This window comes from Streptomyces rapamycinicus NRRL 5491 (genome assembly GCF_024298965.1).
Classification (GTDB): Bacteria; Actinomycetota; Actinomycetes; order Streptomycetales; family Streptomycetaceae; genus Streptomyces; species Streptomyces rapamycinicus.
In genome coordinates, this window is record NZ_CP085193.1 from 5,375,430 (window position 1) to 5,433,100 (window position 57,671).

At 71.2% G+C, this 57,671-nt stretch carries 50 protein-coding genes, 1 tRNA gene and 1 pseudogene (2 of these 52 cut by a window edge); 22 read left to right on the forward strand and 30 right to left on the reverse strand.

What is annotated here, in order from left to right; genetic code table 11:
• The 9 genes from traB to LIV37_RS22125 all read left to right on the forward strand — a co-directional run.
• Nucleotides 1-1,725, forward strand: partial view of a plasmid transfer protein TraB gene (gene traB, locus LIV37_RS22085; protein WP_121825336.1) — the 3' portion only. 303 nt of this gene lie to the left of the window's left edge; only the last 1,725 of its 2,028 coding nucleotides appear in the window; the start codon falls outside the window, past its left edge; it ends in the stop codon at nucleotides 1,723-1,725.
• Nucleotides 1,726-1,895: 170 nt separating this feature from the next.
• Complete coding sequence (locus LIV37_RS22090) at nucleotides 1,896-2,342, forward strand: hypothetical protein (protein ID WP_020869332.1); 447 nt, start codon at nucleotides 1,896-1,898, stop codon at nucleotides 2,340-2,342.
• 13 nt (nucleotides 2,343-2,355) lie between these two features.
• Nucleotides 2,356-2,634: a hypothetical protein gene (locus tag LIV37_RS22095; protein ID WP_020869333.1), complete on the forward strand. Its 279-nt coding sequence runs from the start codon at nucleotides 2,356-2,358 to the stop codon at nucleotides 2,632-2,634.
• Between the two features lie 37 nt (nucleotides 2,635-2,671).
• The gene (locus tag LIV37_RS22100) at nucleotides 2,672-3,061 is read left to right on the forward strand and encodes an ASCH domain-containing protein (protein ID WP_020869334.1); all 390 of its coding nucleotides are present in this window, start codon (nucleotides 2,672-2,674) and stop codon (nucleotides 3,059-3,061) included.
• Nucleotides 3,062-3,085: 24 nt separating this feature from the next.
• Nucleotides 3,086-3,361: a hypothetical protein gene (locus LIV37_RS22105; protein WP_020869335.1), complete on the forward strand. Its 276-nt coding sequence runs from the start codon at nucleotides 3,086-3,088 to the stop codon at nucleotides 3,359-3,361.
• Nucleotides 3,362-3,447: 86 nt separating this feature from the next.
• On the forward strand, nucleotides 3,448-4,341 hold the full coding sequence (locus LIV37_RS22110) for a bifunctional DNA primase/polymerase (protein ID WP_020869336.1): 894 nt from the start codon (nucleotides 3,448-3,450) through the stop codon (nucleotides 4,339-4,341).
• A gap of 2 nt (nucleotides 4,342-4,343) precedes the next feature.
• Nucleotides 4,344-5,819, forward strand: a complete 1,476-nt coding sequence (locus LIV37_RS22115; protein ID WP_020869337.1) for a hypothetical protein — start codon at nucleotides 4,344-4,346, stop codon at nucleotides 5,817-5,819.
• Nucleotides 5,820-6,279: 460 nt separating this feature from the next.
• Entirely contained in the window at nucleotides 6,280-6,468 is a 189-nt protein-coding gene (locus LIV37_RS22120; RefSeq protein WP_014054113.1) for a helix-turn-helix transcriptional regulator, read from the forward strand.
• A 61-nt stretch (nucleotides 6,469-6,529) separates the two neighbouring features.
• Nucleotides 6,530-7,894 carry a tyrosine-type recombinase/integrase gene (locus tag LIV37_RS22125; RefSeq protein ID WP_020869338.1) on the forward strand — a complete coding sequence of 455 codons (1,365 nt, stop codon included), beginning with the start codon at nucleotides 6,530-6,532 and terminating at the stop codon, nucleotides 7,892-7,894.
• 161 nt (nucleotides 7,895-8,055) lie between these two features.
• On the opposite strand, the gene LIV37_RS22130 is transcribed toward LIV37_RS22125, so the two are convergent.
• A tRNA-Tyr gene (locus tag LIV37_RS22130) sits at nucleotides 8,056-8,137 on the reverse strand.
• A 189-nt stretch (nucleotides 8,138-8,326) separates the two neighbouring features.
• Between LIV37_RS22130 and LIV37_RS22135 the strand changes: the two genes are divergently transcribed.
• Nucleotides 8,327-8,815 carry a YajQ family cyclic di-GMP-binding protein gene (locus tag LIV37_RS22135; protein WP_020869339.1) on the forward strand — a complete coding sequence of 163 codons (489 nt, stop codon included), beginning with the start codon at nucleotides 8,327-8,329 and terminating at the stop codon, nucleotides 8,813-8,815.
• Nucleotides 8,816-8,905: 90 nt separating this feature from the next.
• Here LIV37_RS22135 and LIV37_RS22140 read toward each other — a convergent pair whose 3' ends face one another.
• The 12 genes from LIV37_RS22140 to LIV37_RS22195 all read right to left on the reverse strand — a co-directional run bounded on the left by LIV37_RS22140 (nucleotide 8,906) and on the right by LIV37_RS22195 (nucleotide 20,833).
• Nucleotides 8,906-9,298: a YccF domain-containing protein gene (locus LIV37_RS22140; protein WP_020869340.1), complete on the reverse strand. Its 393-nt coding sequence runs from the start codon at nucleotides 9,296-9,298 to the stop codon at nucleotides 8,906-8,908.
• Nucleotides 9,295-10,161 (reverse strand): zinc metalloprotease HtpX, encoded by an 867-nt coding sequence (htpX, locus tag LIV37_RS22145; protein WP_020869341.1) that lies wholly within the window; start codon nucleotides 10,159-10,161, stop codon nucleotides 9,295-9,297. The genes LIV37_RS22140 and htpX overlap by 4 nt, the downstream gene beginning before the upstream one ends.
• 312 nt (nucleotides 10,162-10,473) lie before the next feature.
• Complete coding sequence (locus LIV37_RS22150; RefSeq protein WP_020869342.1) at nucleotides 10,474-12,033, reverse strand: NADH-quinone oxidoreductase subunit N; 1,560 nt, start codon at nucleotides 12,031-12,033, stop codon at nucleotides 10,474-10,476.
• Complete coding sequence (locus tag LIV37_RS22155) at nucleotides 12,030-13,643, reverse strand: complex I subunit 4 family protein (protein WP_020869343.1); 1,614 nt, start codon at nucleotides 13,641-13,643, stop codon at nucleotides 12,030-12,032. Before LIV37_RS22155 ends, LIV37_RS22150 begins: the two co-directional genes overlap by 4 nt.
• Before the next feature lie 3 nt (nucleotides 13,644-13,646).
• Nucleotides 13,647-15,653 (reverse strand): NADH-quinone oxidoreductase subunit 5 family protein, encoded by a 2,007-nt coding sequence (locus LIV37_RS22160; protein WP_020869345.1) that lies wholly within the window; start codon nucleotides 15,651-15,653, stop codon nucleotides 13,647-13,649.
• Nucleotides 15,650-16,051, reverse strand: coding sequence for an NADH-quinone oxidoreductase subunit NuoK (gene nuoK, locus LIV37_RS22165; protein ID WP_020869346.1), 402 nt, complete (start codon nucleotides 16,049-16,051; stop codon nucleotides 15,650-15,652). Before nuoK (LIV37_RS22165) ends, LIV37_RS22160 begins: the two co-directional genes overlap by 4 nt.
• The gene (locus LIV37_RS22170; protein ID WP_121824641.1) at nucleotides 16,051-16,665 is read right to left on the reverse strand and encodes an NADH-quinone oxidoreductase subunit J family protein; all 615 of its coding nucleotides are present in this window, start codon (nucleotides 16,663-16,665) and stop codon (nucleotides 16,051-16,053) included. Before LIV37_RS22170 ends, nuoK (LIV37_RS22165) begins: the two co-directional genes overlap by 1 nt.
• Nucleotides 16,662-17,291 carry a NuoI/complex I 23 kDa subunit family protein gene (locus LIV37_RS22175; protein ID WP_020869348.1) on the reverse strand — a complete coding sequence of 210 codons (630 nt, stop codon included), beginning with the start codon at nucleotides 17,289-17,291 and terminating at the stop codon, nucleotides 16,662-16,664. The genes LIV37_RS22170 and LIV37_RS22175 overlap by 4 nt, the downstream gene beginning before the upstream one ends.
• Nucleotides 17,291-18,256: a complex I subunit 1/NuoH family protein gene (locus tag LIV37_RS22180; RefSeq protein ID WP_020869349.1), complete on the reverse strand. Its 966-nt coding sequence runs from the start codon at nucleotides 18,254-18,256 to the stop codon at nucleotides 17,291-17,293. Before LIV37_RS22180 ends, LIV37_RS22175 begins: the two co-directional genes overlap by 1 nt.
• Nucleotides 18,253-19,761: an NADH-quinone oxidoreductase subunit C gene (locus tag LIV37_RS22185; RefSeq protein ID WP_121824640.1), complete on the reverse strand. Its 1,509-nt coding sequence runs from the start codon at nucleotides 19,759-19,761 to the stop codon at nucleotides 18,253-18,255. The genes LIV37_RS22180 and LIV37_RS22185 overlap by 4 nt, the downstream gene beginning before the upstream one ends.
• Nucleotides 19,758-20,441 (reverse strand): NADH-quinone oxidoreductase subunit B, encoded by a 684-nt coding sequence (locus tag LIV37_RS22190; RefSeq protein ID WP_214663041.1) that lies wholly within the window; start codon nucleotides 20,439-20,441, stop codon nucleotides 19,758-19,760. The genes LIV37_RS22185 and LIV37_RS22190 overlap by 4 nt, the downstream gene beginning before the upstream one ends.
• A complete protein-coding gene (locus LIV37_RS22195) occupies nucleotides 20,411-20,833 on the reverse strand; it encodes an NADH-quinone oxidoreductase subunit A (RefSeq protein ID WP_020869351.1) in 423 nt (140 codons plus the stop codon). Before LIV37_RS22195 ends, LIV37_RS22190 begins: the two co-directional genes overlap by 31 nt.
• Nucleotides 20,834-21,013: 180 nt before the next feature.
• Here LIV37_RS22195 and LIV37_RS22200 point away from each other — a divergent pair, with 180 nt between their 5' ends.
• The 9 genes from LIV37_RS22200 (at nucleotide 21,014) to LIV37_RS22240 (ending at nucleotide 33,340) form a co-directional block, all read left to right on the forward strand.
• Complete coding sequence (locus LIV37_RS22200) at nucleotides 21,014-22,285, forward strand: sensor histidine kinase (RefSeq protein ID WP_020869352.1); 1,272 nt, start codon at nucleotides 21,014-21,016, stop codon at nucleotides 22,283-22,285.
• A 178-nt stretch (nucleotides 22,286-22,463) separates the two neighbouring features.
• A complete protein-coding gene (locus LIV37_RS22205) occupies nucleotides 22,464-23,810 on the forward strand; it encodes a sensor histidine kinase (RefSeq protein WP_020869353.1) in 1,347 nt (448 codons plus the stop codon).
• Between the two features lie 160 nt (nucleotides 23,811-23,970).
• Nucleotides 23,971-24,684, forward strand: coding sequence for a response regulator transcription factor (locus LIV37_RS22210; RefSeq protein WP_167525802.1), 714 nt, complete (start codon nucleotides 23,971-23,973; stop codon nucleotides 24,682-24,684).
• Between the two features lie 251 nt (nucleotides 24,685-24,935).
• Nucleotides 24,936-26,888, forward strand: coding sequence for a 2-oxoacid:acceptor oxidoreductase subunit alpha (locus tag LIV37_RS22215; RefSeq protein ID WP_020869355.1), 1,953 nt, complete (start codon nucleotides 24,936-24,938; stop codon nucleotides 26,886-26,888).
• Complete coding sequence (locus LIV37_RS22220) at nucleotides 26,881-27,963, forward strand: 2-oxoacid:ferredoxin oxidoreductase subunit beta (protein ID WP_020869356.1); 1,083 nt, start codon at nucleotides 26,881-26,883, stop codon at nucleotides 27,961-27,963. Before LIV37_RS22215 ends, LIV37_RS22220 begins: the two co-directional genes overlap by 8 nt.
• A 105-nt stretch (nucleotides 27,964-28,068) precedes the next feature.
• The gene (locus tag LIV37_RS22225; protein WP_020869357.1) at nucleotides 28,069-30,102 is read left to right on the forward strand and encodes an APC family permease; all 2,034 of its coding nucleotides are present in this window, start codon (nucleotides 28,069-28,071) and stop codon (nucleotides 30,100-30,102) included.
• 89 nt (nucleotides 30,103-30,191) lie between these two features.
• A complete protein-coding gene (locus LIV37_RS22230; protein WP_020869358.1) occupies nucleotides 30,192-31,049 on the forward strand; it encodes an SDR family oxidoreductase in 858 nt (285 codons plus the stop codon).
• 137 nt (nucleotides 31,050-31,186) lie between these two features.
• Nucleotides 31,187-32,203, forward strand: a complete 1,017-nt coding sequence (gene rarD / locus LIV37_RS22235) for an EamA family transporter RarD (RefSeq protein WP_020869359.1) — start codon at nucleotides 31,187-31,189, stop codon at nucleotides 32,201-32,203.
• Nucleotides 32,204-32,398: 195 nt separating this feature from the next.
• Nucleotides 32,399-33,340 carry a M28 family metallopeptidase gene (locus tag LIV37_RS22240; protein WP_020869360.1) on the forward strand — a complete coding sequence of 314 codons (942 nt, stop codon included), beginning with the start codon at nucleotides 32,399-32,401 and terminating at the stop codon, nucleotides 33,338-33,340.
• Between the two features lie 73 nt (nucleotides 33,341-33,413).
• Here LIV37_RS22240 and LIV37_RS22245 read toward each other — a convergent pair whose 3' ends face one another.
• From LIV37_RS22245 to LIV37_RS22270, 6 genes and pseudogenes are all read right to left on the reverse strand, one after another.
• Complete coding sequence (locus LIV37_RS22245) at nucleotides 33,414-34,394, reverse strand: ABC transporter permease (protein WP_121824639.1); 981 nt, start codon at nucleotides 34,392-34,394, stop codon at nucleotides 33,414-33,416.
• Complete coding sequence (locus LIV37_RS22250; protein ID WP_020869362.1) at nucleotides 34,381-35,364, reverse strand: ABC transporter ATP-binding protein; 984 nt, start codon at nucleotides 35,362-35,364, stop codon at nucleotides 34,381-34,383. The genes LIV37_RS22245 and LIV37_RS22250 overlap by 14 nt, the downstream gene beginning before the upstream one ends.
• 72 nt (nucleotides 35,365-35,436) lie before the next feature.
• Entirely contained in the window at nucleotides 35,437-36,672 is a 1,236-nt protein-coding gene (locus tag LIV37_RS22255) for a LolA family protein (protein ID WP_020869363.1), read from the reverse strand.
• A 286-nt stretch (nucleotides 36,673-36,958) separates the two neighbouring features.
• Entirely contained in the window at nucleotides 36,959-37,969 is a 1,011-nt protein-coding gene (locus tag LIV37_RS22260) for a polyprenyl synthetase family protein (RefSeq protein WP_020869364.1), read from the reverse strand.
• 342 nt (nucleotides 37,970-38,311) lie between these two features.
• Nucleotides 38,312-39,437: pseudogene (locus LIV37_RS22265) on the reverse strand (FAD-dependent oxidoreductase).
• Between the two features lie 21 nt (nucleotides 39,438-39,458).
• Complete coding sequence (locus LIV37_RS22270) at nucleotides 39,459-40,697, reverse strand: carboxylate--amine ligase (protein ID WP_243146181.1); 1,239 nt, start codon at nucleotides 40,695-40,697, stop codon at nucleotides 39,459-39,461.
• A 289-nt stretch (nucleotides 40,698-40,986) separates the two neighbouring features.
• Here LIV37_RS22270 and fahA point away from each other — a divergent pair, with 289 nt between their 5' ends.
• From fahA to LIV37_RS22285, 3 genes are all read left to right on the forward strand, one after another.
• Nucleotides 40,987-42,237, forward strand: a complete 1,251-nt coding sequence (fahA, locus tag LIV37_RS22275; RefSeq protein ID WP_020869367.1) for a fumarylacetoacetase — start codon at nucleotides 40,987-40,989, stop codon at nucleotides 42,235-42,237.
• Between the two features lie 60 nt (nucleotides 42,238-42,297).
• Nucleotides 42,298-42,795: a hypothetical protein gene (locus tag LIV37_RS22280; protein WP_020869368.1), complete on the forward strand. Its 498-nt coding sequence runs from the start codon at nucleotides 42,298-42,300 to the stop codon at nucleotides 42,793-42,795.
• Between the two features lie 227 nt (nucleotides 42,796-43,022).
• Nucleotides 43,023-43,277, forward strand: coding sequence for a HEAT repeat domain-containing protein (locus LIV37_RS22285; RefSeq protein ID WP_020869369.1), 255 nt, complete (start codon nucleotides 43,023-43,025; stop codon nucleotides 43,275-43,277).
• Nucleotides 43,278-43,951: 674 nt separating this feature from the next.
• On the opposite strand, the gene nuoN is transcribed toward LIV37_RS22285, so the two are convergent.
• The 11 genes in view from nuoN to LIV37_RS22340 are tightly spaced (at most 26 nt apart) and all read right to left on the reverse strand, a layout consistent with a single transcriptional unit that may run on beyond the window.
• Nucleotides 43,952-45,604: an NADH-quinone oxidoreductase subunit NuoN gene (gene nuoN, locus LIV37_RS22290; RefSeq protein ID WP_020869370.1), complete on the reverse strand. Its 1,653-nt coding sequence runs from the start codon at nucleotides 45,602-45,604 to the stop codon at nucleotides 43,952-43,954.
• Nucleotides 45,601-47,265: an NADH-quinone oxidoreductase subunit M gene (locus LIV37_RS22295; protein ID WP_020869371.1), complete on the reverse strand. Its 1,665-nt coding sequence runs from the start codon at nucleotides 47,263-47,265 to the stop codon at nucleotides 45,601-45,603. The genes nuoN and LIV37_RS22295 overlap by 4 nt, the downstream gene beginning before the upstream one ends.
• A gap of 3 nt (nucleotides 47,266-47,268) precedes the next feature.
• Nucleotides 47,269-49,164, reverse strand: a complete 1,896-nt coding sequence (nuoL, locus tag LIV37_RS22300) for an NADH-quinone oxidoreductase subunit L (protein ID WP_020869372.1) — start codon at nucleotides 49,162-49,164, stop codon at nucleotides 47,269-47,271.
• A 16-nt stretch (nucleotides 49,165-49,180) separates the two neighbouring features.
• Nucleotides 49,181-49,480, reverse strand: coding sequence for an NADH-quinone oxidoreductase subunit NuoK (gene nuoK / locus LIV37_RS22305; RefSeq protein ID WP_009715954.1), 300 nt, complete (start codon nucleotides 49,478-49,480; stop codon nucleotides 49,181-49,183).
• Nucleotides 49,477-50,400, reverse strand: coding sequence for an NADH-quinone oxidoreductase subunit J (locus tag LIV37_RS22310; protein ID WP_020869373.1), 924 nt, complete (start codon nucleotides 50,398-50,400; stop codon nucleotides 49,477-49,479). Before LIV37_RS22310 ends, nuoK (LIV37_RS22305) begins: the two co-directional genes overlap by 4 nt.
• Nucleotides 50,397-51,029, reverse strand: coding sequence for an NADH-quinone oxidoreductase subunit NuoI (gene nuoI / locus LIV37_RS22315; RefSeq protein WP_020869374.1), 633 nt, complete (start codon nucleotides 51,027-51,029; stop codon nucleotides 50,397-50,399). The genes LIV37_RS22310 and nuoI overlap by 4 nt, the downstream gene beginning before the upstream one ends.
• Nucleotides 51,022-52,350 carry an NADH-quinone oxidoreductase subunit NuoH gene (gene nuoH / locus LIV37_RS22320; RefSeq protein ID WP_214663705.1) on the reverse strand — a complete coding sequence of 443 codons (1,329 nt, stop codon included), beginning with the start codon at nucleotides 52,348-52,350 and terminating at the stop codon, nucleotides 51,022-51,024. Before nuoH ends, nuoI begins: the two co-directional genes overlap by 8 nt.
• A 26-nt stretch (nucleotides 52,351-52,376) precedes the next feature.
• Nucleotides 52,377-54,866, reverse strand: coding sequence for an NADH-quinone oxidoreductase subunit G (locus tag LIV37_RS22325; protein WP_121824638.1), 2,490 nt, complete (start codon nucleotides 54,864-54,866; stop codon nucleotides 52,377-52,379).
• Nucleotides 54,863-56,245, reverse strand: a complete 1,383-nt coding sequence (gene nuoF / locus LIV37_RS22330) for an NADH-quinone oxidoreductase subunit NuoF (RefSeq protein WP_020869376.1) — start codon at nucleotides 56,243-56,245, stop codon at nucleotides 54,863-54,865. Before nuoF ends, LIV37_RS22325 begins: the two co-directional genes overlap by 4 nt.
• Nucleotides 56,245-57,054: an NADH-quinone oxidoreductase subunit NuoE gene (gene nuoE / locus LIV37_RS22335; RefSeq protein ID WP_121825333.1), complete on the reverse strand. Its 810-nt coding sequence runs from the start codon at nucleotides 57,052-57,054 to the stop codon at nucleotides 56,245-56,247. The genes nuoF and nuoE overlap by 1 nt, the downstream gene beginning before the upstream one ends.
• Nucleotides 57,055-57,071: 17 nt before the next feature.
• Nucleotides 57,072-57,671, reverse strand: the end of a protein-coding gene (locus tag LIV37_RS22340) for an NADH-quinone oxidoreductase subunit D (RefSeq protein WP_020869378.1). Its footprint extends 735 nt past the window's final position; only the last 600 of its 1,335 coding nucleotides appear in the window; the start codon falls outside the window, past its right edge; it ends in the stop codon at nucleotides 57,072-57,074.

Consider the following 57,671-nt stretch of genomic DNA (forward strand, 5'->3'; position numbering starts at 1 on the left):
GCCGGACCGACCACCGGCCCGATCGATGACGTCTACCTCATGGGCGGGCCCGGTGTGGCGCTGTCGTGGAACGTGCGCATGGCCATGCGCCGCAACGACACCGATGGGGCAGGGGAAGGCTCGGACAAGGGCCTGCTGGAGAAGGTGGGGCTGGCGCGGGCGCAGATCGGCACCGCGAAGGTGGAGCCCAACCGGGTCACCGCACCGGTCGCGCTGGAGCCCGGAGAGCAGACCAACGACGACGTCACCAAGGCACTGGCACGGATCGCATCCGCGCTGGACCTGCCGAAGTCCGCCGTGCGCTACACCCCCGACCCGGACTCCGAACGCCGCGGAGACCTGGTCATCGTGCCGGAAGACATGCTCTCGGAGGTGGTGGAGTGGGAAGGGCCGTCGAACCTGGGTGGCTCGATCGCCGAGCCGCTGGTCATCGGCCGCTACGACGACGGCGCCGAGCTGGTGATGTGGCTGCCCGGCGACCCGGAGACCGGCCGCAACTCCACCCACCTGCTCATCGCGGGCGGCACCGGCTCCGGCAAGGGCGACACCGCACTGAACGTGCTGACGGAGATCCTGTCCCGCCGGGACGCGATCGTGTGGTTCTCCGACCCCAAGGCGTTCCAGGACTTCGCCCCGCTCCGGGCAGGGCTGGACTGGGATGCCGAGGGCGGCACGCAGACAGAGGTCATGGTGGCGGGCGTCGAGGCAGCCATCCCCGCCCGCACTCGCTGGCTGGGTGCCCACAGCTACCGGCAGTGGGTCCCGGAAGCCGCCGAGGTGCAGAACGACCCGGAGCACACCTGCCGCAGCGACGGCCGCGCCTGCGGCTGCCCCGGCATGCCGTTCCTGGTCGCCTGGTTCGAGGAGGCCGCCAACACCCTGCGCAACCTGGGCGACGACACCTTCACCGGCATCGCCCAGGAAGCCCGCTCGGCGGGCATCTCGCTGGTGGTCTCGCTCCAGCGGCCCTCCTACGACCAGATGTCCACCTCCACCCGCGCATCCCTGCCGTCCGTGATCGCGCTCGGCTGCGACCCGCGCGATGAAGGGTTCTCCCTGCCGGAGACGGTCATCGACGCGGGCGCCCACCCCGGAGCGTGGGGCAACCGGCGCCCCGGCTACTGCTACGTCGTCTCGCCCGGCATCGATGAGGACCGGTACCCCTCCCCGGGCCGTACCCGGCGCTTCACCATCCGGGCCGTGCCGGTCATGGAACGCCTCGCCGCGTGGGCGCAGCACAACGGTGCCCACGCCGACCCGGTCACCGCCGGAGCGGTCTCCGGTGTCGCCGGCCGCGCCTACACCGGCCGCACCACCGACACCGACGACAGCGCCCCGCAGCCGACGACGCTGCGGGCGGTCGAGGAGGAAGACGACATGAACCACGGCGGCCTGCTGGTCGACCCCGAAGACTCCGGGATCGACCCGGAGGAGGAACTGCCCGACGCGGAGGAGGGCGACGACGCCCCGATCTTTGGGCAGACCACCGGCCGCAAGCCCTCTCCGGCCGAGGCCCGGCAGCTCTTCGCTCAGGCACTGGAGGAGTTCGAGGACGCAGGAGAGATGGTCGTCGGTCCGAAGGACTTCATGGACTGGTGCGACCGGAACAACCTCTCCCGCCCCTGGGTCTCCGAGCGGCTCAAGGAAGCCGCCATGGCGGGCCGACTGGAGGCGACCAACACCACCGGCCGGTGGCGCATCATCCCCGCCCTGACGGCCGCCTGACGCCTGACACCGTCACGGGCGCCTGACACCCAAACCCCTAGGCAAACCCGCTGTCAGAAACCCGTGACACCACTGCGTGACACCCCTGACACCCGAGCCTGACACCCCGATCCCCGCGGGCCCGCGCCCTCTCCCGGCGCGGGCCCGCGGGCATCCCGGAGGGATTCGCGATGACCCACCTCAACCGGCCCACGGCCGTCGAAGTCCACCACCCCCAACCCATCACCCCGCACCCGACCGCCGCGCCCCTGGTGCATGTGCAGCCGGGCGCGGCGGCCCAGGTGCAAAGCGTCGTGCTACCGGACGGGCGGGTCATCACCGGCTACGCCATTGAGCCGGTCAAGCCTGAGCCCGTCACGGCCAAACCCGTCATCTCCCACGCAGCGGTGAACATCGCCCTCGGCGGGATCGGGTTCGCCGCGGTCTGCGGTGGGCTGTTTCTGCTCACCGCGTTCATCGCCGCGCTCGCCGCGTTCATCCACCAGCTCATCATCCTCGCCGCGGTCATCTTCGGCGGCTGGATCGCCGTGCAGATCTTCAGCGCGAACCGCTCCAGCCACGGGACCACGGTCAACATCCGCAAGGCAGTCATCAAGCGCAACCACTTCCACACCTAGTCAGGAGATCTCCATGGCAACGCGCCTGGTCATCTGCTACATCGCCGTATGCGACCTCTGCGGCGCCACCACCGACTACGACGGCTTCACCCCCCACCTGGACAGCCCGGAAGACGCCGTCCAATACATGACCGAGACCTTCGGCGACGACGGATGGACCCTCAGCCCCGACGGCCGACTCGTCTGCGACACCGTCACCGACCCGGCACACGAAACCGTCCATGAGGCGGCCGGAAAGCGCACCCCCAAGCCCGGCCCGGACGCCATGAGCGTCCACTTCCCCACCACCTGACCGTCCGCGCATCCGCCAAAGCCATCAGGGAGTGGCTGTGAAAGCACTGACCGTGCATCAGCCGTGGGCCGACGCCATCGCCTACGGCGGCAAGCGCATCGAAAACCGCTCCTGGACCCCGCCCGCCGCGGCCGTGGGCAGCACCATCCTCATCCACGCGGGCAAGACCTTCGACCCCACGGCCCGCTTCGTCATCACCGACTGGAAGGCACTCGACAACTGGCCCGACGCCCGCGGAGCCATCATCGCCACCGCCGTCCTGGCCGGGCACCACCGCGCCGATGGCTGCTGTGCCCCATGGGGCGATGCCCGCGGCCATCACTGGCAGCTCACCGACGTCCAGCCGCTCACCGAACCGGTGCCCTGCCGCGGCGCACAACGTCTCTGGACCCCCGGAGTGGCGGTCCAGGCCATCCGCACCGCCTGATCACCACGAAACGAGGAATGCCGCATGACCCGGCTCCGCATCCAGCACACGACCTGGCCCCGCCGCGCGCTCGTCCTCACCGACACCCCCCGCCCCGACTGTCCCGACTGCGACGGGGACGGCGGCACTGCTCACGACTACGGCGACTATGAGACCGGCGAATACGCGGGCACCGACTGGGAGCGCTGCCCCTGCTGGGACGAGACCCGCCGCTGGACCTTGCTTCCCCTCCCGCGCCGCCCCCGGTGGCTGCGTCGGCAGGACCCCGACGTCGACCCGTGGGCCGAGTCCCCGTTCTAGACACGCCCGGGGCGGCCCCCTCTCACGCCAATGAATCGGGGCCGCCCGGTCTCCCAGCGCTCTCAATAGAACTGGAGGCATCCAGCATGACCCAATCCGCCGTCATCCGGCGAGACCCTCCCGCCTTGTCACCCCTGCGGACCGCGCTGGAGCTGGCCGCGACCGGTCTGCCGGTGCTGCCCCTGCGCAGGGGCAAGGTCCCGTTCGGGAACTGCCGCACCTGCGCGAAGGACGCTCGGACGGGCAGGGCCGTCTGTGGCGGGCGGCCGAACATGAAGGACGCTGGCAACTGCCAGTGCCCCGATCCCTGCCACGCGTGGGCTGCCGCCACCGCCGACCTGTCCGTCATCGCCTCGCCCGCGTGGGCGTCGGCGTGGCGGGAGGCCGTAACGGTCGCCTACCACCCCGGGGGCGCCGGGCTGACCGTGGTGGACCTCGACGACACCGCAGCCGTCGCATGGGCCCGGGAGACCCTGCCCGCCACCCGGATCGTGCCGACGACTCGCGGTGAGCACTGGATCTACCGAGGCGCCATGCGGTCGGTGAACGCCGTCCGTGACGGTGTCGACATCAAGTCCACGATGGCCTACGCCCGGTGGCTCGGTCCCGGCACCGGCACCATGACGGCCCTGCCGGACATCGTGCGTGCGCTGGCCGTGAAAGAGCCCTCCACGGTCCGGTCGGCCCCACAATCCATCGCCGTACCCGCACCGGCCGGGGAAGGGGCCTGCCCTCACCGCACGCCCACCTACCTGGACCGTGGCATCGCCATGGCCGAGCAGCGCATCACCGAGGCCACCAGCGCGATCCACACCACCGTCTACCGCACCTTCCTCGCCGTGCTCTCCACCCACGGCCGGTGCGGCTGCCTCACCGAGGCCCACATCGCGCGACTGTTCACCGCCGCACAGGCCAAGGGCGAATCCCCCCGGCACTGCACCGACGCGTGGACCAACGCCCTTACCACGTTGGGGCTGTAGCGATGTCCGACGACGAAAAGACCCCGGCCCGCGAGGTCATCACCGACTACGCGCAGGCGCACTTCCGGTACTTCCGCACCGCCGACGGGACCGTGTACGCGCAGAAGAACAGCCACCCTGTGGCCCGTCCGATCCGCTCTCAGGGCACCACGGGAAGTCACCGCCAGGAACTCATGGTGGGCCTGTTCAGGGACGGGCGGGGCGTGTTCACCGGGACCGCGCTCAAGGAGGCGTTGGACTTGATCGAAGCGCTCGCGCTGACGGAAGACGTGCAGCCTGTCCATATCCGCGTCGCGCCAGGACTCGACGGAGCGACCTGGCTGGACCTGGGCCGCAACGACGGGCAGTCGGTCCGTATCCACCCCACCGGCTGGGACATCGCCATCCCCGACCCGCGCGAGGTGTGCTGGCGTCGCACTCAGCTCACAGGGGAGCTGCCCCTGCCCGCCAAGGACACCGACGGCAAGGGCATCGATCTCCTGTTGCGGCTGTGCAACTTCGCCAACGCGGAGACCGAATGCTTGGCCATCGCCTGGCTCATCGGCTGCCTCGGGCCATCCGTCCCCGTTCCCGCCCCGTTCCTCACCGGCCCCCAGGGCGCGGGCAAGTCCACCGGCGGGCGGATGCTCGTGAGGATCATCGAGGGCATGAGCGGCGACCTGCGCCGCGCTCCGAAGGACGAGGAAAACCTGATCGCGGCCGTGGCGGCCGGATGGGTCACCGCCCTGGACAACCTCTCCCACATGACCCCGGACCTGTCCGACGCCATGTGCTGCATCGTCACCGGAGCCGAGAACGTCAAACGCGCCCTGTTCACCGACGGGGACGTTTTCCGCGCCCGCTACCGCCGCCCCCTCCTGCTGACCGGCATCGACGTGGGCGTCATCCGGCCCGACCTCGCGGAACGGCTCCTGCCCCTGCGTCTGGAGCGGCCCCGCGTCCGGCGCACCGAAGCTGAGCTGTGGACGGAGTACGCGGAAGTTCTGCCCGTCGTTCTCGGGTCTCTCCTGGACCTCACAGTCAAGGTCCGCGCAGCGGAGGCAGAGACCCCCACCGATCTGCGGATGGCGGACTTCGCGCACCTATGTGCGCAGCTCGATGCGGCTACCGGTCTCGGGGCGCTCGCCGCGTACCGGGCCAGTCTGGACGACCTGAACGACGACGTGATCGAGGGCGACCTTCTGGCGCAGACCGTTCTCAGGCATGCGGACACCATGGAGGCGGGCGCGGCGCAGCGGATGACCTCCACCGAGTGGCTGCACTGCCTCAGTCGCCTCTACAGCGGCGACGAACTACGTCCCCCGCCCAAGGGGTGGCCGACCACGGGAAAGGTGTTCTCCGACCGCCTCAAACGCCTCCAGCCGACCCTTGCCGCCCGTGGCGTCCTCATCGACTGGGGCCGCACCAGCGAAGGCCGCTACCTCGAAATGACCCGCCAACCGGCCCCGCCCCCACACGAGCAGAAGCCGGTGTTCTGACCCGCGACCACGCGCTCGGTCCCGAACAGCAAGAGGAGCACCACGCTAACGGCGTGCTCCTCTTGCTGTTCGGCGGAACGCCGCCCGATGGTCGCGCCGCGCAGCGGCTCCTTCTTCACGCTGTAAGGCGCACCGAACTACAACAGACACCCCCTCTTTTGTCCTAAGAGGGAAGACGCTGCGTCATCTGCGTCACGCAGACGGGAAAATGGCACCTGACCTGCGGATACAGGCATGACGCAGACGGCAACCTCTGCGTCATCCTGCGTCATCTGCGTCACCCGATGACGCAGCCCATGACACGCAGATGACGCACCCCCTGGTCGCTGCGTCACACAAAACCGCAGGTCAAAAGCGCCAATGACGCTGATGACGCAATGACGCAGAAATCCGCGCTTCGGACAGACGCGCCCCCTGGAAGGCCCAAAGACCCCGCCATCAGAGCGAAGGAGTCGAACGCGTGGCACGCGACGACAAGCTCAAGCTCCCCGACGTCCTCAAAGAGATCAAGATGAGCCGCGCCGCCTTCTACCGCATGCGCGCCCGCGGCAAGGCTCCGAAGCTCATCAAGCTCCCGAACGGCCACCTTCGCGTCCGTCGTAGCGACCTCGACGCGTGGTGGCGAGACCTCGACTCCCCCGCTTACTGATCCACACCCGAAGGGGACCGGCCGCGCCGCGGTCGGTCCCCTTCTGCATGGAAGGAACCACGTGGCGCACACGTTCAATGTCCGCATCTGGGCCGTACGACAGCGGAAGGACCTGCGGCGGACCACAGCGGAACTCCGCTGGAAGGTCGGCAATACCCCCCACTCCGAGAGCTTTGCCACCAAGACTCAGGCCGACGGCCGCCGGGCCGAACTTCTCATGGCCGTCAACAAGGGTGAGGCGTTTGACGAGGTCACCGGCCTGCCACTGTCCGAGCTACGGAAGCTCAACGATGTGAGCTGGTACCAGCACGCACGCGACTACATCGAGATGAAATGGCCAGCCGCCCCCGCCAAGACGCGCACCACCCTGGCCGAAGCCATGGCGAGCGCCACCCCGGCCCTGGTCACCACCCGTCGCGGAATGCCCGACGCGCGGGAACTCCGCCGGGCCCTCTACAGCTGGGCGTTCAACATGAACCGCTGGAAGGAGGACCCGCCCACGGACGTGGAACGCATTCTCACGTGGGTGGAACGGAACACGGTGCCCGTGAGCGCGCTGGATGACCCCCTGCTCCTGCGGAAGGTGCTCACCGCGTTCACGCTGCGCCTCGACGGCGAGCACGCCGCAGCGTCCGTGATCCGCCGCAAGCGCGCGATCTTCCATAACGCCCTGGGCTTCGCCGTGGAGGCACGGCGGCTCACCACAAACCCGCTCCCCCAGGTGCAGTGGACCATCCCGGATTCGGTGGAGCAGGTGGACCCCGGGGCCGTGGTGAACCCCCGGCAGGCGCGCCGCCTGCTTGACGCCGTCGCCGAGCAGGGCGACCGGGGTAAGCATCTCCGGGCGTTCTTCGGCTGTCTCTACCACGCGGGCATGCGCCCCGGTGAGGCCGTGTGGCTACGGCGCGCGAACTGCGACCTTCCCGCCACGGGCTGGGGGACGCTGCGCCTCGACGGCTCCCGGCCGCGTGTCGGGAGTTCCTGGACGGACTCCGGGACCGCACACGACGAGCGCGGGCTGAAGCGGCGCCCGAGGAAGGAGGTGCGATCGGTTCCGATCCCGCCGGACCTGGTGACGATGCTGCGGGATCACCTGGTGATGTATGGCACGGCCCCCGACGGTCGGCTGTTCCAGACCGCCCGGGGTGGTCTTGTGCAGGAGAGCGGCTATGGGGAGGTCTGGGCGCGGGCCCGCAAGCAGGTGCTCACGGCGGAGCAGCAGGCTTCGGCACTGGCCGCCCGCCCCTACGACCTGCGTCACGCGTGCGTGTCCCTCTGGCTGAACTCTGGAGTGGACCCCATGGAGGTCGCGCGCCGCGCCGGCCACACCGTGGCCGTCCTGCTGAAGGTCTACGCGAAGTGCCTCGACGGAGCGACCACCATGGCGAACGCTCGCATCGACAAGGCACTGAAGACCTGGAAGTGATCGGAATCTCCGTCCCACAGATGTCCCACACGCGCTGGTCAACACGCGAAATCGAGTGAGACAGTCTGGGATATTCCCCACCATTCCGGGCGTGAGCCCCGTCCGCAAACGCGAACGGCCCCCGGCTGCGTTTCCGCAGCTCAGGGGCCGTTTCCCACGTGTGGCGGCGCCAGGATTCGAACCTGGGTAGGCTAAGCCGACGGATTTACAGTCCGCTCCCATTGGCCACTCGGGCACACCGCCTGGGATGTGGCCAGGCGCCCCGCTCTCGCGGTGCTGCTCCCTGGCAACGACGTAAACAATACCTGATGTGCGGGGGTGCTTCGCCACCCGGTTGATCGCCGCTCGGTCATGGCCGAGATCGCTAGGCTGGCCGGAGCGGTCCGCTGGGCCGTGCCACTGACGGATCTACGTACGAGGAGCCAACTCAAGATGGCCGACTCCAGTTTCGACATCGTCTCGAAGGTCGAGCGGCAGGAGGTCGACAACGCTCTGAACCAGGCGAGCCGCGAGATCTCCCAGCGTTACGACTTCAAGAACGTCGGCGCCTCCATCGCGTGGTCGGGCGAGCGGATCGAGATGCGAGCCAACTCCGAGGAGCGGGTCAAGGCGATCCTCGACGTCTTCCAGTCCAAGCTGGTGAAGCGCGGGATCTCGCTGAAGGCCCTGGACGCGGGCGAGCCGCAGGCGTCGGGCAAGGAGTACAAGATCTTCGCCTCGCTGCAGGAGGGGATCTCGCAGGAGAACGCGAAGAAGGTCGCCAAGATCATCCGCGACGAGGGGCCCAAGGGCGTCAAGGCGCAGGTGCAGGGCGAAGAGCTGCGGGTGACCTCCAAGAGCCGGGACGACCTTCAGACCGTGATCGCCCTGATCAAGGGCAAGGACCTCGACTTCGCGGTGCAGTTCGTCAACTACCGGTAGGCGGCGGCCGGACCGGTGCGGCAGGGGCGGCGCGGCATGGCCGTGCCGCCCCTGGTGTGGTCGGCGTCCCGGTGCTGTCGGTGTGCCCGGTCAGCGGTGGGCGAAGGGCTGGTCGGTGGGGACGATTTCGTGGCCCAGGGGGGCCAGGGAGATCGGGATCAGCTTGAAGTTGGCCAGCCCCAGGGGGATGCCGATGATCGTGACGCAGAGGGCGACGCCGGTGATGAGGTGGCCGAGCGCCAGCCACCAGCCCGCGAGGACGAGCCAGAGGACATTGCCGACGCAGGAGGGGGCTCCGGCGTCGTGGCGGGGGACGGCGGTGCGGCCGAAGGGCCACAGGGCGAAGCCCGCGATGCGCCAGGAGCCGATCGCGAAGGGGATGCCGATGATCGTGACGAAGAGCAGGACCCCGGCGAGGAGATAGAGGATCGCCATCCAGATGCCGGAGAGGACCAGCCAGATCAGGTTCAGGAGCGTTTTCACGGTCGGCGGCCTCCTGCCATCTGTTCGAGGCGGGCGATGCGCTCCCGCATGGGCGGGTGGGTGGAGAAGAGCTTTGCCATGCCCTCACCGGCGCGGAAAGGGTTGGCGATCATCAGGTGGCTGGCGGTCTCCAGACGGGGCTCGGGCGGCAGCGGAAGCTGCTTGGTGCCCGCTTCCAGCTTGCGCAGGGCGCTGGCGAGGGCCAGGGGGTCGCCGGTGAGCTGGGCGCCGGAGGCATCCGCCTCGTACTCGCGGGAGCGGCTCACGGCGAGCTGGATGATGGAGGCCGCGAGCGGGCCGAGGAGCATGATCAGCAGCATGCCGAGGAAGCCGGGGCCATCGTCGTCGTCGGACCGGCCCATGGGGATCAGCCAGGCGAAGTTCACCAGGAACATGACGACGCTGGCGAGCGCGCCCGCGATCGAGGAGATCAGGATGTCGCGGTTGTAGACATGGCTGAGCTCATGGCCGATGACCCCGCGCAGCTCGCGCTCGTCCAGCAGCCGCAGAATGCCGTCGGTGCAGCACACCGCCGCGTTACGCGGGTTGCGGCCGGTGGCGAAGGCGTTGGGGGCCTCGGTCGGGGAGATGTAGAGCCGGGGCATCGGCTGGCGCGCGGCCGTGGAGAGCTCGCGCACTATCCGGTACAGCCCTGGCGCCTCGAACTCGCTGACGGGGCGGGCGCGCATCGCGCGCAGGGCCAGCTTGTCACTGTTCCAGTAGGCGTACGCGTTGGTCCCGAGTGCGACGATCACCGCGATGATCAGTCCGGTACGGCCGAAGAGGCTGCCGATGACGATGATGAGCGCGGACAGACCACCGAGGAGTACGGCGGTCTTCAGCCCGTTGTGCCGGCGGTGCACGGTGTGCCCTCCCGATGTGCCGCAGGGGAACCCTTTGCCTGGTGTCTCCACCTTCCAGTGGACCCTCCTGAAAAAGTCAACGCCAGGCGAAGGGCACCAGTTCCCTTGTGCACATGGGCGCGGACCCGGAGGGCCCGCGCGGGTGCTTACAGCAGGGCGCTCGAGGCGAATCGCAGTACGAGTTGCGGGGCGCAGATGCCGGCGGCCGCGGCGAGGTCTAGGGGGGCCGTAAGACGGGCGCGGCGCGCGGCGGACCGGGCGCACGGGCCCGCAGGTGGACGGTGCCCGCGGGGACGGTTGCGCGGTACGCGGTTACAGCAGGGCGCTCGAGGCGAATCGCAGTACGAGTTGCGGGGCGCCGGAGAGGGCGATGCCGGCGGCCGCGGTGAGGGCGATGGCGGCCGTAAGGGGGACGGCGCGGGGGCGGGTGACGGCCGCTCCGGCGGCGGGCACGGGCTCCGTCTCCGCGGCGGGCTCCGAGGTGCGGAAGAGCACCGTCGTCCACTGGAGGTAGTAGTACAGCGCCATCACCACGTTCAGCGCCATCACCACCGCGAGCCAGCCCAGCCCCGCGTCCACCGCCGCCGAGAAGACGGTCACCTTGGCGAAGAGGCCGATGACGCCCGGGGGCAGCCCGGCCAGGCACAGCAGGAAGAAGCCAAGGGCCAGGGCGGCGGCCGGGCGGGCCGCGTACAGGCCGCGGTAGTCGGTGAGCCGGTTGGCCGGGCTCGTACGGGCCACCAGGGCGGCCACGGCGAAGGCGCCGAGGTTCACGACCGCATACATCAGGGCGTACGCGACCGTGGAGCCGATGGCGCGGGACGCGTCCTGGTCGGAGTCGGCGTAACCGGCGGCGGCGATCGGGACCAGCAGATAGCCCGCCTGGGCGACGGAGGACCACGCGAGCAGCCGTACGGCGCTGAAGGAGCGCTCCGGGCGCTGGCGCAGCGCCGCGGCGTTCCCCGCGGTCATGGTGAGGGCGGCCAGGACCGCGACGGCCGGGCCCCACACATCGGCGTAGGAGGGGAAGGCGAGGACGGTCACCAGGATGAGGCCGGAGAACCCGACCGCCTTACCGACAACGGACAGATACGCCGCGACGGGCACCGGCGCGCCGGCATAGGTGTCGGGCACCCAGAAGTGGAAGGGCACGGCGGCGGTCTTGAACGCGAAGCCGACCAGCGTGAGCACGACGCCCGCCTGGGCGAGCGTGTCCAGCCGCGGGTCGACATGGGTGAGGGCGTCGGCGATCCGGGACAGGTGGAGGCTGCCGGTGGCGGCGTAGACGAAGCTGACGCCGAGCAGCATCACGGCGGTCGCGGTGACCGAGGAGAGGAAGAACTTGAGCGCGGCCTCGGAGGAGAGGCGGTCGCCGCGGCGCAGGCCCACGAGGGCGAAGGCCGGGAGCGAGGCCACTTCGAGGGCGATGACCAGGGTGGCCAGATCGCGGGAGGCGGGCAGCAGGGCGGCCCCTGAGGCGGAGGACAGCAGCAGGAACCAGAACTCGCCCGCGGGGAGTTTGAGATCGTCGAGAGAGCTGAAGGACAGCAGCGCGGTGAGCAGCGCCCCGCCGAGCACCAGGAACTGGATGACGAGCGCGAACGTGTCGGCCGTGTAGCTGCACGCGTGGGCGCCGGTGGTCAGGCAGAAGGTGGAGCGGTCGCCGTCCAGCAGCGGCAGCAGGGCGAGCGCGGCCAGGGCCAGTCCCGCTATCGCTCCCCAGCCCAGCAGGTGCTTCCTGCGCTCGGGCAGGAAGAGGTCCGCGACGAGGACGGCGAGGGCGGCCAGGGCGGCGATGGTGGGCGGTGCGACGGCGAGCCAGTCGACGGACTGGACGAGGCTCGTGGCGAGGCTCGAGGCGTTCGGAGTCATCGGGTGCCTCCCGCGAGGAGCTGCTGCACGGCCGGGTCGGTGAGGCCGAGGAGGGCCGCGGGCCACAGTCCGGCGAGGACGGTGAGGGCCACCAGGGGGCTCCAGGCGGCGAATTCATGGCCGTGGACGTCGGCCAGGGCGGGCCGGTCGGCCTCGGTCCCGGTGCCGGGCTCGACCGGATGGTCGCCCATGCAGACGCGCCGTACGACGATGAGCATGTAGGCGGCGGTGAGCAGGGTGCCGAAGGCTGCGAGCGCCATATAGGTGAGATACGCCGGGCGGCTGAGCCCGTCTGCGGGGTCGAAGGCGCCGAACATGGCGAGCATCTCGCCCCAGAACCCGGCGAGTCCGGGCAGCCCCAGGGAGGCCACGGCGCCGAAGGCGAGCAGCCCGCCGAGGCGCGGCGCCCTGCCGTAGAGGGCGGCTCCGCTGGTGCCCGAGAGCTGGTCGAGGTCGGTGGTGCCGGAGCGGTCCTTGAGGGCGCCGACGAGGAAGAAGAGCAGTCCGGTGATCAGGCCGTGGGCGATGTTGGCGAAGAGCGCGCCGTTCACGCCGGTGGGGGTGAGGGTCGCGATGCCCAGCAGCACGAAGCCCATATGGCCGACGGAGGAGAAGGCGATCAGCCGCTTGAGGTCGCCCTTGGCGCCGGTGCGGGCCAAGGCGAGGCAGGCGAGGGATCCGTAGATGATGCCGACCACGGCGAACGCGGCGAGGTAGGGCGCGTAGGTGTGGGCCGCGTCGGGGGTCATCGGCAGCACGATGCGGACGAGGCCGTACGTGCCCATCTTGAGCAGCACGCCCGCCAGCAGCACCGAGCCCACGGTGGGCGCGGCGGTGTGGGCGTCCGGGAGCCAGCTGTGCAGCGGCCACATCGGGGCCTTGACGGCGAGTCCGACGATGATGGCGAGGGCCGCGATGAGCTGGGTGGTGTGGCTGAGCTTCCCGCCGCCCGCGCCGGAGGCGCTATCAGACGCAGTGGTGGCGAGTGCCACCATGTCGAAGGTGCCGCCCTTGAGCCCGACGAGGAGGAGGCCGAGCAGCATGACGACGGAGCCGAGCAGCGTGTAGAGGATGAACCGCCAGGCGGCGCGCTCGCGTTCGGCGCCTCCCCACCGGTTGATGAGGAAGTACATCGGGATGAGGACCATCTCGAACGCCAGGAAGAACAGCATCAGGTCCAGCACCGCGAAGCTGGCCAGGGTGCCGGACTCCAGGAGGAGCAGCAGCGCCACGAAGGCTTTGGGGGACGGCCCGGAGGGCCGGTTGAAGTAGGCGTAGAGCGCGCTGAGGAAGGTCAGCAGCGCGGTCAGCACGAGCAGCGGCAGCGAGACGCCGTCCACGCCGAGGTGGATGCGGATGTCCAGGGCCGGGATCCAGCCGATGTCGGTCTGGGCCTGCATCCTGGCCGGGTGGTCGTGGTCGAATCCGGCGGCCAGGGCGATGGCGGCGGCGAGCACCACGCCGGTGACGGTCACGCCGTGGCGCATGACGGCCTGGTCGGGTCCGCGGCCGCGCAGCCCGGGCGGGGCCGGGAGCAGGGCGGCGACGGAGCCGAGCAGGGGGAGCACGACCAGGGCGGCGAGGAGGAGTTGCTGGACGATGTGGTTCACGGGTCAGGCTCCCGCTGCGACGAGGACGGCGGCCACGGCCAGGACGAGGGAGCCCGCGAGCAGCGCGCCGAGGTAGGTCTGCACATTGCCGGTCTGGGCGCGGCGGACGGCCGCGCCGAGCAGCCGGGGCGCACCGCCCGCGCCGCGTACGTACGTCTCCACGACCTCGCGGTCGAGGAAGTGGACGAGCCGGGCGGCGGCCCGCACGGGCCGGACGAACAGCGCGCTGTAGAGGGCGTCGAGGTGGAAGCCGACGGCCGCGTGGCGGTGCAGCGGGCCCAGGAGCAGCCGCCCGGGGTCGGCGGGGTCGCTGGCGCCCGCGATGGAGCCGTAGGCGGCCTCGTGGGTGGCGATGGCCTCGGCCTCGGAGACGGCGTCGGCGGCCTCGGGGTGGGCGGCCACCGCGCCGAGCGGGACCCGGCGGGCCCGCGCCGAGCTGTGCCGCCAGGCGCCGTACATGACGAGGGCGCCGCCGAGGGCCAGCCCGGTGCCGAGGACGGAGGTGGTGAGGGTCGGGGTGAGGGACTCGCCGTCGAACCAGTCGGGCAGCCTGCCGTAGGCGAGGCCGAGGGCGGCCGTGGGGAGGAACAGCACCCAGAGGACGACGTTCATGGCCACCGGCTGCTTGCCGTGGTCGGGGACGGGCTCGCCCTGGCCGCGGAAGGCGAGCAGCCACAGCCGGGCCGCGTATCCGGCGGTCAGGAGCGCGGTGAGCAGCCCGGCGAGGAGCACGGTCCAGCCGACGCCCTCCGGGACGCCGGAGGTGTGGCCGGTGGCGGCGTGCTCGGCCGCGCCGAGGACGGCCTCCTTGGAGAAGAAGCCCGCGAAGGGCGGGATGGCGGCGAGCGCGAGCAGCGCGACCGTCATCGTCCAGAAGGCGTCGGGGATGCGCCGGGCGAGGCCGCTCATCCGGGACATGGCGGCCAGGGAGTTGCTGCCGGCGGCGTGGATCACCACGCCCGCGCCGAGGAACAGCAGCGCCTTGAACGCGCCGTGGGTGATGAGGTGGAAGACGGCGGCGCCGCGGTCGTCGACGGCCAGCGCGCCCGTCATATAGCCGAGTTGGCCGACGGTCGAATAGGCGAGGACGCGTTTGATGTCGTCCTGGGCGAGCGCGGCGAGCGCCGAGCCGACCATCGTCACGGCCGCCATGGCGGCCAGTACGGCGAGCGCGGCGGCGGATGAGGCGAAGACGGGCAGCAGCCGGGCCACCACATAGACACCGGCGGCGACCATGGTGGCCGCGTGGATCAGCGCGGAGACCGGGGTGGGACCGGCCATCGCGTCCGGCAGCCAGGTGTGCAGCGGGAACTGCGCTGACTTGCCCGCGACCCCGGCGAGCAGCAGCAGCGCGATCAGGGTGGGGTGGTCCAGCGGCACCCCGGCGGTCCCGGAGGTCAGCCGGGTGTGGATCTCGCTGATGCGGAACGTGCCGGTGTCCCCCGCGAGCGCGAAGATGCCGATCAGGAACGGGACGTCGCCGAGCTTGGTGACCAGGAACGCCTTCAGGGACGCCGAGCGCGCGGCCGCGGTCTCCCAGTAGTGGCCCACCAGGAAGTACGAGCAGATGCCCATGATCTCCCAGCCGACCAGCAGCACGATCAGGTCGTCGGAGTAGACGACGAGGAGCATCGCGGCGGTGAAGAGGGAGACGAGCGCGGCGTAGGAGGGGTAGCGGGGGTCGTCGCGCAGATAGCCGGTCGAGTAGATCTGCACACAGCAGGCGACGACGGCGACGAGGACCGCGACCAGGGCGGCGAAGCCGTCGACCTGGAGGGCCAGGTCGACGGGGACCGAGCCGGTGTCGGCGAGCCGGGTCGCGGCGGTGAGCGGGGCCGTGCCGCCGCCCTGCCGCACGGCGACGAGCACGGCGAGCCCGGCCGCGGCGAGGGTCGGCAGCACCGCGAGGGGGCGGACGAAACCGGGGGCCCGGCGGCCCAGCAGGAGCCCGGCGACGGCGCCGAGGAACGGCAGGACGGGGACGAGAACGGCGGCGGTCGTGGTCGTCACGCGGTCTGCCTCCGGGCGCGTCGTGCCTGGTCGGCGTCGTTGTCAGTGGGGGCTGCGATGCTGTCGTCCATCGGGTCCTGGCCGGCCGACGGGGGGTCGGCCAGGTCCCGCAGCCGGTCGACGTCGGAGGTGCCGCGGTTGCGATACACGAGCAGGACGATGGCGAGGCCGATGCCGATCTCGGCGGCGGCGATGGCGATGGTGAAGAGGGTCAGCGCCTGGCCCGCGTGCAGGGTGTCGCGGAGCCAGACGTCGAAGGCGACGAGGTTGAGGTTGACGGCGTTGAGCATCAGCTCGACCGACATCAGCATCAGGATCGCGTTGCGGCGGGCGAGGACGCCGTACAGACCGGTGCAGAAGAGGAGGACGGCGAGCACGGCGGGGTAGGCGAGGTGCATCAGCGCTTCTCCTTGCCGTGGCCGGCGCGTGGGCCACTTTCGTGGCCGACACCTGGGCCGCTTTCCTGGCCGCTCTTGCGGGACAGGACGATCGCGCCCACGAGCGCGGCGAGGAGCAGCACGGACAGCGCCTCGAACGGCAGCACCCAGTGGCGGAAGAGGCTTTCGCCGGAGACGGCGGTGGAGCCCTGCACGCCCTTGTCCAGCTCGATCCAGGTGGTCCGGAAGGCATCCACGACCACCCACACCAGGACGCCCGCGGCGGCCACGGCCACCGCGAGCGCGGCCGGGCGGTTGCCCGAATCGGCGTCCGGGGAGCGGCCGATGGGCGCCTTGGTGAGCATCAGCCCGAAGAGGAGGAGGACGACGACGGAACCGACGTAGATCAGCACCTGCACCCAGGCGATGAACTCCGCCGTGAGCAGGAGGTACTCCACGGCGAGGCCGCCGAGCGCCACCACCAGCCACAGGGCGGCGTGCACCAGCTGTTTGGTGGTGACGGTGACGACGGCCGCGCCGAAGGTCGCGATGCCCACCAGCAGGAAGGCGATCTCGACTCCGGTCGGCGACAGGAACCCGTGGCCGGTGGCGGCCAAGTGGACCACAGGGCTCACGAGGCGGCTCCGTTCCCGTCGGTTCCGCCGGATCCGCCGGTCCCGTCGGTTCCGCCGGATCCGTGCTCGGCCTCCGCCTGCGCGGCCTCGGCGGCCTGCGCGGCCTCGGCGGCGGCGAGCTTGTCGGCGGCCTTACGGGCGGCGGCGAGCTCCTTGGGCTCCTCCGCGCGCGGGTCGAGCGCGGGCGGCGCGGGCACCGTCCACATCCACTCGCGGAGCTTGTCCCGCTCATGGGTGAGATCGCGGATGTCCTCCTCCGCGTACTCGAACTCCGGCGACCAGAACAGCGCGTCGAAAGGACACACCTCGATGCAGATACCGCAGTACATGCACAGCGCGAAGTCGATGGCGAACCGGTCCAGCACATTGCGGCTGCGCTCGCGCCCGCCCGGGGCGGCCGGGGGCACGGTCTCCTTGTGCGAGTCGATATAGATGCACCAGTCCGGGCATTCGCGGGCGCACAGCATGCAGACCGTGCAGTTCTCCTCGAACAGCCCGATCACCCCGCGGGTGCGGGGCGGCAGCTCGGGCTGCGCGTCCGGATACTGCGCGGTGTGCGACTTCCGGGTCATCGTGCGAAGGGTGACGGCCAGGCCCTTGGCCAGACCGGATCCGGGGATGCCCATCAGGAGATCACCACCTTGACGACGCCGGTGAGGGCGATCTGGGCCAGTGAGAGCGGAATGAGGCAGGTCCAGGCGAACCGCTGAAGCTGGTCCTCGCGCAGCCGCGGATAGCTGACCCGCAGCCAGATCACGACGAAGGCGAGGACGCCCGTCTTCAGCAACGTCCACAGCCAGCCGAGGCCGTCGGCGGACGGACCGTGCCAGCCACCGAGGAAGAGGACGGTGGTCAGCCCGCACAGGACGACGATGCCCGCGTACTCGGCGAGCAGGAAGAGCGCGAACCGCAGGCCCGTGTACTCGGTGTACGCACCGAAGATGATCTCGGAGTCGGCGATCGGCGCGTCGAACGGCGGACGCTGGAGCTCGGCGAGCCCGGCGGTGAAGAACACCACCCCGCCGACGATCTGCCACGGCACCCACCACCACTCGAACGCGTCGAGGATGCCGGGCAGCGAGACCGTGCCCGCCGCCATCGCCACGGAGGCGGCGGTGAGCAGCATCGGCAGCTCGTACGCCATGAGCTGGGCGGCCGTGCGCAGGCCGCCGAGCAGGGAGAACTTGTTCGCCGAGGCCCAGCCCGCCATCAGCGAACCCAGCACCCCGACGCCCATCACGGCGAGCACGAAGAAGATGCCCGCGTCCAGGACCTGGCCCACCGCGCCCTCGGCGGGGCCGATCGGGATCGCGACGAGGACGAGGAGATACGGCAACAGTGCGACGGCGGGCGCGAGCTGGAAGATCCGCCGGTCGGCCCCGGCCGGTACGATGTCTTCCTTCTGCGCGAACTTCACGCCGTCCGCGACCAGCTGGGCCCAGCCGTGGAAGCCGCCCGCGTACATCGGCCCGAGGCGGCCCTGCATATGGGCCATGACCTTGTGCTCGGTCTGCCCCACGACCAGGGGCAGCACGAGGAAGGCGAGCAGGAGGGCGAGCAGTCGCAGCGCGACGTCGAGGACGTCGTTCACGCGGTGCCTCCTGGCTGGTCGTGGGTGTCGTCGTCGGGGGTGGCCGGGGTGCCGGGGGCGTCCGGGGTGCCGGGCGCGGATTCGGGTTTCGCGCCGGGTCCGTCTCCGGCCGCCTCGGTCTCCGCTTCCGGTTCCGGTGCCCGCGGCTCACCCGGGGACTCGGCGCCCTCGCCCCGCGCGGGACGCGCATGGTGCCAGGGCGCGTCGGACGAGCGGCGCTGCGGCGCGGGACGCCGCGGGCGGGCCGGGGCTTCGGGCGCTGTCGGCTCGGCGGGGGCCGACGGCTCAGCGGCCGCGTCCGTGGCCGGGGCTCCGGCCGCGGCCTCCGCACCCGCCGGACGCTGACTCGCCGAGCCCTCGCCCGCGCTGCGGGAGCGCCGTACCGGAGGCTCGGCCGCCGGGGCGGGAGTGTCCCCCGCCGCGTCCGCCGTCTCCGCCGGGCGCTGGCTCGCGGAACCCTGGCTCGCACTACGGGAGCGCCGTGCTGGGCGCTCAGCCGCAGAGGCGGGAGCCTCCCCCGCCGTGTCCGCCGTCTCCACCGGGCGCTGGCTCGCCGAACCCTGGCTCGCACTGCGCGCACGCCGGGCGGGGCGCTCGGCCGCCGGGGTCTGGTCCTCCGCAGCCTCCGCAGCCGCATCCGCCGGGCGCTGGCTCGCCGAGCCCGCCGTCGCGCTGCGGGTGCGGCGGGCGGGGCGCTCGCCCGCGGCGGCGCCCGCCGCACGGGCACCGCGCGCCGGGCGGGCCGGGGCAGGGGGCAGCTGGCCCTTGAGCGGGCCCCACTCGTTGGGGTCGGGGACGCCCGGCGGCAGCATCTGCCGCCGCTTGGGGCCGCCGTGTCCGGACTCCCCCGGCTCCTTCGCGCCCGGCCATGCCTTGACGACCCGGGCCGCCAGTACGAAGTCCTTGCGCAGCGGATGCCCCTCGAAGCCGTCGGGGAGCAGCAGCGGTGCGAGCCCGGGGTGGCCGGGGAAGCCGATGCCGAACATCTCGTGGGTCTCGCGCTCATGCCAGGCGGCCCCGGCGTAGACGCCGGTCGCGGTCGGCAGCGCGGGGGCCTCGTGCGGCACGGTCGTGCGCACCAGCAGACCGCGCACCGCGAGTCCGGCCCCGGGCCCGGGCCCGGGCGTGGCCCCGGGGGCTCCCAGGGCGACGACGCGCGCGGCCACCCGGAAGCCGGTGCCCGGCTCGTCGACCGCGCTCAGCCAGTCGAAGTAGGTGCAGCCGAGGGTGTCGCGGGCCGTCTCCAGCGCCGCGATCCAGGAGTCGGTGGGCACGTCGACGGTCAGCAGGCCGTACGCCTCCTCCGCCGTGGCACCCACGCCGAACAGCTCGGCGGCGGAACGCGGCAGCCAGCCCACGGGCGGCGCGGCCTCAGCCGCGGGCTCCACCTCGGAGACCTCGGGGACGTCGGCCTCCGTGACCTCCGCCGCGCCGCTCCGCCCCGCCGTCTCGCTCGGCCCCGCCGTCTCGTTCCTCGGCTCGTTGGCCTCGTTGCGCTCGGTCATCGGGTGTCTTCCCGTCCCGGAGGCGTGACCAGCCCGCTGCGCAGCGCGGCCGCCGACGGACGGCCCGCGGCCGTAGACGCGGCGCCGGGCCCGGAATTTCCGTAGCGCTCGCCCAGCGACTCGCGGGCGATCTTCTCCTGGAGCTTGAGGATGCCCTGGAGCAGCGCCTCGGGCCGGGGCGGGCAGCCGGGGACGTAGACGTCGACGGGGATGATCTGGTCGACGCCCTTGGTCACGGCGTACGAGTCCCAGTAGGGGCCGCCGCAGTTCGAGCAGGCTCCGAAGGAGATCACGTACTTCGGCTCCGGCATCTGCTCGTACAGCCGCTTCACCGCGGGCGCCATCTTGTCCGTGACCGTGCCGGAGACGACCATCAGGTCGGCCTGGCGCGGCCCCGGCGCGAAGGGGATCACGCCGAGCCGGATGAAGTCGTGGCGGGCCATCGACGCCGCGATGAATTCGATCGCGCAGCAGGCGAGCCCGAAGTTGAAGACCCACAGGCTGTAGCGGCGGCCCCAGTTCAGGACCACCTTCATCGGCTCGGGGGCCAGCCGGGCCAGCGTGCCGAGGCGGCGCGGCTCCGGCAGGTCCACCGGGGCGGGCGCGGGGGCCGGCGGCCCGGAGGCCGTCGTCGGCGTCGGGTTGGGTGTCACGTCCACTCCAGGACGCCCTTCTTCCATGCGTACAGCAGACCTACGGCGAGGAACCCGAGGAAGACGAACATCTCCACCAGCGTGGCGGCCCCGAAGCCGGGCGCCGCGAAGACCGTCGCCCACGGGAACAAGAAGATCGAGTCCACGGCGAAAATCACATACAGAAAAGCGTAGACGTAGTAGCGGACCTGGGTGTGGGCCCAGCCCTCGCCCACGGGGTCCACTCCGCACTCGTAGGTCAGCAGCTTCTCGGGGGTGGGCACGACGGGCCGCAGCAGCCGTCCGGCCCCGAAGGCCACGGCGACGAAGATCACGCCGATCGCCGCCAGCAGTCCGACCACCGTATAGCCGTGGAAGTAGTCGGCCGCGAGCTGGACGCTGGTGACGCTGGTGGTGCGTACGGTCGTCGCCTCCGGCACGTCCGCCCCTCGCTCCCTGGTCTCGTGGTGCTTGTCCGCTCCTCGTCGACCTCGCGTGTTCGACGATCCGTACGGACGGGAAGTCTAGGCCCTGCCGCCACCCGGCCGGGCGGCCCGTCCGCCATGCGGTGGGGGTAGCCCCATGGCGGAGCCCCCGTGGGGCCGGGCAGTCTTGCTGTCATGACCTCCAGTTCCCCCGTCGTCGGGCCCGTCGAGGGCCCCGACGGCCCCGACGGCGGCGGCCGTGGCGGCCGTGGCCGCGCCGAAGAGCGGCTGCCGCGCCCGCCCGCGTTCGCCTTTCCCACGCAGACCTGGAAGGAGATCGCGTATCTCCTGGCCAATCTGCTGGTGGGCATCGTGTGCTTCGTCTTCACCCTGGTCTGGCTGGCTGTGGGCCTGGGACTGGCCGTCACGGTGGTGGGCCTGCCCCTGCTGGCCCTGGGGCTGCGGTTCAGCCGGCTGCTCGGCCGGTTCGAGCGCAACCGCGCCAGGGCGCTGCTCTCGGTGCGCATCGATGAGCCCAGCCCCCTGCCGTACCAGCCGGACAGCGGCTTCCTCGGCAGGCTGTGGACGAGTCTGCGGGACCCGGTCGGCTGGCGGGCCACGCTGTACGCCCTGATCCGGCTGCCGTGGTCGGTGGTCACCTTCGCGACCACCCTGACCTCGCTGTTCGCCGCCTGGCCGGTGCTGCCGTGGATCGCCCGGGGGCTGACGCATGTGGACCGGGCGATGGTGCGCGGGCTGCTGTTCCCCTCCGACGAGCTGGAGCGGCGGATCGCCGAGCTGGAGTCGGACCGGGGCACGGTGGTGGACACCGCCGCCGCCGATCTGCGCCGGATCGAACGCGACCTCCACGACGGCGCCCAGGCCCGGCTGGTCGCCCTCGCCATGGGGCTCGGTCTGGCGAAGGAGAAGCTGGAGGAGGACCCGGAGGCCGCCGCGAAGATGGTCGACGAGGCCCACGGCGAGGTGAAGCTCGCCCTCCAGGAACTGCGCGACCTCGCCCGCGGCATCCACCCGGCCATCCTCACCGACCGCGGTCTCGGCCCCGCCCTCTCCGCGCTCTCGGCCCGCTGCACCGTGCCCGTGAAGGTGTCGGTCGAGCTGCCCGAACGCCCGGCACCGGCCATCGAGGGCATCGCCTACTTCACCGTCTCCGAACTGCTGCAGAACATCAGCAAGCACAGTGGCGCCCGGACCGCCGAGGTCGAGCTGTGGCGCACCGAGGACCGGCTGCTGATCCAGGTGCGGGACGACGGGCGCGGCGGGGCGTCCACCGACGGGGGCACGGGGCTCGCGGGCCTGGCGGAGCGACTGGGCTCGGTGGACGGGCTGTTCGTGGTGGACTCGCCGTCCGGTGGGCCGACCGCCGTGACCGCCGAGCTGCCCTGGCGCCACCGGACCGGGTCGGCGGCGGGCGCGGCGGTGGCACGGTCCGGGCGAAGGGCCTGACCCCTGACCTCACCCCTTGAGGTCCTGCCCCCTCGAGGTCCTGACCGCACCCCTCGGGGTAGGGCTAACCCCCCGGTGAAGAGGCCGACCCACCCGATGGCCGGGCCAGGCCCGCTCCGGGACTCTTGGGGATACGCAGAAGCGCGACCGATCAGGCCCCCGGAGGACGGACGAGACGATGGCCACCGCATACCGCCCCTACGAGCCGGGGACCGAGCCCCGTGGCCAGCTGGTGCCCGCAGTGCTGAAGGCGCCGTTCCAGGGCCGCGTGTGGCGTGAGTTCCTCTATGTCCTGATCAGCCTGCCGATGGCCATCCTCACCTTCGTCTACACGGTCACGATGATCGCGCTCGGCGCCGGGCTGCTGATCACCTTCCTCGGCGTCCCGGTGCTCGGCGCCGCCCTCGCGGGCTGCCGGGCGCTCGGCGTCGTCGAGCGGGCCCGCGCCCGGGCGCTGCTGGGGCTGGAGGTGGCCGAGCCCGAGCCGGTGCTCGGCCGGAGGGGCGGCCGCGGGGGCAGGCGCGGACCGGTCGCCTGGGTGGGCGCGCTGCTCAGGAGCGGCACCTCCTGGCGGCATGTGATCTACGCGCTGATCCATCTGCCGTGGGCGGTGCTCTCCTTCGGCTTCGCGGTGGCGTTCACCTTCTACGGCTGGGGCTTCGCGACCTATCCGCTGTGGCGCTGGGTCTTCCCCCGGTACCTGGACGAGCCGGGCCTGGAGCTCTTCGGGGATGACGAGCGCGGACGCCACTTCTATCTGGACACCCCGTTCGAGGTCGGCGCGGCCTGTGCCGCCGGGGTGCTGGTGCTGCTGCTGACCCCGTGGATCATGCGGGCGCTGACCTCGGTCGACCGGATCATGGTGACCGGGCTGCTCGGCCCGTCCCGGCTGGCGAGCCGGGTCTGGGAGCTGGAGTCGGACCGGGGGACGGTGGTGGACACCGCCTCCGCCGATCTGCGCCGGATCGAACGCGACCTCCACGACGGCGCCCAGGCCCGGCTGGTCGCCCTCGCCATGGATCTGGGCCTGGCGAAGGAGAAGCTGGAGGAGGACCCGGAGGCCGCCGCCAAGATGGTCGACGAGGCCCACGGCGAGGTGAAGCTCGCCCTCCAGGAACTGCGCGACCTCGCCCGCGGCATCCACCCCGCCATCCTCACCGACCGCGGCCTCGACCCCGCCCTCTCCGCGCTCGCCGCCCGCTGCACCGTCCCGGTGAAGGCGACCGTGGACCTTCCGCAGCGGCCCGCGCCCGCGATCGAGGGCATCGTCTACTTCACCGTCTCCGAGCTGCTGCAGAACATCAGCAAGCACAGCGGGGCCCGTACCGCCGAGGTCGACGTCTGGCGCACCGAGGACCGGCTGCTGATCCAGATCACGGACGACGGGCGGGGCGGGGCCGACACCTCCACCGGTTCGGGTCTCGCCGGACTGGCCGAGCGGATCGACGCGGTGGACGGAGTCCTCGTGGTCCACTCCCCGGCGGGCGGCCCGACCACGGTGACCGCCGAGCTCCCCTGGCGCTGAGGCACACGACCTCGGCCTGACGGCGCACGACTCTGGCGCCGGCGGCGTACGACCCTGGCACCGATGACGCACGACCCTGGCGCCGGCGGCGCACACCCCTCCACTTGTACGCGGCCCGTACGCGGCCGGTTCTGCGCGACGCGAGCGGCCGAACCCTGGGATGCTGGTCCCGACGAACCGAGCGAAACGGGGGCCGAGCATCGTGGCGGACAGAGTACGGGTGGTCATCGCCGAGGATTCGGTGCTGCTGCGGGAGGGGCTGACCCGGCTGCTGACCGACCGGGGCCATGACGTGGTCGCGGGCGTCGGGGACGCGGAAGCGCTGATCAAGTCGGTGCGGGAGCTGGCCGACGAGGGCGCGCCACCGGATGTGGTGGTGGCCGACGTCCGGATGCCGCCCACGCACACCGACGAGGGGGTCCGGGCGGCCGTCCGGCTGCGCCGCGACCACCCTGGCCTGGCGGTGCTGGTCCTGTCGCAGTACGTGGAGGAGCAGTACGCCACCGAGTTGCTCGCCGGGAGCAGCCGGGGCGTGGGCTATCTGCTCAAGGACCGGGTGGCCGAGGTGCGCGAGTTCGTGGACGCGGTGGTGCGGGTCGCCCGGGGCGGCACGGCGCTCGACCCGGAGGTGGTCGCCCAGCTGCTGGGCCGCAGCCGCAAGCAGGATGTGCTGGCCGGGCTCACCCCGAGGGAGCGGGAGGTCCTGGGGCTGATGGCGGAGGGCCGTACCAATTCGGCCATCGCCCGGCAGCTCGTGGTGAGCGACGGCGCGGTCGAGAAGCATGTGAGCAACATCTTCCTGAAGCTCGGCCTGTCGCCGAGTGACGGGGATCACCGTCGGGTGCTCGCCGTCCTCACCTATCTCAATTCCTGAGACTCTCAATTCCTGAAAGCAGACTCCCGCGCGCCAATGCGGGGCCAAAGGCTGAACGGGGGATCAGCGGAAATGACAGCACGGGGGGAGGGACACGTCGTGCCAAACCAGGACATATATGGTTCTTCTTTCGGCGTCCACCATGTGATCCGGCCAAGGAAGGCCACCCTTACCGACGTACGATGGTCGTGGGACAACAACCGGTCGGCACCGACTGTCCAGGAGCGCCGCCTCAAGGGAGGTCCGAAGCAGTGACCAGCCAGGTCAGCAGCCCGGCCGAGCAGGCCGAACCAGCCGATCAGCAGGGCGGGCAGACGCCCGCCGGGGGACAGCGATCAGCAGACGGTGGCAAGGAGGTCCGCCGTCTGGACCGGGTGATCATCCGGTTCGCGGGGGACTCCGGTGACGGTATGCAGCTCACCGGTGACCGGTTCACCTCGGAGACGGCGTCGTTCGGAAACGACCTGTCGACCCTGCCGAACTTCCCGGCGGAGATCCGCGCCCCCGCCGGCACCCTGCCCGGAGTGTCGAGCTTCCAGCTCCACTTCGCCGATCACGACATCCTCACACCGGGTGACGCGCCGAACGTACTGGTGGCGATGAACCCGGCCGCGCTGAAGGCCAACCTCCCCGATGTGCCGCGCGGGGCGGAAATCATCGTCAACACCGACGAGTTCACCAAGCGCCCCATGGCCAAGGTCGGCTACGACCAAAGCCCTCTGGAGGACGGCTCACTGGACGGCTACCGCGTCCACCCGGTGCCGCTCACCACGCTGACCATCGAGGCGCTGAAGGAATTCGGGCTCTCCCGCAAGGAGGCCGAGCGCAGCAAGAACATGTTCGCGCTCGGGCTGCTGTCGTGGATGTACCACCGGCCGACCGAGAACACCGAGAAGTTCCTGCGCCAGAAGTTCGCCAAGAAGCCGCAGATCGCCGAGGCGAACGTGGCCGCCTTCCGGGCGGGCTGGAACTTCGGCGAGACCACCGAGGACTTCGCGGTCTCCTACGAGGTCGCCCCGGCCACCACCGCGTTCCCCACCGGCACCTACCGGAACATCTCCGGGAACCTGGCGCTGTCGTACGGGCTGATCGCGGCCTCCCGCCAGGCGGACCTGCCGCTGTTCCTGGGGTCGTACCCGATCACCCCGGCCTCGGACATCCTGCACGAGCTGTCCAAGCACAAGAACTTCGGCGTGCGCAGCTTCCAGGCCGAGGACGAGATCGCCGGGATCGGCGCCGCGCTGGGCGCGGCCTTCGGCGGCTCCCTCGCCGTGACCACCACCTCCGGCCCCGGTGTCGCGCTGAAGTCGGAGACCATCGGGCTCGCGGTGTCGCTGGAACTGCCGCTGCTGGTGATCGACATCCAGCGCGGCGGCCCCTCCACCGGACTGCCCACCAAGACCGAGCAGGCGGACCTGCTGCAGGCCATGTACGGGCGCAACGGCGAGGCCCCGGTGCCGATCGTGGCCCCGAAGACCCCGGCCGACTGCTTCGACGCCGCGATCGACGCCGCCCGGATCGCCCTGGCCTACCGCACCCCGGTGTTCCTGCTGTCGGACGGCTATCTGGCCAACGGCTCGGAGCCCTGGCGGGTGCCGGACGTCGACGAGCTGCCCGACCTTCGCGTCCAGTTCGCGGCCGGCCCCAACCACACACTCGCCGACGGCACCGAGGTCTTCTGGCCGTACAAGCGCGACCCGGAGACCCTGGCCCGCCCCTGGGCCGTGCCCGGAACGCCCGGTCTGGAGCACCGGATCGGCGGCATCGAGAAGCAGGACGGCACGGGGAACATCTCCTACGACCCGGCCAACCACGACCATATGGTCCGCATCCGCCAGGCCAAGGTGGACGGCATCGCGGTGCCGGACATCGAGGTGGACGACCCGACCGGCGACGCCCGCACCCTGGTCCTGGGGTGGGGTTCCACCTACGGCCCGATCACCGCGGCGGTGCGCCGCGTCCGCACCGCGGGCGACCGGATCGCCCAGGCCCATCTGCGCCATCTCAACCCCTTCCCGGCCAACCTCGGCAAGGTGCTGGAGGGTTACGAGAAGGTCGTGGTGCCGGAGATGAACCTGGGTCAGCTGGCGACGCTGCTGCGCGCCCGCTATCTGGTCGACACCCGCTCCTTCACCCAGGTCCGCGGGCTGCCCTTCAAGGCCGAACAGCTCGCCACCGCCCTCAAGGAGGCCATCGATGACTGACACCATCGCCGAGGGCGCGGCATCGGCTCGGCACGCGCTCTCCCTGGTGCCCAAGAGCGACACCAAGCAGACGATGAAGGACTTCAAGTCCGACCAGGAGGTCCGCTGGTGCCCCGGCTGCGGTGACTACGCGATCCTCGCCGCCGTCCAGGGCTTCATGCCCGAACTGGGCCTGGCGAAGGAGAACATCGTCTTCGTCTCCGGCATCGGCTGCTCCTCGCGCTTCCCGTACTACATGAACACCTACGGGATGCACTCCATCCACGGCCGCGCCCCGGCCATCGCCACCGGCCTGGCCGCCTCCCGCCGCGATCTGTCGGTGTGGGTCGTCACCGGTGACGGCGACGCGCTGTCGATCGGCGGCAACCACCTGATCCACGCGCTGCGCCGCAATGTGAACTTGAAGATCCTGCTCTTCAACAACCGCATCTACGGCCTGACCAAGGGTCAGTACAGCCCCACCTCCGAGGTCGGCAAGATCACCAAGTCGACCCCGATGGGCTCCCTGGACGCGCCGTTCAACCCGTTGTCGCTCGCGCTCGGCGCCGAGGCGGGCTTCGTGGCCCGTACCGTCGACTCCGACCGCAAGCACCTGACCGAGGTGCTGCGGCAGGCGGCGGCCCATCCGGGCACCGCGCTGGTGGAGATCTACCAGAACTGCAACATCTTCAACGACGGCGCCTTCGAGGCCCTGAAGGACAAGGATCAGGCGCAGGAGGCCGTGATCCGGCTGGAGCACGGGCAGCCGATCCGCTTCGGTGCGGACCAGTCCAAGGGCGTCGTCCGAGACCAGCGCACCGGCGACCTCGAAGTGGTCACCGTCACCGCCGAGAACGAGCACCAGGTGCTGGTGCACGACGCCCACGCGGCCTCGCCCACCACGGCGTTCGCACTGACCCGGCTCGCCGACGCCGACACCCTCCACCACACCCCCATCGGGGTGCTGCGCGATGTGGATCGCCCGGTCTACGACACCCAGATGTCCGACCAGCTCGACAACGCCGTGGAGCTCAAGGGCAAGGGCGACCTCGGCGCGCTGCTCGCGGGCGGCGACACCTGGACCGTCGTCGGCTGACCCCCGTAAGGCGCCCAGCGGGCGCGTTCGTACATACGGGCACAGGCGGGTGCCCGGCCGGAGCGTCTGACCGCGCCCCGGCCGGGCACCCGCTCTGCTATCCGCATGGCCGACACCGCCGCCCCGCTCCAGCCGCCCGACCGCCCCGGCTACCGCCTCAAGCGGCTGCTGCTCGGCCCGCCCCTGGTCACCGAGCGGATCCGGCGCGAGAAGCTGAGCAACCCGGCCGCGCTGGGCGTGCTGGCCTCCGACTGCATCTCCTCGACGGCGTACGGCAGCGAGGAGATGCTGCGGGTGCTGGTGCCGGTCATCGGGGTCGCGGCGTTCACCATGATCCTCCCGGTGACCGGGGCGATCCTGCTGGTGCTGCTGGTGGTCACGCTCTGCTACAGCGATGTGGTGATGATCTACACCCGGGCGGGCGGCTCGTATGTGGTGGCTCGGGAGAACTTCGGTCCGGACATCGCCCAGATCGCGTCCGTGGCGCTGCTGGTGGACTACATCGTCACCGTCGCGGTCCAGGTCTCGGCGGGCACCAACGCGATCATCTCGTTCGCCCATCTCGTCGGCGGCACCTGGACCGGTATCGACCATCTCCAACTGCCGCTCAGCGCCCTGGTGATCCTGATCCTCGCCTACGGCAATCTGCGTGGGCTGCGGGAAGCCGGGCGGGTCTTCATGGTGCCCGCCTACCTGTTCATCCTCGCCGTCGGCCTGATGCTGGTGGTCGGCGTGGTCCGCGGACTCACCGGGACGCTGCCGCACGCCGATGTGCACGCCGCGGGCGCCGTGCACCTCGGCACTCCGGGCAGCGGCTGGCTCTACGGCGCCGCGCTCTTCATCGTGCTGCGCTCGTTCGCCAACGGCGGCTCCTCGCTGACCGGTCTGGAGGCGATCTCCAACAGCGTCTCGGTCTTCCGCGACCCCAAGGGCCGCAACGCCCGCCGCACGCTGGTCACGATGAGCTGCGTCCTGGGCACGCTGGTCCTCGGGGTATCCGCCCTGGCCCACTTCACCCACGCCATCCCGTACCGGGACGGCACCCCGACCGTCCTCGCGCAGGAGGCCCATCTGGTCTTCGGCGGCGGGGTGCTGGGCGCCCTGGGGCTGGCGTTCGTCCAGCTGGCGACCGCGCTCATCCTCTACACGGGCGCCAACACGCCCTTCACCGGCTTCCCGTTCCTGGCCAGCTTCGTGGCCGAGGACCGCTTTCTGCCCCGGCAGCTGACCCGGCGCGGCCACCGGCTGGCCTTCTCCAACGGGATCGTGTCGCTGGCCGTGGTGGCGCTGGCGCTGCTGGTGGTCACCGAGGCCAATGTGGACCGGCTGGTGGCGCTGTACGCGATCGGGGTGTTCACCGCCTTCACCATGGCCGGGTCCGGGATGACGGCCTATCACCTGCGGCGCCGGGAGCCGGGGCGGACATGGAAGGTCGCGGTGAACCTCATCACCGCGGTGGTCTCCGCCGCCGTGGTGCTGATCTTCGGGATCACCAAGTTCACCGAGGGCGCCTGGCTGGTCGTGGTGGTCTTCCCGCTGGGGGTCTGGGCGCTGATCCGGATCAACCGCGAGTACCGCGCGGAGGCGGCCGCCCTGGAGGCGGTGGAGCGGCCCGGGGACGACGTTCCGCGCTGGCGGCGCCATGTGGTCTTCGTCCTGGCGGACAGCATCGACCTCGCGACGGTCAAGGCGCTGCGGTACGCGCATGAGCTGCGGCCCGACGAGGTCCGCGCGGTGCACTTCATGGTGGACGAGACCCACGCCCGGCGGCTGATGGCGCGGTGGGAGGCCACGGCGGGGGTGACGGTGCCGCTGGAGGTCGTGGAGTGCCCGGACCGGCGGCTGCGCCACGCGGTGATGGAGCTGGCGGCCCGTACCACCGAGGACGGGCGGACCGCGCTGACCCTGCTGGTGCCGCGCCGCACCTACGCCTCCCCGCTGGGCAAGCTGCTGCACCGGGGCACGGCGGAGTCGCTGGCCAAGGCGCTGGAGCGGCTGCCGGGGGTCGCGGTGACCATCCTGCCGTTCACCGTCAGCCTCGCGGCACGGGAGCGGGACCCGCGGGAGCCAGGGGAGCGGGGGCCCGGGGAGCGGGAGGCCCGGGAGCGAGGGCCCGGGGAGCGGCCCGACGCCGAATGAACACACTTACTTAACCGGAAGTACCTTTCTATTGGTTAGCGCTTCCCTTAAGGTGGGTGTGCCGATCCCGAACCAGGAGAGTCACGCATATGAGCATCGTCGTCACCGGAGCCACCGGCCATCTCGGCCGCCTCGTCGTCGAGGGGCTGCTGGAGAAGGTTCCCGCCGACCGGATAACCGCGGTCGTGCGCGACACCGCGAAGGCCGCCGACCTCGCCGACCGCGGGGTGCGGCTGCATGTGGCCGACTACAACCGGCCCGAGACGCTCCCCGGCGCCTTCGCCGCCGGGGACAAGGTGCTGCTGATCTCCGGCAGCGAGGTCGGGCAGCGGGTGCCGCAGCACCAGGCCGTGATCGACGCGGCCAAGGAGGCCGGTGTCGCGCTGCTCGCCTACACCAGCATCCTGGGCGGCCCCGCCGCCGACTTCTCCCTGGCCGATGAGCACAAGGTCACCGAGCAGGCGATCACCGGCTCCGGTCTGCCGTACGTGCTGCTGCGCAACGGCTGGTACAACGAGAACTACACCGACAACCTCGCCACCGTCCTGGAGCACGGCGCCGTCGTGGGCGCCGCGGGCGAGGGCCGGGTCGCCTCCGCCGCGCGCGCCGACTACGCGGCGGCCGCCGTCGCCGTACTGACCGGTGAGGGCCACGAGGGCAAGGCGTACGAGCTGTCCGGCGACACCGCCTGGGGCTTCGCCGAGTACGCCGAGGTGGTCGCCCGGCAGTCCGGCAAGGAGATCGTCTACGGCGCCGTCTCCGCGGCCGAGTACCAGTCCATCCTCACCGGCGCGGGCGTCCCCGAGCCGCTCGCCGTGATCCTCTCCGATGTCGAGGCGGCCATCGCACGCGGCCGGCTGGACGCCACCCCGGGTGAGCTGTCCCGGCTCACAGGCCGTCCGACCACGCCCATCGCGGACTCGGTGGCGGCCGCGCTGAAGGGCTGACCCGCCCCGTACGCACCACGGCCCACCTGTCATCACCGTATTCCGATACGGGAATGACAGGCGGGCCTCACCAGCGCTACCTTCGGACCCTCGGAACGGGCCCGCCGGGGGTTCGTCATGCCGTCGGGGAGGGCGCCGTGACGCCGCAGGACCAGCAGGACCGCGTCGATCGCGCCGGTCTCCTCTACGGCTTCGCGGCATACGGCATCTGGGGTCTGGTGCCGCTCTTCTGGCCGCTGCTGGAGCCCGCCGCGGCGATGGAGATCCTCGCCCACCGGATGGTGTGGTCGCTGGCGGCCGTCGGTCTGGTGCTGCTGGCGCTGCGCCGCTGGAGCTGGATACGGCCGCTGCTGCGGCAGCCCCGGCGGCTGGGCATGATCGCGCTCGCCGCGACCGTGATCTCGGTCAACTGGGGTCTGTACATCTGGGGCGTCAACAGCGGGCATGTGGTGGAGACCGCGCTCGGATACTTCATCAACCCGCTGGTCAGCATCGCCTTCGGGGTGCTGCTGCTGCGTGAGCGGCTGCGGCCCGCGCAGTGGGCGGCGGTCGGCGTCGGGGTGGTGGCCGTGGCCGTGCTGACGGTCGGCTACGGCAAGCCGCCGTGGATCGCGCTCACCCTCGCCTTCAGCTTCGCGACGTACGGGCTGGCCAAGAAGCGGGTCGGTCTCGACGGGCTGGAGTCGCTGGCCGCCGAGACCGCCGTACAGTTCCTGCCCGCGCTCGGCTTCCTGATCTGGCTCGGGGCGCACGGCGGCAGCACGTTCGGACGCGAGGGCGCCGGGCACGCCGCGCTGCTGGCGAGCTGCGGCTTCGTCACGGCGCTGCCGCTGATCTGCTTCGGGGCCTCGGCGGTGCGGCTGCCGCTGTCGACGCTCGGGATGCTCCAGTACGTGGCGCCGACCTTCCAGTTCGCCCTCGGGCTCGCCGTCTTCCACGAGTCGATGCCACCCGAACGGTGGGCGGGCTTCGCCCTCGTCTGGCTCGCGCTCGCGCTGCTGACCTGGGACGCGCTGCGCACCGCCCGGCGGGCGCGGCGGGCGCTGGCCGACGCCGCCGCGCGGGCGGAGGTGGTGTCGGCGACAGTGGAGGCCGACGCGGTTCCAGACGCCGCGGTGTCCGACCTCCGGCCGGGATCGATATCCGGCGGGTGATGTCCGGTTTCCGCCCTTGACGCGGAGTCAGCCACGCCCGGAGCATCAGCACGTTCACCGCTCCACCGCCCCACGGGCACGTGCACCACACAGCGTCACGTCATTCCGTCCTGTCACCGTTCGGAACCGGAGCCCCCCATGTCCTCATGCGCGCAAGCCCGCCCCCGAAGATCCCTGATACGGCGTACGGCCGCCATGGCCGCCGCCGGTACGGCGGTCGCCGCCCTGGTCTCGGCCGCCCCCGCCACCTCCGCCGCCGCGTCGGCACGGCACACGGCGGACGCCCGTACCACCCTCGCGGCGCCCGACATCTCCGTGGCCAATGTGAAGGCCCATCTGGCCCAGTTGCAGTCCATCGCCACCGCCAACGGCGGCAACCGGGCCCATGGCCGCCCCGGCTACAAGGCGTCGCTCGACTACATCAAGGGCAAGCTGGACGCCGCCGGATACACCACCACCGTGCAGCAGTTCACCTCCGGCGGTGCCACCGGCTACAACCTCATCGCCGACTGGCCCGGCGGCGACGCCAACAACGTGGTGTTCTCCGGCGCCCACCTCGACTCCGTCACCGCGGGCCCCGGGATCAACGACAACGGCTCGGGCTCCGCCGGAATCCTGGAGACCGCGCTCACCGTCGCCCGGCAGGGCGCGAAGCCCACCAAGCATCTGCGGTTCGCCTGGTGGGGCGCCGAGGAGCGGGGGATGGTCGGCTCGACCTACTACATCAACAACCTGCCGTCATCCGAACGGGCGAAGATCGACGGCTATCTCAACTTCGACATGATCGGCTCGCCCAACCCCGGCTACTTCGTCTATGACGACGACGCCGGGATCGAGTCGGTCTTCAAGGCGTTCTTCTCCGCCAAGGGCGTGCCCACCGAGATCGAGACCGAGGGCGACGGCCGCTCCGACCACGCGCCGTTCAAGAACAAGGGCATCCCGGTGGGCGGCCTCTTCAGCGGCGCCGACTACATCAAGACCGCCGCCCAGGCCCAGAAGTGGGGCGGCACCTCCGGTCAGGCGTTCGACCGCTGCTACCACCGCTCCTGCGACACCTCGGGCAACATCGACGACACCGCCCTGGACCGCAACAGCGACGCCATCGCCTACGCGGTCTGGACGCTCGGCGGCGCCTGATCCCGGATGATGTGCTGCCGTGTTCGGCTCCACCGGCTCCACCGGCCCCGGCCGCCCGGACCGCTCCGGCCACTCAGGCCGTTATGTCCTTCGCGGTGAACCGGGCCCAGGCCGCCGAGCCGAACACGGCCACGTACAGCCCCTGCAACCCCAGATTCTTGACCAGCTCGTCCCAGTAGACCGGCTCGCGGAGGAGATCGGCGAAGCTGAGCCAGTAGTGCGGGAAGAGATACGGGTGGATCGCGTGCAGCTGCGGAATGGTGTCGAGGATCTGCACGGTGATCACCAGCCCCACGGTCGTGGCCATGGCCGCGATCCCGCTGTTGGTGAGGGTGGAGATGAACAGCCCCACCGTCGCGATCCCCACCAGCGACAGGGCCACCAGGGCTGCCACGCCGAGCGCCCGGAGCAGCGCCTCCTCGAACGAGACGGTGATGCCCGAGATCAGCGTGACATCGCCGAGCGGGAACAGCAGCGCCCCCGTCACCAGGCTCGAGACGGCCACCACCAGCGTCGCGATCAGGCAGAAGGCCATGGTGGTGGTGAATTTGGCCAGCAGCAGACGGGTCCGCCCGGCGGGGGCGACCAGCAGATAGCGCAGCGTCCCGGAGCCCGCCTCACCGGCGATGGCGTCACCGGCGATCACGCCGATCACCATCGGCAGGAAGACCGGCAGCGTCGCCGCCAGTGACGCGAAGACCAGGAAGATCCCGTTGTTGGTGATCTGGGGGAAGAAGGCGGGGCCCGCCTCCTCTCCCCCACGGCCGCCGCCGAAGCCGCCGCCGTCGCTCGTCTCGATCTTCACCGCGATGCCGATGAGGATCGGGATCAGCGCGAGCACCCCGAGCAGCGCCAGGGTCCGCCAGCGGCGGAGGGTGACGGTCAGCTCGGAGCGGAAGAGCGCCAGGGCCCACAGGGGGCTCGGGCGGGGCGGGTTCGCGGCCCTGCCGGCCGGTGCGCCGCCGCTGTTGGCCGTCTTTGGTACGCCGGCGTCGGCCACCCTCGTCTCATCAGCCCGCGACTCATCAGCCCGCGACTCATCAGCCCGCGACATCGAAGCCCTCCCCGGTCAGCGCGACAAAGGCGTCCTCGAGCGAGGCGCGTTCGGCCCCGAAGGCCCGGACCCGCACCCCGGCGCGTACGAGGGCGGCGTTGAGATCGGCCAGTTCCAGCGGTGCGTCGGCCGCGCCGGGGCCGGGCACCGGCAGCTCGCCGGAGACGCGCTCGTCCAGGACCACCAGATCCGTCACCCCGTGCTCCTTGAGCACCCGGACCGCGTCCACCGGGTCCGGGGTGGTGACGGCCAGCCGGCCGCGGCTGCCCGCCGCCAGCTCGGCCACCGTGCCCTGGGTGATCAGACGGCCCTGGGCCATCACGGCGGCATGCGTGCACACCTGTTCGATCTCGTCAAGGAGATGGGAGGAAAGGAAGACGGTGGTGCCCTCCTCGGCCAGCTCGCGCACCAGGGCGCGGATCTCGCGCATGCCCTGCGGATCGAGGCCGTTGGTCGGCTCGTCCAGCACCAGCAGCTCTCGCGGCTGGAGCAGCGCGGCGGCCAGGCCCAGGCGCTGCTTCATGCCGAGCGAGTACGCGCGGGCCTTCTTCCCGGCCGCGGCGGCCAGCCCGACCCGGTCCAGGGCGGCCGCCACGCGGGGGGCGCGGGTGCGGGGGTCGGCGGTGGGGTCGGCCGCGTCGTAACGCAGCAGATTGTCGCGGCCGGTCAGAAACGGGTACAGGGCGGGGCCCTCGATGAGGGCGCCCACCCTGGGCAGCACGCTCCGGGCGGCGCGCGGCATCGGCTCGCCGAGCAGCCTGGCTCTGCCCGAGGTGGGCTCGATCAGGCCCATGAGCATGCGGATGGTCGTCGTCTTCCCCGAGCCATTGGGCCCGAGGAAGCCGAAGACACTGCCACGCGGCACGGACAGGTCGAGTGCGTCGACCGCGAGCTGTCCGCCCCGGTAGCGCTTGGTGAGCCCGCGGGTCTCCACCGCGGCGTCGTCCCCCTCGGCGGACCGCTGCTCCACGGGCTCCCCTTCGTTCTGCGTCGTATCCGCGCCCCGCGCCGTCCGTCACCGCGCCTTATGCGCCCAGTGGGCTCACTTGGCCGCGTTGGCGGCCTTGACCAGGGCGTCCTTGTCGACCGCGCCGACGAACACCTTGCCATCGTCGGTGAGCAGCGCGTTCACCAGCCGGGTGCTGACCACGGTGCCCGAGCCGAACTTCCCCTTGACCTCCTTGCCGAAGCCGCCGAGGAGGCCGGAAGCCGCACCCGGGCCGCTGTCGCCGCCGGGTGCCGCCGCCCCGCCGGGGGTGTCGAGCCGGGCGACCGAGTCCCAGCCCTGGCCGACGACCTTCAGCCCGGACAGGGCGCCCTGGGCGTCCTTGAAGTCCTTGGCGCCGAAGTCCTTCTGGGCGTCCCTGCGGTCGGCCTTGGGCGCCTCGGTGACCTTGGCGCCCTTGGGCGGTGTGAAGTCGAAGGAGCTCGCCTCGGGCTTGCCGAAGTCCACCTTGGTGAAGCCCACGTCGACGATCGCCTTGCCGCCGCTCTTCGGGGAGAGCGTGAACTTCAGCGGGACACCGTTGTCCGCGTCCACCGCGATACGGACGGATCCGATCGTGGAGTCGCTGTTCTGCTTGGGCTTGATCAGCAGGTCGTAGGCGTCCCGCCCGGCGACCCGGGAGGTGCCGTCGACGCTCACGTCGGTGGTGTCGTCCACGGAGGAGAGCAGCATCTTGGCCATCTCCTGGGGCGTGGCGTCCCGCAGGTCCTTCGGCATCTCCCGCCGGTGGTCGCCCTTGGCCTTCGCGTCCTTCGGGGCGGTGGCGTGGTAGGCGGAGTTGCTCCCGCTGTCGTACGCCCAGACGTCGTCGCCGTTGTGGATCATGCTGTACTCGGCGGCGTTCTCGACGATCGACACCCGCTGCTTGTCGGGGCCGTCACTGGCCACCCGCAGGGTGTGGGAGCCGGAGATCAACTCCATCAGCTTGGACTCGGGCGCGGCGGACGCGTCGCCGCCCCGCGCCCCGCCGAGGTCGGCGATGGAGCCGCCGCCGGGGAGCGAGGGAATGCCCAGATCGGTGGTGATCTTCACCGAACCGGACATCTGCTGGGCGTCCGATGCCGCCATCTTGCTGATGAGCTCTTGCGCCGAGATCTTCGGCAGATCGGGGTCACCGGTGCTGGCGAGCGCCGGGACCAGTCCTATGGTCGCCGCCGCGATGCCCGCGACGGCGACCGGGGCTGCGTACCGGGCGGCCTTCTTCCCTCGTGATGGCCGCTCTTCATCCCAGAAGCCGTCGTCGGCGACCTGTGTCGGTCGGATCCGTGCCATGTGTGCTCTACCTCCGTCGTCGGCGGCGGTTCGTCAGCTTGCACTCGTCCACCTCTCGGGCCATTGTCACCCGATCCCGCCATGTGGTGGTCTTTTCATCCCACCAAATCGTTCGACGTGGCGCGTCAGCCCGCAGGATCACCTCGGCGTAATGCTCGGGGATGACGCCGCTCCACCGGGAGTCAGGGTCCTACTCCCCCGGGAGTCACCGGCGGGCTCCCCGGGATCGGGGGCGGGGCGAGGTGGAACGGGCGCCGGGCGGGGTGGAACGCGCGCCGGGCGAGGGTCACCCGGCCCGGTGGACCACCGCGTCGCACAGCCCCTCGAGGGCCGCCTTCGCCGGGCCCTCGGGCAGCGGCGCCAGCATCGAACGGGCCTCCGCCGCATAGCGGACCGTGACCCGGCGGGCCCGCTCCAGCGCCGGATGGGCGCGCAGCCGCCGCAGCACCTCGGCATGGCGCGCGTCATCGGCGAGATCGCCCGCGAGCAGCTCGCACAGCTCACGGTCCTCGGCCGAACCGGTCGCCTCGGCCTGCTCCCGCACATAGAGCACGGGCAGGGTGGCCACGCCCTCGCGCAGATCGGTGCCGGGGGTCTTACCGGACTCATGGCTGTCGCTGGCGATGTCCAGTACGTCGTCGGCGAGCTGGAAGGCCATGCCGAGCCGCTCGCCGTACTGGGTGAGGATGCTGACGATGCTCTCGTCGGCGCCCGACATCATCGCGCCGAACCGGCCGGAGACGGCGATCAGCGAGCCCGTCTTGCCGGCCAGCACATCCAGGTAGTGCTCGACCGGGTCACGGCCGTCACGTGGGCCCGCCGTCTCCAGGATCTGCCCGGTGACCAGCCGCTCGAACGCCTCGGCCTGGATCCGTACCGCCTCGGGGCCGAGGTCGGCCAGGATGTGCGAGGCGCGGGCGAAGAGGAAGTCGCCGGTGAGGACCGCCACCGAGTTGCCCCAGCGGGCGTTGGCGCTGGAGACGCCGCGCCGCACCTCCGCCTCGTCCATCACATCGTCGTGGTACAGCGTCGCCAGATGGGTGAGCTCGACGACCACCGCCGAGGGCACCACTCCGGGTGCGTGGGGGTCACCGAACTGCGCGGCCAGCAGCACCAGCAGGGGCCGGAACCGCTTCCCCCCGGCCCGTACCAGATGCTGTGCGGCCTCCGTGATGAAGGGCACATCGCTTTTGGTGGCCTCCAGCAGGCCCTCTTCGACCGCCGTCAGCCCGGCCTGGGTGTCGGCTTCCAGAGTCCGGTCCCGCACGCTCAGCCCCAAGGGCCCGACGAAGCTCACGGGGTACTCCTGTCTGCCTACGAATGACGCGAATGTCGATGTGTCGCTGCCTCCACCAACAGGCAGCGTATCCGGTCGGGTATCGATCACTGTTGGCGCCTTCCCGCCTTGTGCGCCTCTCACCGTTCTCTCCCGAACCGACCGCTTCACATCGCAGTACCGCGATCGCAGCAGATCATTCATGCCCCGGACCCCATCCGGCCGCCCGCCCGGATCGCACCCGGCCGCTTGGCCGGATCCCACCCGGCCGCCCGGTCTGACCGCCGGACGGTCCGCCGAACCGGCCGTCGAGCGGGGCCGGTCACCGGCCGGGGCGGGCCGATGGCCGTGGGCGGGGCCCGCTCATCCGTGCATGGCGGCCACCGCCTTCGCCAGCCGTGGCGACGCGTACTCCGTACCGCAGACGAACCGCATCACCGGGCCGAAACTCGCCGCCGCGGGCAGCCCGGTGAAGTACAGCCCCGGGACCGAGGAGCCATAACCGGCGTCGAGCCAGGGGCCCCGGCTCCGGTGACCAACTCGGTACGGAGCCCGGGCCCGAGGAAGTCCAGCGCCGCGACGCTCATCCGATAGCCCGTAGCGGCCATCACATGGTCGGCGGCCGGCTCACCGACCCGGCCGTCCCCCTGCAGGGTGAGCACCGGCCGGCCGTCGTTCCCCACCGTGACCCGGCTGATCCGCCGCCCCTGGGTGACCCGGACCCGCCCGGCGAAGCGGTCCCTCAGCCACCAGGCGCCCTTGGACCCCCAGCACCCTGCGCACCAGATACTCCCGGGCCGGTACGGGCAGCCGCCGGAAACCCACGGCGTGGTACGACAGCGCGTACAGCGACCAGGCGCGGCCGACCGGCGACTCGGGCCGCACCGGCGGGGTGCCGAAGGCGACCGCGCGCGGCCCCCGGGCCACCACCCGCACCGCGGCGGCGCCCGCCTCGGCCAGCAGCACCGCGCTCTCCAGCGCCGACTGCCCGGCCCCGACGACCACCACCTCACGCCCGCGGAAGCGGCCGAGGTCGCGATGGTGCGAACTGTGGGAGACGGGGCCGCCCGGAGCGGGTCCGTCCGGTACGTCGGCGGCCAGCTCCCGGGGGAGGTGGGCGAGCCCGCTGAGCCCGCTGGCGACGACGACGGCGCGCGTGGTGAACTGCTCCCCCGAGTCCAGCTTCAGCTCGAACCGGCCGCCCCGCCGGTCCACCGCCACCACCCGCTCCAGCTCCAGCCCCAGCTCCAGCCCCAGCCCCAGCCCCAGCTCCAGCTCCAGCTCCAGCTCCAGCTCCAGCTCCAGCTCCAGCTCCGGCGATGTTCGAGGCGACCGGTGTGGACTTGAGCAGCATGCCCGCGGGCATCTGCTCCCGCCAGCTCACCATCGGCTCCCCGAAGACACGGACCGGCAGCCCGTGGGCGCGGAGGTGAGCGGCGGTCGACAGACCGTACGGACCGGCGCCGATGACCGCTACCGGATCGTTCATGAATCCCCCAAGGTGTCGCGTTCACTTGGCGCGCCACAGCCGGTACAGCTGTGCCGCGCCGGGCCGCAGCGAGCGGGCCAGCATGGTGAAGAACGGCCTCATGTCGTCCCGCGCGGCCCAGGCGAGCTCGGTCCCGCTCGCCCGCGCCGGGGCGTGCGGGGTGGTGTAACCACTGCGGCGGTAGGCGAGCAGCGCGGGCAGGTCGACGTTCTCGACCAGGAACCGCCGGGCCGGCCGCTGCCGGGCCCCGGGGACCGCGCGTCCGGTCAGATCGAGATGCTGGGCCCGTACGACATCGATCCGCGCCGCGTTCTCGAAGAGCCGGAACTGGGCGCCCATCCGCGGATTGAAGTCCAGCAACTTGTACCGTCCGTCACGCCGGTCGAAGCGCCAATCCAGATCGACGATGCCGCTGAAGCCGATCCGCTGGACGAACCGGGCCGCCATCCGTGCCAGTTCCTCGTTCTCCACCGCATAGGCGCACGCCGTCATGCCCGCGTGCGGCGGCCAGGACCGCACCTTGACCCCGGTGAACATCGCCAGCGGTGTGCTCCGGGCGTCGAAGTACGCGTGCACTATCCAGTCCTCGGCCTCCTCTCTCGGCAGATACTCCTGTAAGACCACCCCCGGCCGCGGCCCCCACCGCCGCGCCAGCTCCATCAGCTCCCGCGGGCCCTCGATCCGCGTGGTGCCGCACACCGCGGGCTTCTTCCGCCGCTCGAACGCCTCCCGGTTCTTGGCGACCACCGGAAACCGGGCGCCGGCCGCGAACGCCTTGACATCGGCATAGGTGTCCGGGAAGGCGCCCTCGGGCGTGGGCACCCCGTGCTTGACGCACAGCTCGTGCAGCCCCCGCTTGCTCGCCAGCCGTCTGGGCAACTCGGGCTCGGCGCGCGGGAAGAGAAAGCGGCCCTCCCCGGCGAGCCGGTCCGCGTGCTCGGCGATCAGCACGGCCGCCTCCTCGTCGGTGGGCAGCAGCACCGTCGGCCGGCCGATCGCCCGCCCCATCCGCAGCAGCCCCTCCACCAACCGCTCCGGCCGCTCCTCGCCGGTGGTCGGCCAGACGAAGGCCCTCCTCAGATAGCGCGAGAGCGCCGCCGGGGTCCAACGGTCCTCGGTGACCGCGTACATGGGGACACCGAGACGCCCCAGGGACCGGATGGCGCCGACGCCACCGTGATGCAGCGGATAGTGGCCGATCTTCACGATGAGAGCGGGCACGGAACGGTCCACCGAGAACGGCACGGCACTGCTCGCCACGAGTCCCCCTTGGTCACCGCAGCGCAGTGGCCCCCCCACTGTGCGTGACCCTGATGAAGGACGCTACTTCGGAATCGCCGCCTCCAGTAAGGATTTTCCGGACATTGCCATATCTTTAGGGAGTAGCCGACACCGTGTCATCCCTCCTTGTCCCCGACCTCCGGCATGGCCCGCGCCCGGCCACCGGCGCCGCCCTGACCACCGGCCTTGCCCTGCGCCTTTCCCGCACTCCCGGCGCCTTAGGGTGTGCTGCGTCCCACAGTGACGAGGAGAAGGCGAGGCAGCCCCGATGCCGCAGCGATCCCCGCTGGACCTGCCCGAAGGCGACCCCTTCGGCCCGCACAACCTCCCCTATGGCGTCTTCACCGCGCCGCACGCTCCTCATCTGCGGAAGATCGGGGTGCGCTACGGAAACCATGTGCTCGACGTGGGCGCCGCCGCGGCCGCCACCGCCTCCCCGCACGCCGAGCCGCTGGGCGCCGACACCCTCAACCCGCTGATGGCCGCGGGCCGCCCGGTCTGGCAGGCCGTGCGCGCCGAGGTGCTCGACTGGCTCACCGACCCGGGGCACCGCTCGACCATCGAGCCGCTGATGCATCCCCTCCCCACCGTGGCGCTCCACCTCCCCTTCGAGGTGGCCGACTACGCCGACTTCTATGCGAGCGAGCACCACGCCACCAACACGGGCAGGATCTTCCGCCCCGACGGCGAGGCGCTCACCCCCAACTGGAAGCACATGCCGATCGGCTACCACGGCCGGGCCGGCACCATCCTCGTCTCGGGCACGCCCATCGTCCGCCCGCAGGGCCAGCATCTGCCCCCGGCCGATACCTCCGCACCACACGCTTCCTCCCCCACTCCGGTCTTCGGCCCCTCCCTGCGCCTCGACTTCGAAGCGGAGGTGGCCTTCGTCGTCGGCGCCCCTTCCACTGTGAATACACCGGTGCCGCTCTCCGGGTTCCACGACCACGTCTTCGGCGTCTGTCTGCTCAACGACTGGTCCGCGCGCGACATCCAGGCGTGGGAGTACCGTCCGCTCGGCCCCTTCCTCGGCAAGTCCTTCGCCACCTCGCTCGCCGCGTGGGTCACCCCGCTGGACGCCCTCGCCGCGGCCCGTACCGGCCCTCCCGCCCGCGACGTCCCGCCCCTCCCCTACCTGGACGACAGCGCCGCCGGGCCCGGTGGGCTCGATCTGCGCCTGGAGGTCGCGCTCAACGGCCACACGATCTCCCGCCCGCCCTTCTCCGCCATGTACTGGACCGCGGCCCAGCAGCTCGCCCACCTGACGGTGAACGGCGCCTCGCTGCGCACCGGGGACCTCTTCGCCTCCGGCACGGTCAGCGGTCCGCGCCCGGACGAGCTCGGCTGTCTCCTCGAACTCACCTGGGGCGGCCGCGACCCCCTGCGGCTCCCCGACGGCGCCCGGACCTTCCTGGAGGACGGCGACGAGGTGACCGTCACGGCCTGGGCGCCGGGCCCGCAGGGGACTCGTATCGGCCTGGGCGAGGTGACCGGCCAGGTGGTCCCGGCCACGCCCTGACGCGGCTGCTAATTTGTCGTGCTCCTGCCCTGACGATCCCGGACGACCGAGGAGAAGCACGTGAAGAAGGCAGTGAGCATCGCCGGCACGGCGGCGGCGGCCGCCCTGTTGCTGACCGCATGCGGCAGTGACGGTGGCGACGACAAGAAGGACACATCCAAGGACCCCTCCTCCGCGTCGAGCGCCCCGGCGGAGGGGGGCGCGGACACGAAGGTCTCCGGCACCTATGTGGCGAAGGCCGGTGAGGGGGCCGTCATCCTGTCCATCAGCGGCAAGAAGGCCGTCCTGATGGCCGACAAGCACATCTGCAGCGGCGAGTACGCCGACATGGGCGGGAAGATGCTCATGCTCAAGTGCGCCGACGGCAACACCGACCGCAGCGCGGGCAAGGTCACCGCGAGCGCGGACGGCAAGACCCTCACGGTCGACTGGGACGCGCTCGCCAAGAACGACACGTTCATCAAGGCGACCTCGCCCGGTGACCTCCCCTCGGGCCTGCCGACGTCGCTGCCCTCGGGCCTCCCGACCGATGTGCCGACCGGCCTCCCGACCGGCTGAACCACGGCGCCGGACCCCCTCCGGCACCCCGGGCCCCCGGCGCGCAGGCGCGCGGGGGGCCCGCCGCGCGCAGTGGCAGATCTTGCCGCCGCGGGAACGAAACCGCAGGCAGAAGCGGTAGGGAAGCCGCCGTCAGGTGGCGCAATACTTCGGCAACACCATCGGCCGGGCCCGCCCTGGAGGCCCTGGCCTCGGCCGGGTGCCCGGCGCCGCTGGACGCCGAGGCGGTGGCGGCGCTGGGCGATACCGCCTGGCAGGTGCGCAAGGGGGCGGCGACGGCGCTGTCCGCCGCCGCGCCGGGCCTGGGCGTCCCCGCCCTGACCCGGGCCCTGGCCGACCCGCACGCTGACGTCCGTAAGGCGGCGGTGCTGGCGCTGTTGCCGCTGGCGGAGCGGGAGCCGGGTGCCCGGGAGGCGCTGGCGTCGGTCCGCTCCGACCCGGACGCGGATGTCCGCGCGTACGCGGCCAAGGCGACGGCTTAGCGTCGGCGCCTGCGGCGGGCTTGCCCCCACCCCGCCCCTTCCCGCTGCATCCGATTTGCGGCTCCGCCGCGCGGCATGGGACTCCGCCCCCCGGACCCCGCCGGGGCTCCGCCCAGGACCCCGCTCCTCAATCGCCGGAGGGGCTGGAATTACCCCTCCCGCACCGGAAACCTACGCACCCCGGCGTCTGGCATCGTCGCACGGTGCGGCGGGGACGGCTCCACCCCGGCCGGGCGCGCGCACCGCCGCCATATCCCTGCCCGGCCAGAGGCCAAGGGCAGAGCCCTGGAACCGACGCACTGCCCCTGCCGAAGCGGGGTCCAGGGGCACAGCCCTGGAAGGCGGGGTCCAGGGGCACAGCCCTGGAACTGACGCACTGCCCCTGCCAAAGCGGGGTCCAGGGGCACAGCCCTGGAACTGACGCACTGCCCCTGCCGAAGCGGGGTCCAGGGGCGCAGCCCCTGGGATCGGGGAGGGGCGGGGTGGGGGATGGCTCCGCCCCGGCCCGGGCGCCGTCGTGGTGTTCCCCAGCGCAGGGTTCAGCGGCGCAGCTTCCTGGGTTTGGGGAATGGCTTCGGCCGGGCTCGGGCACCGTCTCGGTGTCCGGGCCCGGCCGGGGGGCCAGGGGGCGGAGCCCCATGGGTTCGGGGTGGGGCGAGCGGGGTGGGGGAGGGCTAGCGGACGAAGACTCCCGCCTGACTCGCGAGGTCCAGGAAGTACTGCGGGGCGACGCCCAGGACGAGCGTGACCGCCACGCCGATCGCGATGGCCGACGAGGTCAGCGGGCTCGGCACGGCCACGGACGGGCCGTCCGTGCGCGGCTCGCTGAAGAACATCAGCACGATCACCCGGATGTAGAAGAACGCGGCGACCGCCGAGGAGATCACACCGACCACCACCAGCGCGCCCGCACCGCCGTCGGCCGCCGCCTTGAAGACCGCGAATTTCCCGGCGAAGCCGCTGGTCAGCGGGATACCGGCGAAGGCCAGCAGGAAGACCGCGAAGACGGCGGCCACCAGGGGCGAACGGCGCCCGAGACCGGCCCACTTGGACAGGTGGGTGGCCTCGCCGCCCGCGTCCCGCACCAGGGTGACCACCGCGAAGGCGCCGAGGGTCACGAAGGAGTACGCGGCGAGGTAGAAGAGGACGGAGGAGATGCCGTCGGGCGTGGTGGCGATGACACCGGCCAGGATGAACCCGGCGTGGGCGATCGAGGAGTACGCCAGCAGCCGCTTCACATCGGTCTGGGTGACGGCCACGATCGCGCCGCCGAGCATGGTGACGATGGCGACGCCCCACATCACCGGCCGCCAGTCCCAGCGCAGCCCGGGCAGCACGACGTAGAGCAGCCGCAGCAGCGCGCCGAAGGCCGCGACCTTGGTGGCCGCCGCCATGAAGCCGGTCACCGGGGTGGGGGCGCCCTGGTAGACGTCGGGGGTCCACATGTGGAACGGCACGGCGCCGATCTTGAACAGCAGCCCCATCAGCACCATCGCCCCGCCGATCAGCAGCAGCGCGTCATTGCCCATGGTCCCGGCGAGCGCCGGGGTGACATTCCTGACCTGGCCGTCGACGACGTCCGCGATCCCGGAGTAGGCGACCGTGCCCGCGTAGCCGTACAGCAGGGCGATGCCGAAGAGCAGGAACGCGGAGGAGAAGGCGCCCAGCAGGAAGTACTTGACCGCGGCCTCCTGCGACAGCGCGCGATGGCGCCGGGCGAGGGCGCACAGGATGTACAGCGGCAGGGAGAAGACCTCCAGCGCCACGAAGAGCGTCAGCAGATCGTTGGCGGACGGGAAGACCAGCATGCCGCCGACCGCGAAGAGGACCAGCGGAAAGACCTCGGTGGTGGTGAACCCCGCCTTGACGGCGGCCTTTTCGGCGTCGCCGCCGGGCACGGCGGCGGCCTGGGCCGCGAAGGAGTCGACACGGTTGCCGTGCACCACCGGATCGAGCCGCCGCTCGGCGAAGGTGAACACCGACACCAGCGCCACCAGGAGAATGGTCCCCTGCAGGAAGAGCGCCGGTCCGTCGACCGCGATCGCGCCCATGGCCGCGACACGGGCCTTGCTGGTGCCGTAGTCACCGGCGGCGAGGCCGATCACGGCGGCGAAGGCCGCGGCCAGGGCGACCACGGAGACGAACAGCTGCGCCACGTACCGCTGGCGGCGCGGGAGGAACGCCTCGATCAGGACGCCGACGATCGCGGCGCCGAGCACGATCAGCGTGGGCGACAGCTGCCCGTACTCGATATCGGGCGACGGGATCTTGTCGGGCGCCGCCGCCGCTGTTGTCCACAGGCTGTGGACAGTGGCCGCGTGGGTCACTTGGCACCTCCGGAAGCACCGTCGTGGGAAGCACCCTCGGACTTCGGGCTGTAGTTGAACCAGCCCGCGTCGGTGACGGGGTGATCGGGCTTGGGATCCTTCTTGTCCACCACGGACATCGTGTGGTCGACCGCCGGGTTGACGATGTCGGCGAGCGGCTTCGGATAGACCCCGAGGAAGATCAGCAGCGCGATGAGCGGGGCCACGACGACCAGCTCACGCACCCGCAGATCGGGCATGGACCGTACCTCGGCCTTCACCGGACCGGTCATGGTGCGTTGGTAGAGGATCAGGACGTAGAGCGCCGCCAGCACTATTCCGACGGTCGCGATCACGCCGAACGCCGGGTAGCGGCTGAACGTGCCGACCAGGACCAGGAATTCGCTGATGAACGGCGCGAGCCCGGGCAGCGAGAGGGTGGCGAGCCCGCCGATCAGGAAGGTGCCGGCGAGCACCGGCGCCACCTTCTGCACCCCGCCGTAGTCGGCGATGAGCCGCGAACCGCGCCGGGTGATCAGGAACCCGGCCACCAGCATCAGCGCGGCCGTGGAGACGCCGTGGTTGACCATGTAGAGGGTGGCGCCGCCCTGGCCCTGGGTGGTCATCGCGAAGATGCCCAGGATGATGAAGCCGAAGTGGGAGATCGAGGCGTAGGCGATCAGCCGCTTGATGTCCCGCTGGCCGATCGCCAGCAGCGCCCCGTAGATGATGCTGATGAGCGCCAGGATCATGATCGCCGGAGTGGCCCACTTGCTGGCCTCCGGGAAGAGCTGGAGGCAGAAGCGGAGCATCGCGAAGGTGCCGACCTTGTCGACCACCGCGGTGATCAGCACGGCGACCGGGGCGGTGGACTCCCCCATCGCGTTGGGCAGCCAGGTGTGCAGCGGCCACAGCGGCGCCTTCACCGCGAAGGCGAAGAAGAAGCCGAGGAAGAGCAGCCGCTCGGTGCTGGTCGCCATGTCCAGATGGCCGCCCGCCCGCGCCTGGACGATCTCCTGGAGCGAGAAGGTGCCGGTGCCGAGCTGATCGGCGGTGACCGCGTACAGACCGACCACCGCGGCGAGCATGATCAGCCCGCCCGCCAGGTTGTAGAGCAGGAACTTCACCGCGGCGTACGAGCGCTGAGTGGCCGTCTCCTCCTCGGAGCGGCCCCCGGCCCGGTCCCCGAAGCCCCCGATGAGGAAGTACATCGGGATCAGCATGGCCTCGAAGAAGATGTAGAAGAGGAAGACGTCGGTGGCCTCGAAGGAGATCACCACCATCGCCTCGACCATCAGGATCAGCGCGAAGAACCCCTGGGTGGGCCGCCAGCGGCGGTTGGGGCGGGCGCCTTCCAGCGGATCGGCGTCATGCCAGCCCGCCAGGATGATGAAGGGGATGAGCACGGCGGTGAGCGCGATCAGCGCGACCGCGATCCCGTCCACGCCCAGTTCGTAACGGACCCCGAAGTCCTTGATCCAGGCGTGCGATTCGGTGAGCTGGAAGCGGGCGCCGCCGGGGTCGAAGCGGACCAGCACGACCGCCGCGAGGGCGAGGGTGACCAGGGAGAAGCCCAGCGCCACCCACTTGGCGGCGGCGCGCTGGGCGGCGGGCACGGCGGCGGTGGCCACCGCGCCGAGCGCGGGTACCACGGCCGTGGCCGTCAGCAGGGGAAATGACATGACTCAGACCGCCCTCATCAGCAGGGTCGCGGCGATGAGCACCGCCGTACCGCCGAACATCGAGACCGCGTACGTACGGGCATAGCCGTTCTGCAGCTTTCGCAGCCGGCCGGAGAGCCCGCCGACGGAGGCCGCGGTGCCGTTGACCACCCCGTCGACCAGCTTGTGGTCGACATAGACCAGACCGCGGGTCAGATACTGGCCTGGTTTGACGAGCGCGACATGGTTGAAGTCGTCCTGGAGCAGATCGCGCCGGGCAGCCCGGGTGAGCAGGGATCCGCGGGGTGCGGTGCGCGGCACCGGCCGGCGTCCGTACTGCGCCCAGGCGAGGGCGACACCGATCACCAGCACCACCATCGTCCCGGCGGTGACCGCCGCGGCGCTGAGCGGGGAATCGCCGTGGCTGTGGCCGGTGACCGGCTCCAGCCACTTCAGGAACGCGTCGTTCACGCTGAACAGCCCGCCCGCGAAGACCGATCCCACGGCCAGGACGATCATGGGGATGGTCATGGACGAGGGCGACTCGTGCGGATGCGGCTCGTGGCCCTCCTCATCCGGCACCCAGCGCTTCTCACCGAAGAAGGTCAGCAGCATCACCCGCGTCATGTAGTACGCGGTGATGGCCGCGCCCAGCAGGGCCGCGCCGCCGAGGATCCAGCCCTCGGTGCCGCCCTTGGCGAAGGCCGCCTCGATGATCTTGTCCTTGGACCAGAAGCCGGACAGCCCGGGGAAGCCGATGATCGCCAGATAGCCGAGCCCGAAGGTGATGAAGGTGACCGGCATGTACTTGCGCAGACCGCCGTACTTGCGCATGTCGACCTCGTCGTTCATGGCGTGCATGACCGAACCGGCCCCGAGGAAGAGCCCCGCCTTGAAGAAGCCGTGGGTCACCAGGTGCATGATCGCGAAGACATAGCCGATCGGGCCGAGCCCGGCGGCCAGGATCATGTAGCCGATCTGGGACATGGTGGACCCGGCCAGGGCCTTCTTGATGTCGTCCTTGGCGCAACCGACGATCGCACCGAACAGGAGCGTGACCGCGCCGACCGCGACCACCGCGGCCTGGGCGTCCGGCGCGGCGTTGAAGATCGCGCCGGAGCGGGTGATCAGATACACGCCCGCGGTCACCATGGTCGCCGCGTGGATCAGGGCCGAGACCGGGGTCGGGCCCTCCATCGCGTCCCCGAGCCAGGACTGGAGCGGCACCTGGGCCGACTTGCCGCAGGCCGCGAGGAGCAGCATCAGCCCGATCGCGGTGAGCTTGCCCTCGCTCGCGTGGTCCGCGTTGGTCAGCACCGGGGCGAAGGTGAAGGTCCCGAACGTCGTGAACATCAGCATGATCGCGATCGACAGGCCCACATCGCCGACGCGGTTGACGATGAACGCCTTCTTCGCCGCCGTGGCCGCGCTGGGCTTGTGCTGCCAGAAGCCGATGAGCAGGTACGAGGCGAGGCCGACGCCCTCCCAGCCGACGTACAGCAGCAGGTAGTTGTCGGCGAGGACGAGCAGCAGCATCGCCGCGAGGAAGAGATTGAGATAGCCGAAGAAGCGGCGGCGGCGCTCGTCGTGCTCCATATAGCCGATCGAGTAGATGTGGATCAGCGTGCCCACACCGGTGATCAGCAGGACGAAGGTCATGGACAGCTGGTCGAGCTGGAAGGCGACGTCCGCGCGGAAGCCGCCCACCGGGATCCAGCTGAAGACCTTGCTGTGCAGGGCCCGGTCGTGCTCGCCGCGGCCGAGCATGTCGGCGAAGAGCACGGCGCCGATGACGAAGGAGGCGGCGGCGAGCACGGTGCCGATGTAGTGGCCCTTGCCGTCCAGCCGCCGCCCTCCGCACAGCAGCAGGGCCGCGCCGAGCAGCGGGACCGCGACAAGCAATCCGATGAGGTTCTCCACTTGAACGCGACCCCTTCTAGAGCTTCATCAGGCTGGCGTCGTCGACCGAGGCCGAGTGGCGGGAGCGGAAGACGGTCACGATGATCGCGAGACCGACCACGACCTCCGCCGCAGCCACGACCATCGTGAAGAAGGCGATGATCTGGCCGTCGAGATTGCCGTGCAGCCGGGAGAAGGTGACGAACGCCAGGTTGCACGCGTTCAGCATCAGCTCGACGCACATGAAGAGGACGATCGCGTTCCGCCTGATGACGACGCCGGCCGCACCAATGGTGAACAACAGGGCGGCCAGGTAGAGGTAGTTGACCGGATTCACTTGGCGACTCCCCTCGGGTTCGGCGCACTGCCCGCGTTCTCGCCGTCTTCGCCGTTTTCACCGTGTTCGGAGGTGCCCGGCTTCCCGGGGCCCCCGGACGGCTTGCCGGTCCCGTTCTTCCGGCCCAGCCAGCGCTGCGAGCGCTGCTCCAGCGCCGCCAGCTCGGCCAGCGCCTCGCTGGAGACGTCCCGGATCTGACCGCGGCCGCGCAGCGTCGCGTTGACGGTGAGGTCGGACGGGGTGCCGTCGGGCAGCAGACCGGGGATGTCCACCGCGTTGTGCCGCGCGTACACACCGGGCGCCGGCAGCGGCGGCACGTTCCGGCCGGTGCGCACCCGCGCCTCGGACTGCTCGCGCTGGGTACGGGCCCGCTCGGTGCGCTCGCGGTGGGTCAGCACCATCGCGCCGACCGCCGCGGTGATCAGCAGCGCGCCGGTGATCTCGAAGGCGAAGACGTACTTGGTGAAGATCAGCGACGCCAGGCCCTCCACATTGCCGCCGGAGTTGGCCTGGCCCAGGCCGTTCCACGTCTTCAGCGACGCATTGCCGATCCCGGCGCACAGCAGGATGCCGAAGCCGAGCCCGCAGAGGGCGGCGAGCCAGCGCTGCCCCTTCAGGGTCTCCTTGAGGGAGTCGGCGGCGGTGACACCGACCAGCATCACCACGAAGAGGAAGAGCATCATGATCGCGCCGGTGTAGACGACGATCTGGACGACGCCCAGGAAGTACGCGCCGTTGGCGAGGTAGAAGACCGCCAGGACGATCATGGTGCCCGCCAGGCACAGGGCGCTGTGCACGGCCTTGCGCATCAGGATCGTGCACAGCGCGCCGATCACGGCGACGGTGCCGAGCACCCAGAACTGGAGGGCCTCACCGGTGGAGGTGGTGGAGGCCGCCGCGGCCAGAGTGCCGCCGCTCATGCCTGCACCCCCTGCTGCCGCTCCGGCGACTCCTGCGACTCCTGCGACTCCTCGTTCCCCGCGGCCTGGTCGGACAGGGTCTCGCCCTTGCTGACCGCGACCTGCTGGGTGGTGCCGGGCGCGGCCTCGGTCACCAGGCCCCGGTAGTAGTCCTGCTCGTCGGTGCCGGGGTAGATGGCGTGCGGGGAGTCGACCATCCCGTCCTCGAGGCCCGCGAGCAGCTCCTCCTTGGTGTAGATGAGCGATTCGCGGGTGCGGTCGGCGAGCTCGTACTCATTGGTCATGGTCAGCGCCCGGGTGGGGCACGCCTCGACGCACAGGCCGCACAGGATGCAGCGCAGATAGTTGATCTGGTAGACGCGGCCGTAGCGCTCACCGGGCGAGTAGCGCTCCTCGTCGGTGTTGTCCGCGCCCTCCACATAGATCGCGTCGGCGGGGCAGGCCCAGGCGCACAGCTCGCAGCCGATGCACTTCTCCAGCCCGTCCGGGTGCCGGTTGAGCTGGTGGCGTCCGTGGAAGCGGGGCGCGGTGGGCTTCTTCACCTCTGGGTACTGTTCGGTGAGCCGCTTCTTGAACATGGCCTTGAAGGTCACGCCGAAGCCGGCCACCGGATTCTGGAAGTCAGGCACCGTCGGCCTCCTTTCCGTCACTGGCAGTGTCGGGGCCACCACTGACAATCAACTCACGCTCGGTGTGCGGACGTCGGCGGGGGACGGGCGGCAGGGTCTGGCCGGGCAGCGGCGGCACCGGGAAACCTCCCGCCATCGGATCGAAGGCGGGCTCCGGTCCCTGTTCCGCTCCGGCCTCGGCCTCGGTGGCCGAACGGTCGCGGAAGAAGTCGACCACGAAGGACAGCAGCAGCAGCGCGATCACCGCGCTGCCCACGTAGAGCACGATGTCCTGGTAGTCGTAGTTCTCGTTGCGCAGCGCCCGGACGGTGGCGACCAGCATCAGCCAGACCATCGAGATCGGGATGAGCACCTTCCAGCCCAGCTTCATGAACTGGTCGTAGCGCACGCGCGGAAGCGTGCCGCGCACCCAGATGAAGACGAAGAGCGAGGTGACGACCTTGCCGACGAACCACAGCATCGGCCACCAGCCGTGGTTGGCGCCCTCCCAGAAGGTGCTGATCGGCCAGGGCGCCCGCCAGCCACCGAGGAAGAGGGTGACGGCGACCATCGAGACGGTGACCATGTTGATGTACTCGGCGAGCATGAACATCGCGAACTTGATCGAGGAGTACTCGGTGTTGAAGCCGCCGACCAGGTCGCCCTCGGACTCCGGCATGTCGAACGGCGCCCGGTTGGTCTCACCGATCATCGAGACGATGTAGATGAGGAACGAGACCGGCAGCAGCACCGCGTACCAGCGGTCCTGCTGCGATTCCACGATCTGCGAGGTCGACATCGACCCGGAGTAGAGGAAGACCGCCGCGAAGGAGAGCCCCATCGCGATCTCGTAGCTGATCATCTGGGCGCAGGAGCGCAAGCCCCCCAGGAGCGGATACGTCGATCCGGAGGACCAGCCCGCCAGCACGATGCCGTAGATGCCGACCGAGGCGGTGGCGAGGATGTAGAGGACGGCGATCGGCAGATCGGTCAGCTGCATCGCGGTGCGGTGCCCGAAGACCGAGACCTCGCCGCCGGCCGGGCCGAACGGCATCACCGCGACCGCCATGAAGGCGGGGATGGCCGCCACGACCGGCGCCAGGACGTAGACCACCTTGTCCGCGCCCTTGACGACCACGTCCTCCTTGAGCATCAGCTTCACGCCGTCCGCGAGGGACTGCAGCATGCCCCAGGGGCCGTGGCGGTTGGGGCCGATGCGCAGCTGCATCCAGCCGACCACCTTGCGCTCCATGACGATGGAGATGAGCACGGTCACCATCAGGAACGCGAAGCAGAAGACGGCCTTGATCACGATCAGCCACCACGGGTCGCGGCCGAACATCGACAGGTCCTCTGCGGCGAGAATCCTCACTGGGTCACCTCCGTCGCGGGGGCAGTGATCGTCACGACATCGCCGGGGCGGGCCCCCAGATCGCGCTGGACACCGCCGCCGACGGAGGCCAGCGGCAGCCAGACCACCCGGTCGGGCATCGCGGTGACGCTCAGCGGCAGTTGGACCGAACCGGCCGGGCCGGTGACGCGGACGAGCTGGCCGTCCTCGACCCCGGCCTCGCCCGCGGTGGCCGCCGACAACCGGGCCACGGCCGCGTGACGGGTCCCGGCCAGCGCCGGATCGCCGTCCTGGAGCCGGCCCTGGTCGAGCAGCAGCCGATGGCCGGCGAGGACCGCCTCGCCCTCGGCCGGCCGGGGCAGCGGACCGCCCGTCTCCAGCGAGGCGGTGGCACGCGGGCCCTGCCAGGTGCCCAGCCGGGTCATCTCGGCCCGTACGGCCTCGACGTCCGGCAGGTCCAGGGGGGCGTCCAGCGCGTCGGCCAGCATGTGCAGCACCCGGGCGTCCGGGAGCGTATGGCGGCGGGTCATCTGGTCGGGCTTGAGCGCGGCCTCGAACGGCCGGGCCCGGCCCTCCCAGTTGAGGAAGGTGCCGGACTTCTCGACGACCGCCGCGACCGGCAGCACCACATCGGCCCGCTCGCTGACCTCCGAGGGCCGCTGCTCCAGGCTGACCACGAAGTCCACGGCGTCCAGGGCCTCCAGGGCCCGCGCCGGATCGGGCAGATCGGCGACCTCGACGCCCGCGACCAGCAGCGCGCCGAGCCCGCCGACCGCCGCGGCCTCGATGATCTGGCCGGTGTCCCGGCCCACCTGGTGCGGCAGGTCGATGGTGCCCCAGACGGAGGAGACCTCCTCGCGGGCCCGCGGGTCGTGGGCCGGGCGGCCGCCGGGCAGCAGCCCGGGCAGCGCCCCGGCCTCGATCGCGCCCCGCTCCCCCGCCCGGCGCGGGATCCAGGCGAGCGTGGCCCCGGTGGCGGCGGCGGCCCGTACGGCGGCGGTGAGCCCGCCCGCCACGGACGCCAGCCGCTCGCCGACGATGATCACGGCGCCCTCTTCGCGCAGCGCCTCGGCGGCCCGCTCCCCGCCCGCGTCCAGGCCGGTGCGGCCCGCGATGGCGTCCAGCCACTCGGTCTCGGTGCCGGGGGCGGCCGGCAGCAGGGTGCCGCCCGCCTTCTCGAGGCCCCGGGTGGCGTGGGTGGCGAGCGAGAAGGTGCGCTGTCCGTGCTTGCGGTGCGCCTTGCGCAGCCGCAGGAAGACGCCGGGCGACTCCTCCTCGGCCTCGAAGCCGACCAGCAGCACAGCCGGGGCCTTCTCCAGCGCGGTGTAGGTGAGTCCGCCACCGTCCAGGTCACGCCCCCGGCCGGCGATGTGGGTGGCCAGGAAGTCGGCCTCCTCGTCGCTGTGCCGGCGGGCCCGGAAGTCGATGTCGTTGGTGTCCAGGGCGAGCCGCGCGAACTTCGCGTAGGCGTAGGCGTCCTCGACGGTCAGCCGGCCGCCGGTGAGCACGCCGGTGCGGCCGCGCGCCATGCTGAGCCCCTCGGCCGCCGCGTCGAGCGCCTCGGGCCAGCTCGCCGGCTCCAGCTTCCCCGTCTCGCGGTCGCGCACCAGCGGGGTGGTGAGCCGCTCCGGCAGCTGGGCGTAGCGGAAGCCGAAGCGCCCCTTGTCGCAGATCCACTCCTCGTTGACCTCGGGGTCGTCCGCCGCCATCCGCCGCATGACCTTGCCGCGGCGGTGGTCGGTGCGGGTGGCGCAGCCGCCCGCACAGTGCTCGCACACGCTCGGCGAGGAGACCAGGTCGAAGGGGCGGGAGCGGAATCGGTACGCCGCCGAGGTCAGGGCGCCCACCGGGCAGATCTGGATGGTGTTCCCGGAGAAGTACGACTCGAACGGGTCGCCCTCGCCGGTGCCCACCTGCTGCAGCGCGCCCCGCTCCAGCAGCTCGATCATCGGGTCGCCCGCGATCTGGTTGGAGAAGCGGGTGCAGCGCGCGCACAGCACACAGCGCTCGCGGTCAAGCAGCACCTGGGCCGAGATCGGGACCGGTTTGGCGAACGTCCGCTTCTGGCCCTCGAACCGGCTGTCGGCCTGTCCGGCGCTCATCGCCTGGTTCTGCAGCGGGCATTCACCGCCCTTGTCGCAGACCGGGCAGTCCAGCGGGTGGTTGATCAGCAGCAGCTCCATCACCCCGCGCTGGGCCTTCTCGGCCACCGGCGAGGTGAGCTGCGTCTTGACCACCATCCCGTCGGTGCAGGTGATGGTGCAGGAGGCCATCGGCTTGCGCTGGCCCTCCACCTCGACGATGCACTGGCGGCAGGCGCCGGCCGGGTCGAGGAGCGGATGGTCGCAGAACCGCGGGATCTCGATGCCGAGCAGTTCGGCGGCGCGGATGACCAGCGTCCCCTTGGGGACGGAGATCTCGATCCCGTCGATCGTGACGGAGACCAGATCTTCTCGCGGCACCGCCGCCTCCCCGCCCGACGAGGGTGCGTTGGTGGTCACGGTCATGCGTTCACCCCCAGGTGAGTGGAGCGCGGCTCGTCGGCCCACACAGTGGACTTGGCCGGGTCGAACGGACAGCCTCCGCCGGTGATGTGCTGCTCGTACTCCTCGCGGAAGTACTTCAGCGAGGAGAAGATGGGGCTGGCCGCGCCGTCGCCGAGGGCGCAGAAGGACTTGCCGTTGATGTTGTCGGCGATGTCGGCCAGCTTGTCGAGGTCCTCCATGCGCCCCTTACCGGCTTCGAGGTCGCGCAACAGCTGGACCAGCCAGTACGTGCCCTCGCGGCACGGTGTGCACTTGCCGCAGGACTCATGCGCGTAGAACTCGGTCCAGCGGGTCACGGCCCGCACCACACAGGTGGTCTCGTCGAAGCACTGGAGCGCCTTGGTGCCCAGCATCGATCCGGCCGCGCCCACGCCCTCGTAGTCCAGCGGGACGTCGAGGTGCTCATCGGTGAGCAGCGGGGTGGACGAGCCGCCCGGGGTCCAGAACTTCAGCCGGTGGCCCGGGCGGATCCCACCGCTCATGTCGAGCAGCTGGCGCAGGGTGATCCCGAGCGGGCCCTCGTACTGTCCGGGGTTGGCCACATGGCCGGACAGCGAGTAGAGCGTGAAGCCCGGGGACTTCTCGCTGCCCATCGAACGGAACCATTCCTTGCCCTTGTTGAGGATCGCGGGAACCGAGGCGATGGATTCGACGTTGTTGACAACAGTGGGGCACGCGTACAGACCGGCGACCGCGGGGAAGGGAGGCCGCAGCCGGGGCTGGCCGCGGCGGCCCTCCAGCGAGTCCAGCAGCGCGGTCTCCTCACCACAGATGTACGCACCGGCGCCCGCGTGCACGGTGATGTCGAGACCGGGCAGTCCGTCCACCCCGAGCTTCTGCCGCCGCTGTTCCGCGGTGCCGAGGTAGCCCTCCTCGTACGCCTCGCGCACGGCCTCGTGCAGTCGCCGCAGCACGGGGACGACCTCACCGCGCAGATAGATGAAGGCGTGTTCGGAGCGGATGGCATGACAGGCGATGATCATGCCCTCGATGAGGGAGTGCGGATTGGCGTAGAGAAGGGGGATGTCCTTGCAGGTGCCCGGCTCCGACTCATCGGCGTTGACGACGAGATAGTGCGGCTTGCCGTCGCCCTGCGGAATGAACTGCCACTTCATCCCGGTGGGGAAGCCGGCGCCGCCGCGGCCGCGCAGACCCGCGTCCTTCACCAGCGCGATCACCGCGTCGGGGTCCATCGCGAGGGCCTTGCGCATGCCCTCGTAACCCTCGTGGCGCAGATAGGTGCGCAGGGACCAGGAGTTCGGCTGGTCCCAGAACGCGGAGAGCACGGGTGCCAGCAGCTTCTCGGGGCTGTGCCCATTGATCTCGGTTGTCACGGTCATCACTCCCCCTCCTCGGCGACCGGACCGGCCGGGTGGTGCGGATCCGAGGCGGAGGTCCGCTGCGGCGCGTCATGCGAGCTGGGATGCGTCGGCGGCGCCTCGTCCTGCGGGGCGTCCGCGGACCTCGGCGAGACGACCCGGCCGGGGGCGACCTCCCCCTTGGCCAGCCGCAACCCGACCAGCGAGGCGGGCCCAGCTGAGCCACCGGCCTCGACGGCGCCCGGGCGGGCGTCGGGGAAGCCGGCCAGGATGCGGGCGGTCTCCTTGTAGGTGCACAGCGGCGCGCCCCGGGTCGGCTCGACGGTCCGGCCCGCCCGCAACTCGTCGACCAGCGCCTTGGCGGATTCGACGGTCTGGTTGTCGAAGAACTCCCAGTTGACCATCACCACGGGTGCGTAGTCGCAGGCCGCGTTGCACTCGATGTGCTCCAGGGTGACCTTGCCGTCCTCGGTGGTCTCCCCGTTGCCCACCCCCAGATGGCTCTGCAGCTCCTCGAAGATCGCGTCGCCGCCCATCACCGCGCACAGGGTGTTGGTGCACACCCCCACCTGATAGTCGCCGGAGGGCTTGCGCCGGTACATCGTGTAGAAGGTGGCGACCGCGGTGACCTCGGCGGTGGTGAGGCCCAGCACCTCGGCGCAGAACCGCATGCCGGTGCGGGTGACATGGCCCTCCTCGGACTGCACCAGGTGCAGCAGCGGCAGCAGCGCGCTGCGGCTGTCCGGGTAGCGTGCGATCACCTCCCGGGCGTCCTCCTCGAGCCGGGTGCGCACCTCGGCCGGGTAGTCGGGGGCCGGCAGCTCCGGCATCCCCAGCTGGACATCAGTCACCGGTCCACTCCTCCCATCACGGGGTCGATGGACGCGACGGCGACGATCACATCGGCGACCTGGCCGCCCTCGCACATCGCCGCCACGGCCTGCAGATTGGTGAACGACGGGTCGCGGAAGTGGACGCGATACGGGCGGGTGCCGCCATCGCTGACCACATGGGCGCCAAGCTCGCCCTTGGGCGACTCGATCGCCGCGTACGCCTGTCCTGGCGGGACCCGGAATCCCTCGGTCACCAGCTTGAAGTGGTGGATCAGGGCCTCCATGGAGGTGCCCATGATGTTCTTGATGTGGTCCAGGGAGTTGCCGAGGCCGTCCGGGCCGAGCGCGAGCTGCGCGGGCCAGGCGATCTTCTTGTCCGCGACCATCACTGGGCCCGGCTCCAGCCGCTCCAGGCACTGCTCGACGATCCGCAGCGACTGGCGCATCTCCTCCAGCCGGATCAGGAACCGGCCGTAGGCGTCGCAGGTCTCGGCGGTCGGCACCTCGAAGTCATAGGTGTCATAGCCGCAGTACGGATCGGTCTTGCGCAGATCGTGCGGCAGCCCGGTGGCCCGCAGTATCGGGCCGGTGATGCCGAGCGCCATGCAGCCGGC

Coding starts and splice junctions, on each gene's coding strand:
- LIV37_RS22090 (WP_020869332.1), top strand. CDS start 1,896: ATGACCCACCTCAACCGGCCCACGGCCGTCGAAGTCCACCACCCCCAA.
- LIV37_RS22095 (WP_020869333.1), top strand. CDS start 2,356: ATGGCAACGCGCCTGGTCATCTGCTACATCGCCGTATGCGACCTCTGC.
- LIV37_RS22105 (WP_020869335.1), top strand. CDS start 3,086: ATGACCCGGCTCCGCATCCAGCACACGACCTGGCCCCGCCGCGCGCTC.
- LIV37_RS22110 (WP_020869336.1), top strand. CDS start 3,448: ATGACCCAATCCGCCGTCATCCGGCGAGACCCTCCCGCCTTGTCACCC.
- LIV37_RS22115 (WP_020869337.1), top strand. CDS start 4,344: ATGTCCGACGACGAAAAGACCCCGGCCCGCGAGGTCATCACCGACTAC.
- LIV37_RS22135 (WP_020869339.1), top strand. CDS start 8,327: ATGGCCGACTCCAGTTTCGACATCGTCTCGAAGGTCGAGCGGCAGGAG.
- LIV37_RS22150 (WP_020869342.1), bottom strand. CDS start 12,033: ATGACTCCGAACGCCTCGAGCCTCGCCACGAGCCTCGTCCAGTCCGTC.
- nuoK (WP_020869346.1), bottom strand. CDS start 16,051: ATGCACCTCGCCTACCCCGCCGTGCTCGCCGTCCTCCTCTTCTGCACC.
- LIV37_RS22175 (WP_020869348.1), bottom strand. CDS start 17,291: ATGGGCATCCCCGGATCCGGTCTGGCCAAGGGCCTGGCCGTCACCCTT.
- LIV37_RS22185 (WP_121824640.1), bottom strand. CDS start 19,761: ATGACCGAGCGCAACGAGGCCAACGAGCCGAGGAACGAGACGGCGGGG.
- LIV37_RS22190 (WP_214663041.1), bottom strand. CDS start 20,441: ATGGAAGAAGGGCGTCCTGGAGTGGACGTGACACCCAACCCGACGCCG.
- LIV37_RS22200 (WP_020869352.1), top strand. CDS start 21,014: ATGACCTCCAGTTCCCCCGTCGTCGGGCCCGTCGAGGGCCCCGACGGC.
- LIV37_RS22205 (WP_020869353.1), top strand. CDS start 22,464: ATGGCCACCGCATACCGCCCCTACGAGCCGGGGACCGAGCCCCGTGGC.
- LIV37_RS22210 (WP_167525802.1), top strand. CDS start 23,971: ATGCTGGTCCCGACGAACCGAGCGAAACGGGGGCCGAGCATCGTGGCG.
- LIV37_RS22220 (WP_020869356.1), top strand. CDS start 26,881: ATGACTGACACCATCGCCGAGGGCGCGGCATCGGCTCGGCACGCGCTC.
- LIV37_RS22225 (WP_020869357.1), top strand. CDS start 28,069: ATGGCCGACACCGCCGCCCCGCTCCAGCCGCCCGACCGCCCCGGCTAC.
- LIV37_RS22230 (WP_020869358.1), top strand. CDS start 30,192: ATGAGCATCGTCGTCACCGGAGCCACCGGCCATCTCGGCCGCCTCGTC.
- LIV37_RS22240 (WP_020869360.1), top strand. CDS start 32,399: ATGGCCGCCGCCGGTACGGCGGTCGCCGCCCTGGTCTCGGCCGCCCCC.
- LIV37_RS22245 (WP_121824639.1), bottom strand. CDS start 34,394: ATGTCGCGGGCTGATGAGTCGCGGGCTGATGAGTCGCGGGCTGATGAG.
- LIV37_RS22255 (WP_020869363.1), bottom strand. CDS start 36,672: ATGGCACGGATCCGACCGACACAGGTCGCCGACGACGGCTTCTGGGAT.
- fahA (WP_020869367.1), top strand. CDS start 40,987: ATGCCGCAGCGATCCCCGCTGGACCTGCCCGAAGGCGACCCCTTCGGC.
- LIV37_RS22295 (WP_020869371.1), bottom strand. CDS start 47,265: ATGTCATTTCCCCTGCTGACGGCCACGGCCGTGGTACCCGCGCTCGGC.
- LIV37_RS22310 (WP_020869373.1), bottom strand. CDS start 50,400: ATGAGCGGCGGCACTCTGGCCGCGGCGGCCTCCACCACCTCCACCGGT.
- nuoH (WP_214663705.1), bottom strand. CDS start 52,350: ATGTTCGGCCGCGACCCGTGGTGGCTGATCGTGATCAAGGCCGTCTTC.
- LIV37_RS22325 (WP_121824638.1), bottom strand. CDS start 54,866: ATGACCGTGACCACCAACGCACCCTCGTCGGGCGGGGAGGCGGCGGTG.
- nuoF (WP_020869376.1), bottom strand. CDS start 56,245: ATGACCGTGACAACCGAGATCAATGGGCACAGCCCCGAGAAGCTGCTG.
- nuoE (WP_121825333.1), bottom strand. CDS start 57,054: ATGCCGGAGCTGCCGGCCCCCGACTACCCGGCCGAGGTGCGCACCCGG.